The sequence below is a fragment of the Streptomyces sp. NPDC048248 genome, assembly GCF_043201875.1.
In the GTDB taxonomy this organism is placed as follows: domain Bacteria; phylum Actinomycetota; class Actinomycetes; order Streptomycetales; family Streptomycetaceae; genus Streptomyces.
This window is the reverse complement of sequence record NZ_JBICZL010000002.1, coordinates 170,826-227,702: the sequence shown is the minus strand read 5'-3', so window position 1 is coordinate 227,702 and position 56,877 is coordinate 170,826. Positions and strand designations below refer to the sequence as shown.

The 56,877-nt window shown below is 71.4% G+C and carries 49 protein-coding genes (1 of these 49 cut by a window edge); 17 read left to right on the top strand and 32 right to left on the bottom strand.

Features of this window, described 5'->3' with window-relative positions; all coding sequences use genetic code 11:
* Nucleotides 1-250: 250 nt before the first annotated feature.
* The 3 genes from ACGFZW_RS04230 to xylB form a co-directional block, all read right to left on the bottom strand.
* A complete protein-coding gene (locus ACGFZW_RS04230) occupies nt 251-1,660 on the bottom strand; it encodes a family 2B encapsulin nanocompartment shell protein (RefSeq protein ID WP_393891474.1) in 1,410 nt (469 codons plus the stop codon).
* Between the two features lie 159 nt (nt 1,661-1,819).
* The gene (locus tag ACGFZW_RS04225; protein WP_393891473.1) at nt 1,820-3,145 is read right to left on the bottom strand and encodes an ROK family protein; all 1,326 of its coding nucleotides are present in this window, start codon (nt 3,143-3,145) and stop codon (nt 1,820-1,822) included.
* Between the two features lie 99 nt (nt 3,146-3,244).
* Complete coding sequence (gene xylB / locus ACGFZW_RS04220) at nt 3,245-4,675, bottom strand: xylulokinase (RefSeq protein ID WP_393891472.1); 1,431 nt, start codon at nt 4,673-4,675, stop codon at nt 3,245-3,247.
* A 129-nt stretch (nt 4,676-4,804) separates the two neighbouring features.
* On the opposite strand from xylB, the gene xylA reads away from it, so the two are divergent.
* Entirely contained in the window at nt 4,805-5,968 is a 1,164-nt protein-coding gene (gene xylA, locus ACGFZW_RS04215) for a xylose isomerase (RefSeq protein WP_393891471.1), read from the top strand.
* A 14-nt stretch (nt 5,969-5,982) separates the two neighbouring features.
* On the opposite strand, the gene ACGFZW_RS04210 is transcribed toward xylA, so the two are convergent.
* Complete coding sequence (locus ACGFZW_RS04210; protein ID WP_393891470.1) at nt 5,983-6,948, bottom strand: acetylxylan esterase; 966 nt, start codon at nt 6,946-6,948, stop codon at nt 5,983-5,985.
* 135 nt (nt 6,949-7,083) lie between these two features.
* On the opposite strand from ACGFZW_RS04210, the gene ACGFZW_RS04205 reads away from it, so the two are divergent.
* The gene (locus ACGFZW_RS04205; protein ID WP_393891469.1) at nt 7,084-7,923 is read left to right on the top strand and encodes a hypothetical protein; all 840 of its coding nucleotides are present in this window, start codon (nt 7,084-7,086) and stop codon (nt 7,921-7,923) included.
* A gap of 151 nt (nt 7,924-8,074) precedes the next feature.
* On the opposite strand, the gene ACGFZW_RS04200 is transcribed toward ACGFZW_RS04205, so the two are convergent.
* From ACGFZW_RS04200 to ACGFZW_RS04145, 12 genes are all read right to left on the bottom strand, one after another.
* Complete coding sequence (locus ACGFZW_RS04200) at nt 8,075-8,548, bottom strand: hypothetical protein (RefSeq protein WP_393891468.1); 474 nt, start codon at nt 8,546-8,548, stop codon at nt 8,075-8,077.
* Nucleotides 8,549-8,814: 266 nt separating this feature from the next.
* Complete coding sequence (locus tag ACGFZW_RS04195; protein ID WP_393891467.1) at nt 8,815-9,645, bottom strand: amino acid ABC transporter ATP-binding protein; 831 nt, start codon at nt 9,643-9,645, stop codon at nt 8,815-8,817.
* 5 nt (nt 9,646-9,650) lie between these two features.
* The gene (locus tag ACGFZW_RS04190; RefSeq protein WP_393891466.1) at nt 9,651-10,436 is read right to left on the bottom strand and encodes an amino acid ABC transporter permease; all 786 of its coding nucleotides are present in this window, start codon (nt 10,434-10,436) and stop codon (nt 9,651-9,653) included.
* 35 nt (nt 10,437-10,471) lie between these two features.
* Entirely contained in the window at nt 10,472-11,266 is a 795-nt protein-coding gene (locus ACGFZW_RS04185; protein ID WP_393891465.1) for an ABC transporter substrate-binding protein, read from the bottom strand.
* Between the two features lie 160 nt (nt 11,267-11,426).
* A complete protein-coding gene (mmuM, locus tag ACGFZW_RS04180; RefSeq protein ID WP_393891464.1) occupies nt 11,427-12,347 on the bottom strand; it encodes a homocysteine S-methyltransferase in 921 nt (306 codons plus the stop codon).
* Between the two features lie 152 nt (nt 12,348-12,499).
* Complete coding sequence (locus ACGFZW_RS04175; protein ID WP_393891815.1) at nt 12,500-15,496, bottom strand: glycoside hydrolase family 2 TIM barrel-domain containing protein; 2,997 nt, start codon at nt 15,494-15,496, stop codon at nt 12,500-12,502.
* 206 nt (nt 15,497-15,702) lie between these two features.
* A complete protein-coding gene (locus tag ACGFZW_RS04170) occupies nt 15,703-16,860 on the bottom strand; it encodes an LLM class flavin-dependent oxidoreductase (protein ID WP_393891463.1) in 1,158 nt (385 codons plus the stop codon).
* A gap of 69 nt (nt 16,861-16,929) precedes the next feature.
* Nucleotides 16,930-18,135: an SfnB family sulfur acquisition oxidoreductase gene (locus ACGFZW_RS04165; protein ID WP_393891462.1), complete on the bottom strand. Its 1,206-nt coding sequence runs from the start codon at nt 18,133-18,135 to the stop codon at nt 16,930-16,932.
* A gap of 48 nt (nt 18,136-18,183) precedes the next feature.
* Entirely contained in the window at nt 18,184-18,738 is a 555-nt protein-coding gene (gene ssuE / locus ACGFZW_RS04160) for an NADPH-dependent FMN reductase (RefSeq protein WP_393891461.1), read from the bottom strand.
* Between the two features lie 120 nt (nt 18,739-18,858).
* Complete coding sequence (locus tag ACGFZW_RS04155; protein WP_393891460.1) at nt 18,859-20,076, bottom strand: acyl-CoA dehydrogenase family protein; 1,218 nt, start codon at nt 20,074-20,076, stop codon at nt 18,859-18,861.
* Nucleotides 20,077-20,144: 68 nt separating this feature from the next.
* Entirely contained in the window at nt 20,145-21,290 is a 1,146-nt protein-coding gene (sfnG, locus tag ACGFZW_RS04150) for a dimethylsulfone monooxygenase SfnG (RefSeq protein WP_393891459.1), read from the bottom strand.
* Nucleotides 21,291-21,624: 334 nt separating this feature from the next.
* On the bottom strand, nt 21,625-21,708 hold the full coding sequence (locus ACGFZW_RS04145) for a putative leader peptide (RefSeq protein ID WP_393891814.1): 84 nt from the start codon (nt 21,706-21,708) through the stop codon (nt 21,625-21,627).
* Between the two features lie 227 nt (nt 21,709-21,935).
* Between ACGFZW_RS04145 and ACGFZW_RS04140 the strand changes: the two genes are divergently transcribed.
* Nucleotides 21,936-22,859, top strand: coding sequence for a LysR family transcriptional regulator (locus ACGFZW_RS04140; RefSeq protein ID WP_393891813.1), 924 nt, complete (start codon nt 21,936-21,938; stop codon nt 22,857-22,859).
* A gap of 54 nt (nt 22,860-22,913) precedes the next feature.
* Here ACGFZW_RS04140 and ACGFZW_RS04135 read toward each other — a convergent pair whose 3' ends face one another.
* Both ACGFZW_RS04135 and ACGFZW_RS04130 read right to left on the bottom strand, forming a co-directional pair.
* A complete protein-coding gene (locus ACGFZW_RS04135; RefSeq protein WP_393891458.1) occupies nt 22,914-24,257 on the bottom strand; it encodes an SWF or SNF family helicase in 1,344 nt (447 codons plus the stop codon).
* Nucleotides 24,254-27,301: a DEAD/DEAH box helicase gene (locus ACGFZW_RS04130; RefSeq protein ID WP_393891457.1), complete on the bottom strand. Its 3,048-nt coding sequence runs from the start codon at nt 27,299-27,301 to the stop codon at nt 24,254-24,256. The genes ACGFZW_RS04135 and ACGFZW_RS04130 overlap by 4 nt, the downstream gene beginning before the upstream one ends.
* Nucleotides 27,302-27,448: 147 nt before the next feature.
* Here ACGFZW_RS04130 and ACGFZW_RS04125 point away from each other — a divergent pair, with 147 nt between their 5' ends.
* The gene (locus ACGFZW_RS04125) at nt 27,449-27,631 is read left to right on the top strand and encodes a hypothetical protein (protein ID WP_363154676.1); all 183 of its coding nucleotides are present in this window, start codon (nt 27,449-27,451) and stop codon (nt 27,629-27,631) included.
* A 127-nt stretch (nt 27,632-27,758) separates the two neighbouring features.
* Here the strand turns inward: ACGFZW_RS04125 and ACGFZW_RS04120 are convergent, their stop codons facing one another.
* Together ACGFZW_RS04120 and ACGFZW_RS04115 are read right to left on the bottom strand one after the other, a co-directional pair.
* Nucleotides 27,759-29,165 carry a tannase/feruloyl esterase family alpha/beta hydrolase gene (locus ACGFZW_RS04120; RefSeq protein WP_393891456.1) on the bottom strand — a complete coding sequence of 469 codons (1,407 nt, stop codon included), beginning with the start codon at nt 29,163-29,165 and terminating at the stop codon, nt 27,759-27,761.
* A 142-nt stretch (nt 29,166-29,307) separates the two neighbouring features.
* Nucleotides 29,308-30,090, bottom strand: coding sequence for a hypothetical protein (locus ACGFZW_RS04115; protein WP_393891455.1), 783 nt, complete (start codon nt 30,088-30,090; stop codon nt 29,308-29,310).
* 87 nt (nt 30,091-30,177) lie between these two features.
* Between ACGFZW_RS04115 and ACGFZW_RS04110 the strand changes: the two genes are divergently transcribed.
* Nucleotides 30,178-30,594 carry a hypothetical protein gene (locus tag ACGFZW_RS04110; RefSeq protein WP_393891454.1) on the top strand — a complete coding sequence of 139 codons (417 nt, stop codon included), beginning with the start codon at nt 30,178-30,180 and terminating at the stop codon, nt 30,592-30,594.
* Between the two features lie 28 nt (nt 30,595-30,622).
* Here the strand turns inward: ACGFZW_RS04110 and ACGFZW_RS04105 are convergent, their stop codons facing one another.
* A complete protein-coding gene (locus tag ACGFZW_RS04105) occupies nt 30,623-30,955 on the bottom strand; it encodes a hypothetical protein (protein ID WP_393891453.1) in 333 nt (110 codons plus the stop codon).
* Nucleotides 30,956-31,045: 90 nt separating this feature from the next.
* Between ACGFZW_RS04105 and ACGFZW_RS04100 the strand changes: the two genes are divergently transcribed.
* On the top strand, nt 31,046-31,942 hold the full coding sequence (locus tag ACGFZW_RS04100; protein ID WP_393891452.1) for an oxygenase MpaB family protein: 897 nt from the start codon (nt 31,046-31,048) through the stop codon (nt 31,940-31,942).
* 85 nt (nt 31,943-32,027) lie between these two features.
* On the opposite strand, the gene ACGFZW_RS04095 is transcribed toward ACGFZW_RS04100, so the two are convergent.
* Nucleotides 32,028-32,633 carry a class I SAM-dependent methyltransferase gene (locus ACGFZW_RS04095; protein WP_393891451.1) on the bottom strand — a complete coding sequence of 202 codons (606 nt, stop codon included), beginning with the start codon at nt 32,631-32,633 and terminating at the stop codon, nt 32,028-32,030.
* Between the two features lie 344 nt (nt 32,634-32,977).
* On the opposite strand from ACGFZW_RS04095, the gene ACGFZW_RS04090 reads away from it, so the two are divergent.
* The 3 genes from ACGFZW_RS04090 (at nt 32,978) to ACGFZW_RS04080 (ending at nt 34,554) form a co-directional block, all read left to right on the top strand.
* Complete coding sequence (locus tag ACGFZW_RS04090; protein WP_393891450.1) at nt 32,978-33,367, top strand: DUF742 domain-containing protein; 390 nt, start codon at nt 32,978-32,980, stop codon at nt 33,365-33,367.
* 235 nt (nt 33,368-33,602) lie between these two features.
* Nucleotides 33,603-34,217 carry an ATP/GTP-binding protein gene (locus ACGFZW_RS04085; RefSeq protein ID WP_393891449.1) on the top strand — a complete coding sequence of 205 codons (615 nt, stop codon included), beginning with the start codon at nt 33,603-33,605 and terminating at the stop codon, nt 34,215-34,217.
* A 178-nt stretch (nt 34,218-34,395) separates the two neighbouring features.
* A complete protein-coding gene (locus tag ACGFZW_RS04080; protein WP_393891448.1) occupies nt 34,396-34,554 on the top strand; it encodes a hypothetical protein in 159 nt (52 codons plus the stop codon).
* 472 nt (nt 34,555-35,026) lie between these two features.
* Here the strand turns inward: ACGFZW_RS04080 and ACGFZW_RS04075 are convergent, their stop codons facing one another.
* Together ACGFZW_RS04075 and ACGFZW_RS04070 are read right to left on the bottom strand one after the other, a co-directional pair.
* Complete coding sequence (locus ACGFZW_RS04075; protein WP_393891447.1) at nt 35,027-35,500, bottom strand: carboxymuconolactone decarboxylase family protein; 474 nt, start codon at nt 35,498-35,500, stop codon at nt 35,027-35,029.
* Nucleotides 35,501-35,737: 237 nt separating this feature from the next.
* Nucleotides 35,738-36,166 (bottom strand): PPOX class F420-dependent oxidoreductase, encoded by a 429-nt coding sequence (locus ACGFZW_RS04070; protein ID WP_393891446.1) that lies wholly within the window; start codon nt 36,164-36,166, stop codon nt 35,738-35,740.
* A 165-nt stretch (nt 36,167-36,331) separates the two neighbouring features.
* Here ACGFZW_RS04070 and ACGFZW_RS04065 point away from each other — a divergent pair, with 165 nt between their 5' ends.
* Both ACGFZW_RS04065 and ACGFZW_RS04060 read left to right on the top strand, forming a co-directional pair.
* A complete protein-coding gene (locus ACGFZW_RS04065; protein WP_393891445.1) occupies nt 36,332-36,739 on the top strand; it encodes a roadblock/LC7 domain-containing protein in 408 nt (135 codons plus the stop codon).
* A 79-nt stretch (nt 36,740-36,818) separates the two neighbouring features.
* Nucleotides 36,819-37,715, top strand: coding sequence for a DUF6397 family protein (locus ACGFZW_RS04060; RefSeq protein ID WP_393891444.1), 897 nt, complete (start codon nt 36,819-36,821; stop codon nt 37,713-37,715).
* Here the strand turns inward: ACGFZW_RS04060 and ACGFZW_RS04055 are convergent.
* The 7 genes from ACGFZW_RS04055 to ACGFZW_RS04025 form a co-directional block, all read right to left on the bottom strand.
* The gene (locus ACGFZW_RS04055; RefSeq protein ID WP_393891443.1) at nt 37,646-38,515 is read right to left on the bottom strand and encodes an acyl-CoA thioesterase; all 870 of its coding nucleotides are present in this window, start codon (nt 38,513-38,515) and stop codon (nt 37,646-37,648) included. The two genes, ACGFZW_RS04060 and ACGFZW_RS04055, sit on opposite strands and share 70 nt — an antisense overlap.
* A gap of 52 nt (nt 38,516-38,567) precedes the next feature.
* Entirely contained in the window at nt 38,568-41,081 is a 2,514-nt protein-coding gene (locus ACGFZW_RS04050) for a DEAD/DEAH box helicase (RefSeq protein WP_393891442.1), read from the bottom strand.
* 1,681 nt (nt 41,082-42,762) lie between these two features.
* Entirely contained in the window at nt 42,763-43,764 is a 1,002-nt protein-coding gene (locus tag ACGFZW_RS04045) for a carbohydrate ABC transporter permease (protein ID WP_393891441.1), read from the bottom strand.
* Entirely contained in the window at nt 43,761-45,179 is a 1,419-nt protein-coding gene (locus ACGFZW_RS04040; RefSeq protein WP_393891440.1) for an ABC transporter permease subunit, read from the bottom strand. The genes ACGFZW_RS04045 and ACGFZW_RS04040 overlap by 4 nt, the downstream gene beginning before the upstream one ends.
* Nucleotides 45,180-45,199: 20 nt before the next feature.
* Complete coding sequence (locus ACGFZW_RS04035) at nt 45,200-46,537, bottom strand: ABC transporter substrate-binding protein (RefSeq protein WP_393891439.1); 1,338 nt, start codon at nt 46,535-46,537, stop codon at nt 45,200-45,202.
* Nucleotides 46,538-46,559: 22 nt separating this feature from the next.
* Nucleotides 46,560-48,353: a glycoside hydrolase family 13 protein gene (locus ACGFZW_RS04030; protein WP_393891438.1), complete on the bottom strand. Its 1,794-nt coding sequence runs from the start codon at nt 48,351-48,353 to the stop codon at nt 46,560-46,562.
* A 272-nt stretch (nt 48,354-48,625) separates the two neighbouring features.
* Nucleotides 48,626-49,897 carry an ABC transporter substrate-binding protein gene (locus ACGFZW_RS04025; RefSeq protein ID WP_393891437.1) on the bottom strand — a complete coding sequence of 424 codons (1,272 nt, stop codon included), beginning with the start codon at nt 49,895-49,897 and terminating at the stop codon, nt 48,626-48,628.
* A gap of 170 nt (nt 49,898-50,067) precedes the next feature.
* Here ACGFZW_RS04025 and ACGFZW_RS04020 point away from each other — a divergent pair, with 170 nt between their 5' ends.
* Genes ACGFZW_RS04020 through ACGFZW_RS04010 form a run of 3 tightly spaced genes read left to right on the top strand, consistent with a single transcriptional unit; the run spans nt 50,068 to nt 53,650 of the window.
* Nucleotides 50,068-50,574 (top strand): PadR family transcriptional regulator, encoded by a 507-nt coding sequence (locus tag ACGFZW_RS04020; RefSeq protein WP_393891436.1) that lies wholly within the window; start codon nt 50,068-50,070, stop codon nt 50,572-50,574.
* Nucleotides 50,571-51,332: an ABC transporter ATP-binding protein gene (locus tag ACGFZW_RS04015; protein ID WP_393891435.1), complete on the top strand. Its 762-nt coding sequence runs from the start codon at nt 50,571-50,573 to the stop codon at nt 51,330-51,332. Before ACGFZW_RS04020 ends, ACGFZW_RS04015 begins: the two co-directional genes overlap by 4 nt.
* A gap of 5 nt (nt 51,333-51,337) precedes the next feature.
* Nucleotides 51,338-53,650: an ABC transporter permease gene (locus ACGFZW_RS04010; RefSeq protein WP_393891434.1), complete on the top strand. Its 2,313-nt coding sequence runs from the start codon at nt 51,338-51,340 to the stop codon at nt 53,648-53,650.
* A gap of 43 nt (nt 53,651-53,693) precedes the next feature.
* Here the strand turns inward: ACGFZW_RS04010 and ACGFZW_RS04005 are convergent, their stop codons facing one another.
* Entirely contained in the window at nt 53,694-54,491 is a 798-nt protein-coding gene (locus ACGFZW_RS04005; RefSeq protein WP_393891433.1) for a class I SAM-dependent methyltransferase, read from the bottom strand.
* Between the two features lie 554 nt (nt 54,492-55,045).
* Between ACGFZW_RS04005 and ACGFZW_RS04000 the strand changes: the two genes are divergently transcribed.
* The 3 genes from ACGFZW_RS04000 to ACGFZW_RS03990 all read left to right on the top strand — a co-directional run.
* The gene (locus ACGFZW_RS04000) at nt 55,046-55,837 is read left to right on the top strand and encodes a metal-dependent hydrolase (protein ID WP_393891432.1); all 792 of its coding nucleotides are present in this window, start codon (nt 55,046-55,048) and stop codon (nt 55,835-55,837) included.
* Nucleotides 55,838-56,067: 230 nt separating this feature from the next.
* Entirely contained in the window at nt 56,068-56,829 is a 762-nt protein-coding gene (locus ACGFZW_RS03995; protein WP_393891431.1) for an ABC transporter ATP-binding protein, read from the top strand.
* On the top strand, nt 56,826-56,877 hold the 5' end (the start) of the coding sequence (locus ACGFZW_RS03990; RefSeq protein ID WP_393891430.1) for an FtsX-like permease family protein. Its footprint extends 1,328 nt past the window's final position; only the first 52 of its 1,380 coding nucleotides appear in the window; its start codon is at nt 56,826-56,828; the stop codon falls past the right edge of the window. The genes ACGFZW_RS03995 and ACGFZW_RS03990 overlap by 4 nt, the downstream gene beginning before the upstream one ends.

The following is a 56,877-nucleotide window of genomic DNA, read 5'->3' as shown; positions in this document are numbered from 1 at the left end:
TGCGCGCCACGGGCGTTGCGGAGCCGGCCGGGGCATGCCGGAGTCCGCCGACGCTCTGATTGCCGGTGCTGCTGTGGTCGGATGGGGCCAGGGGCCCGCAGTCAGGAGGGGCGGAACCCGGTCATGGTGGGGCTGATGCCCTCCCGCCCGGGTTCGGGAGGCGGCGGTGACGGCGGTGCACCGCCGCATCCCGAACCCGGGGTGGTGGACGCACGGGCTGCGGGGCGATGTGCCTTCCCGTGCGTTCGGTTCAGTGGCCGATTTCCACGTCTTCGAGGGCGCCCAGGGCGTCCGGCACCAGAACGGCCGCCGAATAGTAGGCACTGACCAGATATTTGATGACTGCCCGCTCGTCGATTCCCATGTAACGCACCGAAAGGCTCGGCTCGTACTCATCGGGAATTCCCGCTTGGTGCAGCCCGACCACGCCCTGCTTCTCCTCGCCGGTGCGCAGCAGCAGGATGGAACTCGTCTGCTCCTTCGTCACAGGAATCTTGTTGCAGGGGAAGATGGGTACGCCGCGCCACGACGGCAGCGAGTGCCCCATGAAGTCGACCGCCGTCGGATACAGGCCATGGGCGCTGAACTGCCTGCCGATCGCCGCGATCGCCTTGGGGTGGGCGAGCAGGAAGCCCGGGTCCTTCCAGACCGTCGCGAGCAGATCGTCGAGGTCGTCGGGGGTGGGGGGACCGGAGCGGGTGCGGATGCGCTGCTTGAGGTCGACGTTGTGCAGCAGCCCGAACTCGGGGTTGTTGATCATTTCGTGTTCCTGGCGCTCGCGCAGCGCCTGGATGGTCAGCTTGAGCTGTTCCTCGACCTGGTTCATCGGGTCGTTGAAGAGGTCGCCGACCCTGGTGTGGGTGCGCAGCACCGTTTGCGCGACGCTGAGTTCGTACTCGCGCGGCGCCAGGTCGTAGTCGACGAAGGTCCCGGGGAGGGAGGTCTCGCCGTGGTGCCCCGAGGCGACGGAGACGGCCGATTCCCCACTGGCGTTCGTCGGCAGCACGGGCCCCTGGCCGGCCGTGTCGAGATGCTCGCGCAGCTCGGGTGAGCGGTCGACGACCTCTTGCGCTGCTTGCCGGGGCAGCGACATCACGGTCACCCGTGTCACCGCGCGGTAGCTGTACTCCCAGGTGGCGTCCGTGCTGGTGAGCGCCTCGTCACCGAGGTGGTCACCGCCGGCCAGTGGCTCCAGCGCGGTGTTGTCGCCGTACTTGCCGGTGCCGATGCGGTCCACCCTGCCATGAGCGATCAGCACCAGCCGGTCGCCGGGCGCGCCGGCCTCGACGATCAGCTCGCCCGGCGCGTATTCCTGCTGGGTGAAGCGCCCGGCGAGCGCGCCGAGCACCTCGGTGTCGGTGAAGTCCCGCAGCGCGGGCAGCTCACGGAGTTCCTCGGGGATGATCGCGACATCGGTGCCGGAGATATCGAAATCGATCCGCCCGTCGCCGACGGTGTGGGTGAGCCGGCGGTTGACGCGATAGGTGCCGCCGGAGACCTGAACCCAGGGCAGCAGCCGCAGCAGCCAGCGAGAAGAAATGCCCTGCATCTGCGGCGCGGTTTTGGTGGTCGTCGCCAAATTCCGCGCCGCGGTGGTGCTCAGACTCGATTGAGAGGCCTCTTCAGCGCTTCCGGATAACGTCTCTTCGGCAATCGTCACAGTGCTCCGCCTATCTCGTCGAACGGTGCGGGGCGGCCGGCGCGAAGGCCCATTTCAAGGGTGTTCGGCGACAGCCCGCTCAACCGAAGATAGTGGTGTTCTTTTTATCGACACAATCACTCGATGGAGTGGCATGGAAATCGCATTCCATGGAAAGGTTTAGCGGAATCGGACGGGGGGAGAGTGAGGCGGGGCGCACGCATTGATCGGATCGTCCAGAACCGCCCGGAGCGCGGTGTGTGCGGCCCCGAGCAGCGGGCCGTCAGGGCCCAGCCGGGAGACCAAGACCGCGGGGCGGCCCGGCCGGTCCGGAGTCGTCGCGACGGCCGTGCGCATTGTCAACTCCCGCTCCAGCGAAGGCAGTACCCATGGCGCCAGCCGGGCCAGCGCGCCGCCGAGGACCACCGCCCGGGGATCGAGCAAGTTCACCGTGCCGGCGAGCGCGATGCCCAGTGCCGCGCCCGCGTCGGCCAGCGCGCGCACGGTCGCGGAGTCCCCGGCGGCGGCCCGGCGCGCGAGCAGGGCGCTCCGCGCCCCGGGGCCGGGATGCTCCGCCGCCGCTCGTTCCGGGGTGAGCCCTCCGGCCCGCAGCACCGCCTCCTCGCCCGCGTACTGCTCCAGGCAGCCGCGGCCGCCGCAGTCGCACGGCAGACCGTCCGGATAGACCGGCACATGACCCAGTTCGCCCGCGAACCCTCGTGCGCCGCGCAGGAGTCGGCCGTCCACCACGACCGCGGCGCCGATGCCGATCTCCGCCGACACATGGACGAAGTCCGAGGGCGGGGCAAGGCCGTCCGGGCCGCCACCCAGTCGCAGTTCCGCCAGGGCGCCGAGGTTGGCCTCGTTCTCGACACCTAGCGGGATGGACGTGCCGGAGTCGCCAGGAGCGTCAGGGAAGCCGGTTGGTGCCGGAACGGGCGGCGGGGTGAGCGCGGTGGCGAGGGCGGGCGCGAGGTCGACCTCCCGCCAGCCGAGGTTGGGAGCGTGCACGACGGTCGCCGTTCCACGGGCGACCAGGCCGGGTACCGCCACCGTCAGACCGGCCGGATGCAGACCCTCGGCGGCGATCTGCGCCGCAACTCCGGCGAGCAGCGCGGACAGCCGCTGCAGCACGGGGCCGGGCGCGCTGTGCCGGTTGGCGGCCTCGGTGGCCGCTCTGGCCCGTACCCGGCCGCGCAGGTCGACCGCGCACACGGCGAGGTGGTCGACGCCGATCTCGGCCCCGATCCCGGCCGGTCCGCGATCGCTGACCGCGAGTTCGCTGCCCGGCCTGCCCCGTCCGCTCGGAGCCGCCCGCCCGGTCTCCACCAGCAGGCCGGCCCGCAGCAACTCGTCCACGAGCGGCGCGACCCCGGCCCGGGTCACCCCGATCCGCGCCGCGGCGCCCGCGCGGGAGAGCGGCCCCTCGGCTGCCACCGCCTGCAGCACTCTGGCCAGATTGCGCCGGCGTATGCCGTGCTGGGTGTCGCCGCCGGACGCGGTCACGGTGTCTCCTCGGGCGAACGGCGCAGGCGCGGCCTGCAGAGCGGATGTCGGGATGCCTCGGGGCGGGGGAGCGGGGTTCTCGGCGGGGTGGGGTGCGGCTCACCGCCGCAGGAGCGCCTCGCCGTCGGCGAGGGTCGAGGCCAGCCGGTCGCGGGCGGCGTCGTCGCGCTCCCGCGCCTCGTACTCCGCGCCCCGGGCCGTCCCCCAACGGCGCGCCACCGCCGCCGGGTCCTCGCCCAGCAGCAGGCCGGCCGCCTGTGCCGCGGCGCCGAGCGCGACCAACTCCTGCGCGTCGGGCACCAGCACCGGGCGGCCGGACAGCCGCAGTACGGTCTCCCGCCAGGCGCGGCCCTTGGCCCCGCCGCCGATCAGCAGCAGCGGCGTGTCCGCCGCCGCGTCCGCGTCCAGCACCCGGTCAAGAGCCCGCAACAGGGTGAACACCGCGCCGTCGTACGCCGCTTGGAGGAGCTGGCCGGCCGTGGTGTCGTGCCGGAGACCGTGCAGCAGGCCCGACGCGCCGGGCAGGTTCGGCGTGCGCTCGCCGTCGAGGAAGGGCAGCATCACGGCGCCGCCACCGGCCTCGACCGCCTCGCGGTCACGGCCGAGGAGCGCCGCCACCCGGTCCACGGCGAGCGTGCAGTTCAGGGTGCAGGCCAGCGGCAGCCAGTCGCCGCGGGCGTCGGCGAAGCCCGCGACGGTACCGGTCGGGTCGGCGGGCCGGTGTGCGGAGACCGCGTAGACCGTGCCGGAGGTGCCCAGGCTCAGCACCGGCTGTCCGGGGCGGAGCCCAAGTCCCAGGGCGGCCGCCATGTTGTCGCCGGTGCCGGCGGCCACCAGCGCGCCCCGGGGGAGGGGCAGCTCGTCGGTCCGCACGGTGCCGGCGGCCTCCCCTGGGAGCGCGACCCGCGGCAGCGTTCCCGGAGCCAGTCCGACATGCTCCAGGATCTCCGTGTCGTAGGACTCGCTGGACGACGCCCACCAGCCGGTCCCCGACGCGTCTCCGCGGTCGGTGACGCCCTGGCCGGTGAGGAGCTGGGTGAGGTAGTCGTGCGGCAGCCGTACCGCGGCGGTGGCGCCGGCCGCGGCCGGCTCGTTCGCCCGCAGCCATGCCCATTTGGCCACCGTGAAGGCGGGGCCCGGCACGCTCCCGACGCGCTCCGCCCACGCCTTCGCGCCGCCCAGCTCCTCGATCAGCCGCTCGCTCTGCGGGGCGGGCCGCACGTCGTTCCACAGCAGCGCGGGCCGCACCGGTTCGCCGGCCGCGTCCAGCGCGACCAGCCCGTGCTGCTGGCCGCCGACGGACAGGGCGGAGACCTGGCGCGCGGCGTCGCCGCACTGGTCCAGCGCCTCACCCAGCGCCCGCCACCACTGGCGGGGGTCGCTCTCCTTGCCGTCGCCGCCGCTGACGGTGTGCCGCGCCTGGCCCCGGGCGATCACCTCCCCGGTTTCCGCGTCGACGACCAGCGTCTTGGTGGACTGGGTGGAGCTGTCCACGCCGACGACGAGCGGTCCCGCTGACTGTGCGCCCATCGCGCTCTCCCTTGCCGGGTGCTGTTCCACGCTCTTGGCCCCAGGGGGTTCCCCGGTGTGCTGCCGCATATTAGTTTGGCCGCGACAGAATTTGTATAGAGCGTTGACGAAATGACCGAGGGAGCCGCGATGAGTCATCAGCCCACGCCCGAGGACAAGTTCAGCTTCGGTCTGTGGACGGTCGGCTGGCAGGGCCGGGACCCCTTCGGGGACGCCACCCGCCGCGCCCTGGACCCCGTCGAGTCCGTCCAGCGGCTCGCCGAACTGGGCGCCTACGGGGTGACCTTCCACGACGACGACCTGATCCCGTTCGGCTCCGGCGACATCGACCGCGAGGCGGTGGTCAAGCGCTTCCGGCAGGCGCTGGACGCCACCGGCATGGTCGTGCCGATGGCGACGACCAACCTCTTCACCCACCCGGTCTTCAAGGACGGCGCCTTCACCGCCAACGACCGGGACGTCCGCCGCTACGCCCTGCGCAAGACGATCCGCAACATCGACCTCGCCGTCGAGCTGGGCGCCCACACCTACGTCGCCTGGGGCGGACGGGAGGGCTCGGAGTCGGGCGCGGCCAAGGACGTACGGGCCGCGCTGGACCGGATGAAGGAGGCGTTCGACCTCCTCGGCCAGTACGTCGTCGAGCAGGGCTACGACCTGAGATTCGCCATCGAGCCCAAGCCCAACGAGCCGCGCGGCGACATCCTGCTGCCCACGGTCGGCCACACCCTGGCCTTCATCGAGCGGTTGGAGCGCCCCGAGCTCTACGGCGTCAACCCCGAGGTCGGGCACGAGCAGATGGCCGGGCTCAACTTCCCGCACGGCATCGCCCAGGCCCTCTGGTCGGGCAAGCTCTTCCACATCGACCTCAACGGCCAGACGGGGATCAAGTACGACCAGGACCTGCGCTTCGGCGCGGGTGACCTCAGGTCCGCGTTCTGGCTGGTCGATCTGCTGGAGACGGCCGGATACGACGGCCCCCGGCACTTCGACTTCAAGCCACCGCGCACCGAGGACCTGGACGGCGTCTGGGCCTCGGCTGCCGGCTGCATGCGCAACTACCTGATGCTCAAGGAACGCGCGGCGGCCTTCCGGGCCGACCCGGCCGTCCAGGACGCGCTGCGCGCAGCGCGCCTGGACGAGCTGAGCCGTCCCACCGCCGCGGACGGCCTGGCCGGGCTGCTCGCGGACGACGCCGCCTTCGCGTCCTTCGACGTCGAGGCGGCGGCCGCCCGGGGGATGGCCTTCGAGCATCTGGACCAGCTGGCCCTCGACCACCTGCTGGGAGCCGCCTGAGCCCCTGTGTGCGGTCAGGCGAGCAGCTCGCGCAGGAACCGGATCTCGGCCGCCCGCTGCTGCCCGCCACCGCTCTCGTGGGCGTTGAACCGCCAGACCCGCAGGTCCTTCTCGCCCGCGTAGTGGTGGTAGGCGGCGAAGCCGGTGGAGGGCGGCACGATCGGGTCGCGCAGCGCCGTCGCGAACAGCGCGGGAGCGCTCGCGCGGGTCGCGAAGTTCAGTCCGTCGAAGTGGTCCAGGGTGTCCAGTGCGGTGTCGATGTGGGTGCGCTCGCCCGCGAAATAGCGGGTGAGCTCGCCGTAGGGCCCCTCGTCGGTGACGTCGAGCGCGCGCCGGATGTGCGTCAGGAACGGCACATCTATCAGCGCGCCCGCCAGGTCCGGCACGAGGCCCGTCACCGCGAGCGCGGACGCGCCGCCCTGGCTGCCGCCGGCGACCACGATCCGTCGGGGGTCGACCGCGGCGTGCCCGCGGGCCACTTCGACCGCGCGTACCGCGTCGGTGAACAGCCGGCGGTAGTAGTAGTCGTGGGGATCGAGCAGTCCCTGAGTCATTTTGCCGGGAACGCCCGGGTTGGTGGAGCCGACCGGATCGGGGGTGTCACCGGGCCGGTTGGGGCCGCTCTGTCCGCGGGTGTCCATGACCAGCGTCGCGTACCCCGCGGACGGCCACAGCAGCCAGTCGTGCGGCAGCAGTCGGCCGCCGCCGTAGCCGATGTACTGCACGACGCACGGCAGCGGCTCGCTCGCGTCGCGCGGCAGCAGGAACCAGCCCCGGATGCGGTGGCCGCCGAAGCCGGAGAACTCCACGTCGTAACTGCGCAGCAGAGCGAGCCCCGCATCGACCTCGGTGAACCGGGGGGCCAGGTCGTGGCCGCGGGCCTCGGCGAGGGTCCGCTGCCAGAACGCGTCGAATCCGGCCGGTTCGGGAAGTGGTGGTCGGTATCGGCGCAGCTCGTCCAGGGGTAGGTCGGTGAACACGATATTCCTCCGGGCCGTAGTGTTACTTACCGACTGACGCCAACCCCGCCCGTATACCGAATTTTTCGGACGGTGAATGTTCCAGGTTGGTCACCGTGCCTCCCGACTCCCCATGAAGAAGCGACTATTTCTGCCATGAGCTTTCCTCCGCCCCCGCCGCCGAACCAGCCACCTCACGACAATTCGGGTGGCTTCGGCCCGCCTGCCGGAGGCTATGGCCAGAGCGGTCAGGGCCAGGGCGGCTACGGCCCGCCGGCCGGCAATCCGCCCCCCGGGGGCTACGGCCCGCCCGCAGGCGGCGGCTACGGTCCCGGCACGCCGTCGGGTCCCGCCGGCCCCGGTGGCTGGCAGCAGCCGCCCACCCCGCCCGGCGGTGGCGGCAACGGCAAGACCATCGCGGCGATCATCGGCGGCGGTGTCGTTGTCGTGGCCGCCGTCATCGTCGCCGTGGTCGTCGCCAACAGCGGTGACGACGACAGCAAGAACCGCGCGCAGCCCACGGCCAGTACGAGCACCGGTGCCACCCCGTCCGAGAGCGCCACCAGCTCGCCGTCCGGGTACCCGTCCGCGTCCGCCACGCCGACCGGCACGGACATGGAGAGCCTGATGCCGTCGCCGTCCAACGGCAAGATCCCCTTCTTCCAGCTCAAGGTGGGTGACTGCTTCGACCGCCCGGCGGACGGCGGTGGCAACAACGACCGCGCGTCCTGCAACGGCCCGCACGACGCCGAGGTCGTCACCACCCACCGACTCGGCTCCGGCTTCACCACCAGCGCCGCCATCAAGGCGGAGGCATCGTCGCTGTGCAAGCGCGAGCTGGAGAGCAAGGCGGCGCGCCAACCCGCCGGGACCGCGGAGGGGACCTACGTCCAGTTCCCCAACATCAGCGGCTACAAGCTCGGCATCAAGACCGTCAGCTGCAGCCTCGCGGGCAACAGCACCGCCACGAAGAAGCTCACCAAGCCGCTGTCGTGAGCGGGGGGTGGTGAACCCCGCCGGCACCCGTTCTGCCGGTGAGGCGGCCCTGACCGTTCGAAGGTCAGGGCCGCTCCGCACCGACCTGCCCGACGCGACCGCGAGCATCTCGACGCCTCGCCGTACGCGAATGCCGGGCGGGTAATGGTCGTTACCGCTTTACGCTGCGGTAGGGGCGGACCTGCGGATCATGGCCGTACTTGACCAGGTAGCCGCCGTTGGTGACGTAGGCCATGGCGCGGTAGGTGCCCCGGCCGGTGTACGGGACGTAGACGGTCTTGCCGCATGTCGTGTCCAGGCAGATGCCCGTGGTACCGCCGTACCGCTTGCCGTTGGGGCCCTTCGCGGTGACGGACAGGTTTCCGTCGGCGCCGCCGACTGCGACGCCCTTGCTGCAGCCCAGCCAGCCCCCGCGGACCCTGACTTTCCACTTCCCCTTGATCTTGACGAGCTTCGCGGCGACATCAGCCTTCAGCATGCACACCGATCCATCGGCCTTTGCGCTCCACCGCCACTTGAGCGTTCTGCTCGCGGTTCCGGCCTGCGCCGACGTGCTGGTCAGCAGCACCGCAAGCACGGCACCGAAGATCGCTACGGTGGTCAGTCCGTAGGTGTGTTTCGACAAAATTGTTTTCACCCCGCACGAAAGAACGTGAGTACGAACGAGGGGAGTCGATCACGTCGCCGTCCACCGTGCGCAGGCATTCACAACATCGTCAGATGCTCCATCGGCCCCACTCGTCAGCTGGGGTCGACAGCCTCCACCCGGTTGGTGTGCACCGACGGGGTGTGCGGTGGGCCGTCGGGGCGTTACCCGACGTTCTCGCCCGATCGGTACAACTCCCGCCGCACACCCCTGTCGTGTTGGTTCCATTCGGATGCGATTCGGGCTCAGCGGTCGACGCGTTTGCCGGCTGCCCCGGGGTCCGCGACCTCGCCCACCTCGGCTGCCGCCGGGTCGAGGACGCGCGCGAGGAACGTTCTGGTGCGCTCGTGCTGCGGGTCGCCCACCACCTGCTCCGGGGTGCCTTCCTCGACGATCACTCCGCCGTCCATGAAGACCACGCGGTCGGCGACCTCCCGCGCGAAGCTCATCTCGTGCGTGACGACGAGCATGGTCATGCCCTCGTCCGCCAGGGACCGCATCACCGCAAGCACATCGCCGACCAGCTCCGGGTCCAGCGCCGAGGTCGGCTCGTCGAAGAGCATCAGCTGCGGGTCCATGGACAGCGCACGGGCGATGGCCACCCGCTGCTGCTGCCCGCCCGACAGCTGTGCCGGGTAGGACGCCTCCTTCTCGCTCAGGCCCACCCGTTCGAGATTGGCGCGGGCGACGCGCTCGGCCTCCGAGCGGTCCCGCCGCAGCACCCGCCGCTGGGCAATCGTCAGATTCTCCAGCGCGGTCAGGTGCGGGAAGAGGTTGAAGGACTGGAAGACCATGCCGATCCGGCGCCGGACGCGATCGATGTCCACGTCCGGGTCGGTGACGTCGGTGCCGGCCACCGTGACCCGGCCCGCACTCGGCTCCTCCAGCAGATTCACGCACCGCAATAGCGTCGACTTGCCCGAGCCCGAGGGCCCGATGACACACACCACCTCACCCCGCGCCACCGAGAAGTCGATCCCGCGCAGCACCTCCAGCTCGCCGAAGGACTTGTGCAGTCCTTGCACATCGATGGCCTTCGCATCGCCGGACTCCTGCGGAACCTTGTCCTGCTTCATGCCGGTCACCTGGCCTTCGCCGTACGGGCCTCGAGCCGCCGGACCAGCTGGCCGAGCGGGAGGGTGATCACGAGATAGAGCAGTCCGGCGATCAGGATCGGGGTCAGGCTCTTGTACTCGGTGAGCGCGTCCCGGCCGAAGTTGGCCAGCTCGAACTGACCGAGCGAGAGCCCCAGCAGATAGACGAGAGAGGAATCCTTGGTCAACAGGATCAGTTCGTTGGTCAGGGGCGGCAGAACGATGCGGAACGCCTGCGGAATGACGATCGAGATCATTGCCCGGCCGTGCGACATTCCCAGCGAACGTGCCGCCTCCGTCTGTCCCTTGGGAACGGCCTGGATGCCGGCCCGGATGGTCTCCGCCATGTAAGCGGCGCCCACCAGACCGAGGGACAGCATGACCGTGATGTTCATGTCGAGCGCCACTTCGAATGCGAGTGGCACTCCGAAACCGAGCGCGATGAACACCAGCAGACACGGAATTCCGCGGAAGAACTCGATATAGGTGACGGCGATCCAGCGGTACGGCGGTACGGACGACAGCCGCATCAGGGCCAGCACCAGTCCGAGTGCAAGACCGAAGCCGAATCCGAGCAGGGTGTAGATGACGGTGTTGACCAGGGCGACGGTGATGATCTCGGGGAAGAGCGCCTTGACGACTTCTACGTCGAAGAACGCTTCCCGTAGCTGCTGCCAGTCGGCGAGCAGGGCGAAGACCACGACAACGATGGCCAGGACGCCGTACTGCGCGCCGCGGGTTATCCGCGAGCGCTGTCGTTTGGACAGGGGCATGAGAGCCGACCTTCTCCGATTCGTTGTGCGCGGTGTCAGCTCTGCGGGGTGGTACCGAACCACTTCTTGTAGATCCGGTCGTAACTCCCGTCGGACTTGGCCTGCTTGATGACCTCGTTGACCTTCTTGCGCAGCGCGTCGTTGCCGGTGCGCACGCCGATGCCATAGTGCTCACCGGTGTTGAACTCCGCGGTCACCTCGGTGTCCTGGTTCTTCTTCACATAGTCGAAAAGCACGCCGTTGTCATTGACACCGGCATCGATCTGACCGGACTTCACGGCCGTCAGCAGCAATCCCAGATCCTCGAACTCAACCAACTCGGCGCCCTTGCCGTGTTCCTTGGCGTAGATCTCGCCGGTGGTGGCCTTCTGATAGCCGAGCTTCTTGCCCGTGAGATCCTCGGCCTTCTTGAAGGGCTTGCCCTTCTTCGTCAGGAGTGCCTGGGTGGCATTGAAGTAGGGGTCGGAGAAGTCCATGACCTTGTCCCGCGCCGGCGTGATCGTCATGCCCGCGGCGGCCAGGTCGCATTTGCGGATGTTGAAGTCCTGGCCGGTCTCGATGCCCTCGAAAGGCGTGTTGACGATCTCCTGCTCGACCTTGAGCTCCTTGGCCACCAGGTCCACCAGGTCGACATCGAATCCGACGACCTTGCCCTCCTTCTTCACCTGGAACGGCGCGTACGGAAGGTGGGTGCAGGTCTTGAGGGTTCCGGAGGAGACCAGCTCCAGGCCGGAACCCTGCTTCCCGTCGGACTTGGTGCTGGTGCATCCCGCCAGTACGACGACGGCCGCGGCGACGGCTATGACAGGCAACGAGGAGCGAGCGGACACGGGTCCTCCAGGGCAGATTCAAGATCCAAAAGCCGTGCGGTGCTGCGAGTTGCGCTGCATCCTGCCACTGGCCAGGGCCTCTGTCGCCGCTGCGAGGGTTGCGTCTGTGTAACGCCTCCGGCCCGCGTCCCCGGACCGCTCCGCTCCGAATGCCGCGTGCTCAGCGGCCGAGGCCCGCGGCCAGCTCCGCGATGGCGTCCGGTCCGACCCGGCAGCAGCCGCCGATGAGCCGGGCTCCCTCGGCGGCCCACCCGGCGACCCGTTCCGCGCTGAAGGCCGGGCTGCCGCACCAGGCGCGCGCCTGTGCATCCCAGCTCTCCCCGCTGTTCGGATAGACCACCACCGGCTTTCCGGTGACCCGGGCCGCCGTCGCCACCGCCCGGTCCGCGTCCTGCGGGGCGCAGCAGTTCACGCCGACCGCGATCACCTCGTCGGCGTCCGCGGCCAGGGCGAACGCCTCCTCCAGCGGCTGCCCGGCCCGGGTGCGGTCACCCGCGACGCTGTACGACAGATACGCCGGTACGCCGAGGCCGCGCACCGCCCGCAGCAGCGCGCGGGCCTCCTCGGCGTCCGGAACCGTCTCCAGGGCCAGCACATCGGGCCGCGCCTCGGCCAGCACCTCCAGGCGCGGACGGTGGAAGCGTTCCAGCTCGTCCACCGACAGCCCGTAGCGGCCCCGGTACTCGGAGCCGTCCGCCAGCATCGCGCCGTACGGTCCCGCCGACGCGGCGACGTACAGGGGGCCGCTCACGCCGCCTTCCTGGGCCTGCCGTGCCGCCTCCCGCGCGAGTTCCACACTGCGGCCGAGCAGGGCGGTGGCCTCCGGCGCGCCGATGCCGCGCTGCGCGAACCCCTCGTACGTCGCCTGGTAGCTGGAGGTGATCGCGACCTGCGCGCCCGCCTCGTAGTAGGCGCGGTGCGCCGCGACGATGGCTGCCGGCTCCTCGGCGAGCAGCCGGGCCGACCACAGGGTGTCGCTCAGGTCGTGTCCGGCGGACTCCAACTGGTTGGACAGCCCGCCGTCCAGGACGACCGGGCCCGACGCGAGTGCTTCGGTGAGCGGCCGGCGGGTGCTGGGCATGGTGCGGTACCTCTCGTCGCTGCGGGGCGGCCCTGATGACCTGCCCCCTTTGGATCGTATCGCCGACCGCCCCGGGGCCACCGAGGGGGCAGCCGTCCTGACCTGCGGAATCTCAGGTCCGGAGAGCTGCGGTCGCCTCCTTCGGCCGGCGGTCAGCGCAGCGAGGAGAGGACGAAGGCGAAGCGGGCCGGCGCCGCTTCGAGCCGGTGCTGCGGCAGCACACCCGGCCCGCACGACTGGCTGCCGATGCCGTGCTGCGCGTGATCGAGATACAGCCACAGCCGTTCGCCGGCTTTGAGGTCCGTGGTGTGCCGGGCCGCGTCCAACTCCTCGACCGACCAGCGCCGGGCGGTGAAGAAGAAGTCGGGGTCGCCCTCGATCCGCAGGCCCGAACCGTCGGTGCGGGTCAGTTGCGCCCAGCGGACCCCGGGCCGCGCGCCGTTCTCCTGAGGTCGGACGTACGGCGTCTGGAGAGCGTCCACCGGCAGTGTCCAGCGGCCCACCCGCGCCGCGGCCCGGGTGTCGGGGTAGCCCTCGCCCGGTCCGCCACCGAACCACTGCGCCAGCCCGAGGCTGCCGCACACGGCCATCCGCACGCCGAGCCGGGGCAGCGGACCGGGCCAGTCCCCCTCGGGGTCGACGGCGGTCTCCAGCCGCAGCCGTCCCTGGTCCGCCGTCCAGCGGTAGACCGTGCGCAGCGCCAGGTCCGTGCCGGCCGGTGCGATCCGGCATCGCACCTCCAGGGCGTGCGGGCCGAGCTCGACCGCGTCGACGCGGTGGCGCATCCGGTGCAGTCCCATCCGGCGCCACTCGGTGGCGGGCCGCGGTCCCGGCTGCCAGGGGGCGGCCTCGTCGTTGTCGGTGGGCGCCCGCCACACCTCCAGCCGGGGGCCGCCGATCCGCACACCGTCCAGGTAGCAGAGCGCGCCGGTGGCGGCGTCGAAGGTTCCGGGGCCGAGGACGATCACATTGCCCACTCCCCGGCGTGGCACCGCGGTGGCCGCCGGGGCGGGGGCGGCGCGGCGCGCAGCGGCGGGCAGCTGCCCCCACGCGACCTCGTGTCCCGCCCGCGCCCAAGCGGCGTCCTCGGTCAGGACCGCCCGCACCGTCCAATGGGCTTCCGTGCCGTCGTCGTCCGGGCCGCCCGGAGGTGCAGGGAGCTTCACCTCGGCCGACTCGCCGGGCGCCAGTACCGGCACGGCGAGCCTGCCGTCCGCGCGGGCCTCGCCTTCGACCTCGTAGGCCCAGGGGAACGCGAGGTGCCCGAGGTCGGTGAAGTCGTGGAGGTTGGTGATCCGGACGGTGCCCGCGGGGCCGGTCCCTTCGATCCGTACCGGCTCGATGACCTTCTTGAACTCGACCAGACCCGGTGACGGCGTCCGGTCGGGGAAGACCAGACCGTCGCAGACGAAGTTTGCGTCGTGCAGCTCCTCGCCGAAGTCGCCGCCGTAGGCGTGGAACACCTCGCCGTCGGGCGTGGTCTGCCGCAGCCCGTGGTCGATCCACTCCCAGACGAAGCCGCCCTGGCAGCGCTCGTACGTCTCGAAGAGGCGCTGGTACTCGCTCAGCCCGCCCGGACCGTTGCCCATGGCGTGCGCGTACTCGCAGAGGATGAAGGGGAGGCCGCGCCGCCGGGCGTCCGACTCCGGGTCGGCAAGGGGCTCTTCCGTGCGCCGGCCGATGCGTTCGACCTCGGCGTGGTCGGCGTACATCCGGGAGTAGACGTCGGTGTCGGCGCAGCTGGGGTCGCCCTCGTAGTGCAGCGGGCGGGACGGGTCCCGCTCCCGCATCCAGTCGGCCATGGCGGACAGCCCCCGGCCCGTGCCGCACTCGTTGCCCAGGGACCACAGGATGACGGCGGGATGGTTCTTGTCCCGCTCGACCATCCGCCGGGCGCGGTCCAGCAGCGCCGGCTCCCAGCGCGGATCGTCGACCGGGTTGTCCCGCCAGCCCTGTTGCGCGAAGCCGTGTGTCTCCAGATCGCACTCGTCGACGACCCACAGGCCCAGCTCGTCACAGAGGTCGAGGAAGTCGGGGTGCGGCGGGTAGTGGCTGGTGCGTACCGCGTTGATGTTGTGCTGCTTCATCAGCAGCAGATCGCGGCGCATCGCCTCCGGGCCGAGGGCGCGGCCGTAGCGGGGGTGGAACTCATGGCGGTTGACGCCGCGCAGCAGGATGCGGCGGCCGTTGACCTTGAGGAGGCCGCCTTCGACCCGGACCGTGCGGAACCCGATGCGCAGCGGGATCCGCTCGCCCGCGGTGATCAGCTCGCCGTCGTAGAGGTGGGGCCGCTCCGCGCTCCACGGGCGGACCGGGAGCGTGGCGCTGCGGCCGGTCGGCAGATCGAGGCCCAGGGCAGGGACGGTGATCCGGCCCGCAGGATCGCAGTCGACGCGGAGCGTGCCGTGGCCGGTGACGTCGTCGAACCCGGCGTGCACGAAGTGGTCCACGACCGAGCCGGCCGGGCGACGGTGGAGCGAGACGCTGCGGAAGATGCCCGGCAGCCACCACTGGTCCTGGTCCTCCAGATAGCTGCCCGCCGACCACTGGTGGACGCGCACGGCGAGGACGTTGCGCCGCGGCCGCAGCAGGTGTCCCACCGCGAACTCGTGCGGCAGTCTGCTGCCCTGGAAGTTCCCCAGCTCCTGCCCGTTGAGCCAGACCCTCGCGCAGGACTCCACCCCGCCGAAGTGCAGCACCGCGGGCCCTTCGCCCCATCCGTCGGGCAGGTCGAAGACATGGCGGTGATCGCCCGTCGGATTCTCGTCCGGCACCCGCGGCGGATCGACCGGGAAGGGGTAGGCGGTGTTGGTGTACGCGGGCGAGCCGCTGTGTGGCGGTTCGTCCGCGTCCTCGTACGCGCCGTCGGTGGCGAAGCCGCCCTTGAGCACCCAGTGGCCCGGGACCCGCAGGCCCTGCCAGTACGCGTCGTCGAAATCGGGACGGGCGAAGGAATCGTCGTGTGCCGTGGCGGTGGGCGAGAGCCGGAAGCGCCAGGTGCCGTGCAGCGAGACCCGGTCGGCGTCGGACCCGGCGTGCCACGCGCGCGGCGGCAGGCACCCGCTGCCCGGTGAAGGGTCCTCGTAGTACGCCGGGAGGCCCGGCGCGGGCACCCCGGCGGCATCCTGCGGCGACTGTCCGTCCGACATGTGGTGCGGCCTGTTCGGGGACGTGCCGGTCACTGGTCCTCCTCGCTGCGGGGCGACGGCCATGCGGTGGGGGATCAGCTCAGCGAATCACGACCGGACGCGCACCGCAGCCGGATGGGGAGGATTGGTCCGGCGGCACCGCGACGGCCGTGACGGGTTCCGGACGGCGGCCCCGCAATCCGGTCACGGCTGCCGCGCGCGATGCCTCAGCGGGCGAGTTCGGCCGCGAACGGGACCGCGGCGGGCGGCTCGCCGGCGTCCCCGGCCGTCGGATGCCGCCACAGACCCGCCTCCCGCAGGCGCGGCAGGACGCCCTCACCGAACCAGTAGGCCTCCTCGACGTGCGGGTGCCCGGAGAGGATGAACTCGTCGATGCCCAGCCGGTGGTACTCGGCGATCCGCTCCGCCACCTCGGTGTGACTGCCGACCAGCGCGGTGCCCGCGCCGCCCCGCACGAGTCCGATGCCCGCCCACAGGTTGGGCGCGATCTCCAGCCCGTCGGTGCTGCCGCCGTGCAGCGCCAGCATCCGGCGCTGGCCCTCGGACTCGCTGCGGGCCAGCCCCGCCTGCACGGAGCTGATCGCCTCCGGGGTGAAGCCGTCCAGCAGCCGCCGTGCCTCGGCCCAGGCCGTGTCCGCGGTGTCGCGGGTGATGACGTGCAGGCGGATGCCGAACCGCACCGTGCGGCCTGCGCGCTCCGCCGACTCCCGGATCCAGGCGATCTTCCGCTCGACCTGCGCCGGCGGTTCGCCCCAGGTCAGATAGACATCGGCGGACCGCGCCGCGACCTCGCCAGCGGCGGGGGAGGACCCGCCGAAGTACACCTGCGGGATCGGGTCGGGCACCCGCGCGAGCCGGGCGCCTTCCACCCGCAGCTGGTCACCGGCGAAGTCAACCGTCCCGCCCTGCCACAACTCCCGGACGATGCGGAGGAATTCGCCGGTCCGCGCATAGCGGGCGTCCTTGTCCAGGAAGTCCCCGTACGCGCGCTGTTCGTGGCTCTCCCCGCCGGTGACGACGTTCAGCAGCAGCCGCCCGCCGGAGTGCCGCTGGAAGGTGGCCGCCATCTGGGCGGCCAGGGTGGGAGACACGATGCCGGGCCGGAAGGCCACCAGGAATTTCAGCCGCTCGGTCTCCCGGGCCAGCATGGCGGTGGTCAGCCAGGCGTCCTCGCACCAGGCGCCGGTGGGCGTGAGGGCTCCTTCGAACCCGAGGTCCTCGGCGGCGCGGGCGATCTGGGTGAGGTAGCCGAGGGTGGCCGGCCGCTCCCCGCCGGCGGCTCCCGCGGGCAGACCGTGACCGCCGCCGACGACATGACGGCTGTCGCCGTAGGTGGGCAGGAACCAGTGGAACGTGAGGGACATGCGGTACTCCGGGGGTGACAAGGGTGACCAGGGCGGCACAGAGGCCGGCTGAGGAGGAAGCGGTGGGTCTCACAACAGGCCGTGGCGCGGCGGCCGGACGCCGTTGAGGACGTAGCGGCCGATGTGCTGGACCTTCCAGCGGACCGGATCGTGCAGGGTGTGGGTGCGCGCGTCGCGCCAGTGACGGTGCAGGTTGAGGCCGTCCAGCGCGGCCCTGGTGCCGGCCACCTCGAACAGCGCGCTGCCGGTCTCCACCGCCGCCTCCGCGGCCACGACCTTCGCCGCTGCCACCGCGATCGACGCCTCGGCGGCGGAGTCGTCGGTCAGGGCGGCCTCCGCCGTGTCCACTGTCCGCGCCGCCTCGGCCAGCAGCGCCTCCGCGGTCCGCACCCGGATGGTCAGTTCACCGAAGCGCTGGATGAGCAGCGGGTCCTCGGCCGCGGTCTCGAAACCGCTCTCGAACCAGGGCCGGCTCTTGGACCGGACGAACGCCACGGCCTCCGCGAGCGCGCCGGAGGCGATCCCGGTGTCGATCGCGGCATGCAGCAATTGCGCCACCGCACCGTGCAGTTGAGGTCCTTGAAAGGTGAGGTGATGGGGCAGGACGCGATCCGCCGGCACCTCCACATCCGTCAGGCGCACCGTGCCGCTGGCCGTCGTCCGCTGCCCCATGCCGTCCCAGTCGTCGACGACCTGAACGCCCGGAGCGTCCCGCGGCACGTACGCCACATGCAGCGCGTCGTCACCGCCCCGCGCCAGCACCGGAATCCAGTCCGCGAACAGCGCCCCCGTCGCATAGTGCTTGACCCCGCTCAGCAGGTACGAGCCGTCCGCCGTGGGTCGCAGCCGGGTGCGGATGTCCTGGACGTGCCGGGTGCCCGCCTCCGACTGCGCGTTGCCGAAGCGTCGCCCGGCAAGCACCTCACCGAAGAAGAACTTCTGCTGCGCTGTGTCGCCCTGACGGCGCAGCACATTGAGATACACGAAGTGGCTCTGCGGGATCTGCGACAGGCTGGCGTCCGCCGACGCCAGCAGCCGGAAGACCTCGGCCAGCGTCGTCGTCCGCACCTGCGCGCCGCCGTGACCGCGCGGCACGGTGACGCCGAGCAGCCCGCTCGCCGAGAGCCGCTCCAGTTCGGCGTGCGGCAGTTGCCGGCCGGCATCGCGCCCGGCCGCACCGGCGCGGAACTCCTCGGCCAGTTCCGCGGCGACCGCCAGGGCCTCGGCGTCGTCGGTGATGACATGGGCGGGGACGGGCCGCGCGGGAGCGGTCACGGTGCTGCCTCCTGAGGGCTTGTGCGGACGGAACGGCGAACGGGGTGGTCAGCCGGCGACGGACAGCAGCGGACTGCCTCCGAGCGCGCCGGAGAACTGGTGCAGAACCTGGTTCAGTCCCTCCCGCGCGGCGGGGTCGACGGTCAGCGAGCCGTCTTCGCGTACCGCCAGATGACGGTCGAGGACGAACCAGCCCTGCACGATGTGCCCCGCTCCCATCGACGACAGCACCGGCCGCAGCGCGTAGTCGATGGCCAGGACATGCGCGGTGCTGCCGCCGGTCGCCAGCGGCAGGACGGTCTTGTCCCGCAGGGCGTACTGCGGCAGCAGGTCCAGCAGTGACTTGAGCAGCCCGGAGTAGGCGGCCTTGTAGACGGGGGTGCCGACGATGATGCCGTCCGCCTGCGCGAACAGCTCGGTGGCCTCGACGATCGCCGGATGGCCGAAGTCGGCTCCCAGCAGGGCCTCGGGGGGCAGCGTACGGACGTCGAGGGGGACGACGTGGTGCCCCTCGGCGGTGAGCCGGGCGTCCAGATGACGCAGCAGGCGCGCGGTCCGCGACGTCGCGGACGGACTGCCGGAGACGGAAAGGACGGTGGACATGCACGATCACCTCGGAACGGGTGGTGGGAGAAGCCGAAGAAGAAGGCGGAAGAGGGGGAGGAGGGAGGCGGGCCGGGGTGCTCGGCGCGCGGCGGCGCCGGGCACCCCGGCGGCAACCGGTCAGGAATACCAGGTGGGTTCCGGCAGATCACCGGTGAGCACGAACCGTCCGACCTCGCGGCGCTTGTACGCCACCGGGTCGTGCAGGGTGTGCGTGCGGACGTTGCGCCAGAAGCGGTCCAGGCCCTCGGCGCTCGCGGTCGACCGGGCCCCGGTCACCTCGAAGATCCGGTTCGTGACCTCCAACGCCACCTCCGTGGCACGGGCCTTGACCGCCGCCACCCGGATCTCGAACTCACCGCGGTCCTGCTCGGTCACCTCGTCCGGGGCGTCGTGCAGCCGCTGCCCCTCCTCGGCGACCCGGTCGGCCAGTGCCTCGGCCGCCCAGATCTTGCCGGTGAGGTCGCCGTAGGTGTCGATGACGTACGGCTCGTCCACCGCCCGCTCGTGGCCACCGTGCAGCCACGACCGGGCCTTGGTGCGGGTGTAGGTCGCCGCGGTCTCCAGCGCACCCGCGGCGATCCCGAGGTAGAAGTGCGCGAAGACCAGCTGGATCGTGGGCACATTGAGGGTGTTGTAGACGCGCGGCCGGAACTTCTTGTCCACGTACCCGGCGGCCGCCGCCCACGGAACCCGCACCTCGTCCAGGGTGACGCTGCCGCTCTCGGTCAGCCGCTGACCGATGTTGTCCCAGTCGTCGTGGAAGGTCAGGCCCGCACTGTCCGACGGGACGATGGCGAACACATGGTCGTCGGTGCCCTCCAGGACGCCTTCCAGCACGGTGACGTCGGAGACGTTGCTCCCGGTGGAGAACGTCTTGCGGCCGCTGAAGAGGAGGTGCTCGCCCTCGTCCCGCACCACCACGTCGTTGTCCCGCGGGTTGACCGCCCCGCCGAAGAACCACTGGTTGCGGGCGGCCTCCGCCTCCACCTGCTGCCACTGCTCGGGGGTCCCGACGAGCCGGGCCGCCCAGTTCCACAGGTAGTGGTAGCCCAGCAGCTGGCCGATGGACCCGTCGGCCTTGGCGACCTCGCGGATCACCCGGTAGGCGGTCGGCCAGTCCTGGCCCGCGCCCCCGTGCTCGACCGGCCCGAGCAGGGTGACAAGTCCGGAATCCTTCAGCAGTCGGATCTCGGCGTGCGGGGTGGCGCCCGCGTGGTCACGAGCGGCGGCGTCGGTGGCGAGTACGGCGGACACCTCGGCGGCCCGCTCGACCCAGCCCTGCGGGCTGTCGGGCGCGGGCCGGGTCTGCCATGCGGTCGGTGCGATGGTGCTCATGGAAATCTCCCTGGGTGAGGGGACGGACGTGAAGGAAGGACGGCGGGGACGTCCCCGCTCGGGGGCGCTCAGATGCGGGCGGTGGCGGCAACCGGGGCGGCCGAGGACGGGGACACTGCCTCCTGCGCCTCCAACTCGCGCACCAGCGGCAGCACGCGCTTGCCGAAGTACTCGACCTCTTCCAGGTAGTGCAGGAATCCGAGCAGGAAGAGATCCACGCCGAGCCGCTTGTAGGCGACGATGCGTTCGGCGATCTGCTCGGGTGTGCCGATCAGGCCGGTACGGAAGCCGTCGTTGTACTGGACGAGGTCCGCGAACGAGGAGTCCTGCCACATGCCGGTGCCGTCCGCCGTGGACTGCCCGGCCTGCTTCACCGCGGCGCCGAAGCCGTGCACCGCCTCGGTGTCCGCCTTGGCGACGATCTCCCGCAGCACCTCGCGGGCCTCGGCCTCGGTGTCGCGTGCGATGAGGAATCCGTTCAGCCCGAAGCGGGGCGCCGGCCGGCCCGCGGCCGCGGCCGAGGCGTGGACGTCCCTGATCTGCTCGGTGACGCCGTCGAAGTCCTTGCCGTTGCTGAAGTACCAGTCGGAGACCCGGCCGGCCATCGCACGTGCCGCGGTGGAGTTGCCGCCCTGGAAGATCTCCGGATGGGGCCGCTCGGGGGAGTTGAGCGGCTTCGGCTTCAGCGAGAAGTCCCGGATCCGGTAGAAGTCCCCGGCCAGTTCGGCGTGGTCCTCGGTCCACACGGCGCGCAGTGCCCGGATGAACTCCTCGGCGCGGCGGTAGCGCTCGTCGTGCTCCAGCCACGGCTCCCCGAGCGCGGTGAACTCGCCCTTGAACCAACCGCTGACCACGTTCACCGCGAACCGGCCGCCGGAGAGCTGGTCGGCGGTGGCTCCCAGCTTCGCGAGCACACCCGGGTGCCACAGCCCCGGATGCACGGCCGCGATGACCTTCAGCCGCTCGGTGGCGAGCAGCAGGGCGAGGCTGAAGCTCGTGGACTCGTGCTGGTACTCCGCGCCGTAGCTGGCCATGTAACGGACCTGGCTCAGCGCGTACTCGAAGCCGTTGTTCTCGGCGAGCACGGCCAGCTCGCGGTTGTAGTCGTAACCCCAGTCGGTGCGCTGCTCGATGGTGCTGGTCACCAGGCCGCCACTGACGTTGGGCACCCAATACGCGAAACGCGCGGGCCCGTTGGCGGGCAGGTCGGACATCGAAACTCCCGGTGTGCTGAAAGAAGGCATGGCGAATGGCGTTCCGGCGGTCGCCCGAAGGCGCGCAGGCGGAACGAGTGAGGAATTGCTGGTGATCTATCAGGCTCGGAGCGGTAGCGTCGGCGAGCGCCTGCCCAAGGGAATTGCCCGCTTATCTGGACGACCTTGCGACGCGAGTCCGTCCTGCCGTGGCGCGACTTTCGAAAGCCGCTTTCCTCTCGGCGTTTCCGGCACGTCCCGTGATCTGCACGGGCACGCGGGAGGGCGGGTTTCCGCGCGGCGCAAGGGCGTCGGCGGTCCGCACGAACGGGGCGCCCGTCCGCGGTATCGCTCCTCAGCGCACCGGGCGACAGAGCGAGCTGGAAACCCGCACGAGGTCGATGTGACGCCGCTGCGTGAGCTGCTGTTGCTCGTTCATGAACGCGTCACCTCCTCGAAACAATTCGCCGCACCGGCTCATCGGAAGCGGCCTCGCGGCCGCTTTCCGGGCCATTTCCGCATCAAGGCTGCCGCTTCTTCGACGAGTTTAGCGACCGGTCCGCCGGCGGTCGATACGGCATCCGTGAGGTGGTGATAGGGTTTCCCTTGAAGCGGTGATCAAGGAAACGGGATCACGCCACCGCAGGAGCCGGGGATGTGCATTCCGTGCGAATCGAGCAACTCGAATACATCGCGGCCGTCACCCGCCTCGGTTCCCTGCGCAGGGCCGCCGAGGAACTGCATCTCTCGCAGCCCGCACTGAGCGAGACCGTCCGCAATCTGGAACGCGAACTGGGTGTGGACCTCCTCGACCGCAAGCGTTCCGGGGCGAAGATCAGCGAAGACGGCCGGGAGCTGCTGCCGCACATCACGGGCGTGCTCGACGCGGTCGACAAGCTGCGCCGCGCCGCGGACGACCAGCACCACATCAGCCGCATGGTGCGCCTGGGCACCGTCAACGCCGCCACCGTGCCGCTGCTGGTGCCCACCCTCCGGGAATTCCACGCCGATCATCCGCTGACCCAGGCCGAGGTGATCGGCGCCCAGCAGGCCGAGATCCACCGCTCACTGCTGGAGGGCAGCCTCGACCTCGGACTCGTCAACTACCTGCGGGGCGACGACGTCCCACCGGACTTCCACACCACAGAACTCCTGCGGGGCCGGCCGGTGGTGTGCCTTCGGCCGGACAGCCCCCTGGCGGAGCTGAGCGAGGTGCGGGTGACGGATCTGCTGGAGCAGCCGCTGATCGTGATGCGCGCCGGCTACGTCATGCACCGCTTCGTCCACCGGCTCCTCAACGGCCGTGCGCCGACCTTCTCGTACTCCACCGACGGCGCCGAGATGGGCAAGCTGATGGTCGCCGAGGGCCTCGGCGCCACCGTCCTGCCCGACTTCAGCATCGTCGGCGACCCTTTGGAGCGCAGCGGCGCCATCACCTGGCGTCCGCTGGCGGCCGACCGCACCGAGGTCCTCCTGGTGATCCAGCGCCGCCGCTCCGGCTCGGTCCCCCGGGCAGCCCGCGACCTGCACGACATCTTCGTACGGCGAGCGGCAACGCACCGGGCGGCGACGGAGGGCGGGGACGACTGACGAGGCGCCCCGCCCCCGCCCCCGCCCCCGCCCCCGCAGCCCCGCCTGGCTCGTTCAGCCCTCGTCCGACAGTGCCGCGAGCGCGCCCGCCGGGTCCTCGCTGGGCGGCCCTGCCGGGGCCCACTGGCCGGCCTCCTTGCGGAACGGCCACCAGCGTCCGTCCCGCCCGTAGCGCAGCTGCGCATCGCCGCCGACCACGGTCCAGCGGTTGCGGTCGGCCCGCAGCCGCGGCCGCGTGTCGCCCTCCTGCCAGGCCGCCGCGAGGCGGTCGGTCGCACGGGCCAGCGCATCGGGCTCGGGCCACCGGTCGTCCTCCAGGACGGCGAGCCCGGCCGGGCCGCCCACCTCCCAGGCCCGTACCGCGAGTCCGAGAGCCCGCACGTCGCGTCCCGAACCGGCCGCGAGCCGCCGCGATATGGCCCCGTCGGGCCGGGCGACGGCCAGCCGCACCGCGTCCTGGGAGACCGTCAGCTCCTGCGGTAGCGGATTGTCCGGGTGCCAGGTGGAAAGCGCGTCCGTCAGCAGCTGCTGGGCGCGCGCCGCCGCGTCGGCGATCAGGAACTCCAGCGCGGCGACGTCCACTCCGGGTGCGGGTGGGGAGTCGCCGCCCAGCACCGGCGCGGGGCCCGGCGCTTCGACTGGAGGGGGCGGAGCGGGCAGCGGCGGCAGGATGTCCCGGGCCGCGTACGCCTCGGTGGCCGACACCCCCGCACTGTGCGGGTCCGCGGCGTCCGCCGCCTCGGCGGACGGCGCTCGGGCCGCGCTGCGCGCCTGCAACTCATCCAACAGCTCCCGCTCACCGCGCCCGCGCAACAGCAGCAACACGAAAGGATCCTGGTCCAGTAGCCGCGCCAACTGGTAGCAGAGCGCGGCCGAATGAGCGCAGTGGTCCCACGCCTCGCAGCTGCACTCCGGCTCCAGGTCGCCTATCCCCGGCAGCAGATCGATCCCGGCGGCGGCCGCGTCCTCGACGAGCACCGGCGGCATCTCCCGGTGCAGCAGCGCGGCGATGTGCCCGGACCGGTCGGCGACCAGGTCCAGCAACCGGTCCCAGTCCGCCGCGCTCAGCTGCTGCAGCAGGACGTCGGAGCGGTGCCGGCTGCCGTCACGGTCCTGCACGACCGCGGTGATCCGGCCGGGGAGCACCGACACCGCGCCGACCGCGCCCGCCCGCGCGTGCCGGCGGCCCAGCTTGAGCTGCGCCCCGTCCAGCGCGGTGTCCTCCAGCGCCTTGAGCCAGGCCAGCCCCCACCAACTGCGCGCGAAGGCGCGGCCGCGCTCGACCGGCAGGGCCGCGAAGGTGCGCTCGGGGCCGGCACCTTCCCCGGGTGGTGCCGGCGAGCGCTCTGCGGTGTTCCGCGAGGTGGGGTCGGCCGTGTCGTCGTCGGGCGTGTTCATCGCTCGCTCCCTCGCAGTGCGACCAGGTCCGCCAGTTCGGCGTCGGTGAGTTCGGTCAGCGCGGCCTCGCCCGAGCCCAGCACCGCGTCGGCCAACTGCTGCTTCCTGGACAGCATTTCGGCGATCCGGTCCTCGACCGTGCCCTCCGTGATCATGCGGTGCACCTGAACCGGCTGGGTCTGTCCGATGCGGTACGCGCGATCGGTGGCCTGCGCCTCGACCGCCGGATTCCACCAGCGGTCGAAGTGCACGACATGCGCGGCCCGGGTGAGGTTCAGGCCCGTACCCGCCGCCTTCAGCGACAGCAGGAACACCGGCACCGCCCCGCCCTGGAACTGCCGGACCATCTCCTCGCGACGGGCCACCGGTGTGCCGCCGTGGAGGAACGCGGTGGGCACGCCGCGCGCCGCCAGATGCTTCTCCAGCAGCCGTGCCATCTGCACGTACTGCGTGAATACCAGGACGCTCGCGTCCTCGGCGAGAAGCGTGTCCAGCAGCTCGTCGAGCAGCTCCACCTTCCCCGAACGCCCGCCGATCCGCGGGGGGCCGTCCTGTGTGTCGAGCTCCTTGAGGTACTGCGCGGGGTGATTGCAGATCTGCTTCAGGGCGGTGAGCAACTTGACCACCAGCCCGCGGCGGGCGAACCCGTCCGTACCGGCGATGTCGCTGAGCCCCTCGCGCACCACGGCCTCGTACAGGCCGGCCTGCTCCTTGGTCAGCGCCACCGCGCGATCGGTCTCCGTCTTCGGCGGCAGCTCCGGCGCGATCCCCGGATCGGACTTGCGCCGCCGCAGCAGGAACGGCCGCACCAGTCGGGTCAGTTGCCCGGCCGCCGCGCGAGCCTCGGCCGACGCCGCCGCGCCGCCCTCGATGGCCTGTGCGTAGCGCGTACGGAACCGGCCGAGAGACCCCAGCAGCCCCGGCGTCGTCCAGTCCAGAATCGCCCACAGTTCCGACAGGTTGTTCTCCACCGGGGTGCCGGTCAGTGCCACCCGGGCCTTCGCCGGGATCGTGCGCAACGCCTTGGCGGTCGCGGAGAACGGATTCTTGACGTGCTGGGCCTCGTCCGCGACGACCAGCCCCCAGCCGGCGTCCGCCAGCTTGTCGGCGTGCAGCCGCATCGTGCCGTACGTGGTGAGCACGAACTCGCCCCCGGCCAGGTCCGCCAGGCTGCGCCGCCCGGCGTGGAAGCGGCGGACCGGGGTGCCGGGTGCGAACTTCTCGATCTCCCGCTGCCAGTTGCCCATGAGGGAGGTGGGGCAGACGACGAGCGTGGGGCCGGCCGAGTCCCGATCGGTCTGCCGGTGCAGATGCAGTGAGATGAGAGTGATCGTCTTGCCCAGGCCCATGTCGTCGGCGAGACAGCAGCCGAGCCCCAGCGAGGTCATCCGGTGCAGCCAGCCGAGCCCGCGCAGCTGGTAGTCCCGCAACGTCGCGGTCAGGGCGGCGGGTTGGCGCAGCGGCTCGGCATCGGCCCGGTCCGGATCGGCGAGCCGGTCGCGCAGCCGGGCGAGCCAGCCGGAGGCCGTCACCTCCACCGGCCGGCCGTCCTCGCCCTCTGCGGTGCCGGTCAGGGCGGCGCCGAGCGCGTCGAGCGGTGTGATCTTGCGGTCCCGGCGTTCCCGGGCGGCACGCACCGCCTCGGGGTCGATCAGGACCCACTGGTCGTGCAGCCGCACCAGGGGCCGGCCGGCCTCGGCGAGCCGGTCGAGTTCCGCCTTGTCGACCTCCTGGCCGTCCACCGCGAACCGCCAGCTGAAGGAGAGCAGCGCGTCGGCCGACAGGAGGGAAGGCAGCCGGGAGTCCCGCGAATCGAGCGGGTCCGGCGGACCGACGACAGCGCGACCGGTCAGCTTGCGGGCCAGCTCCTTGGGCCAGTGCACCCGCACGCCCGCGGCCGCCAGTGCCCGCGCCGCCGGACCGAGCAGTTCGGCGATCTCCTCGTCGTCGAGCTCCAGCGCATCGGGCACGGCGGCCGAGAGCAACGGGGCAAGCGGCGCCCAGGCGTCGGCGGCCCTGCGCAACGTGCGCAGGGTGTCCATCCGCACCCGCGGACCGAACGCCCTGGCCGCGGGCGAGGTCCCGGCCCAGACCGCGGCGGCATCGGCGACCAGCGCCGGGTCGGTGAGGCTGTGCAACTGGAGGACGGCGGTGAAGGTGACATCGTCGGGATCGGCGACGCCGCATTCCTCGGGGCGTCCACCAGGGTCGCCCGGGTCGCCGGAAGAAGGGGCGATCCCGCGGTCTGCTCCCTCCGCATCCGCCGCATGCTTCGGCCCGCCCGGCACGTCCGCTCCGTGCACCTCCACCCGCAGCGAGATCCGGACGCCCGCGTCGTGGCCCGCGGCGACATCCGCGGCCCAACTGCGCTGCTCGGGGACGCGCTGCGGGGGCTGCGCCGCGAAGGCCGGGGCGCCGGTGGCCAGCGCCGCGGCCGGGGACCGGGGCAGCCCGTCGGCCACGGCATCGAGGAACGCGCGCAGATGACGCTCGGGCTCGGGCAGTGCGACGGGGTCGGTGTCCGGGAGCGGCGTGGCGTGCGCATGCGGCGGCATCGCGGCGGCCAGGTCGCGCAGCCGCTCGATATCGGCGGGATCGAGCGGGCCGAGCCGCCAGGCGTCGTGGTCCGCGGGGCTGACGCCCGGCAGCAGCCGGCCCCGGGCGGCGAGCTGGAGAGCCAGCACGGCCGCGGCACCCCAGAACGCCGCGGCCGGATCGGCGCCGCGCGCGGCCCGGGACCTGGTGAGGACGGGCACCGCGGCGGCGACCGGCAGCACCACGGCGGGGACGCCGAAGACCGCGATCCTGCCGTCCTCGTCCGGGAGGGCGACGGGCAGATCGTCCACACGAGGCAGATCGTGCAGGCCCGGCGGGTCCGTGGCGGCCGTGCCGGGCGCCGACGTGCCGGGGCCGGCGACGGGCTCACCGTCCGGGCGCCAGAACGCCACCCGCCCGGCTCGTGGCGGATCCGACGGAAGGAAGACCGCCGCGCAGCGGGAGAGCTCGGTGACGTGAGCGGGGGTGACCGCGGGGAGTGATGCCACGGGGCCGAGGACTCCTCAAGTTTGACTACTGACTCTGAAGCGCCCGAGGGTACAGCACGCTCGGGCCCCTCAGGGAACCCGCGGCGCGAAAACGGCGTTCAATGGGGTACACAGAGCGCGGCAGGCGCCGCGGAAGGGGCGTGAAGGATGTCCACACAGGCGAAGGTCGCGATCGGGGGCGTCGCGGTGGGAGTGATCCTGCTGTGGCTGCTGCCGTTCTGGGCGGCCGTACTGGTCATGGTCGGAGTCCCGGCCGTCGCGTATCTGACCCTCGACTCCTCGCAGCGGCGGCGGCTGCGCCGCGTCAGCCGCAAACAGATCGGCCGCTGAACGACGGGGCCCCGGCCGAATGCGGGGCCCCGGCCGAATGCGGGGGCCCGGGCCGGCCGCGGTCGCCCGGGGCCGGCGGGCCTCGCGCCCACCGCCCCGGCGGGCGACCGGCTGCGCGGCTCGTGCGTCAGGAATCGACACGGCAGGTATTCACGACGTCCCCCGCGGCGGGGCGGTCGATCGTGTGGTCCGCGGGAGGCCGCACCCCACGCTCCACCCAGGCCGTCAGGGCGTCGAACGCTGCCCGGTAGCAGGGCAGGATCGGCCGTAGCCGGTCGGGATGGCTGTCGTGGAGCCCGTCGACGTGCGTGCCGCCTGCCACGGTGTAGTAGCGGTGCAGGGCCTGCCGCCGCTGCCCCGACACCATCCGGTCATAGACGTCGGAGTCCGTCGCGATCGGCAGCAGGGCGTCCAGGTCGCCGTGCAACGTGATCAACGGCCGCCCGATGCGTCCCGTCAGCGCGATCCGCTCGACCGCGCGGTGCACGGCCGCGGGACGCCCGGCGTAGTCGTACGCCCCGTCCGCCGCGCACGCCGCCAAGATCTCCTCCGGCGTCGAACCGGCCGAAGGGCCGGGGCAGCCCGGGTCGTAGCCGGGGTCCAGTTCGGCGCGGTAGGTCTTCTGCGTCACGCCCCAGTACGCGTGCTGGTGGTACGGCCACAGGAACCGCGACCCGGGCGCGAAGCCCGCCGCGGTCATCTCCCGCACCCCGGCCGCCCCCTGCCCGTAGGACACCGCCGTCGGCAAGGAGGTCAGCAGGCTCGGTCCGTTCGCGGTCCACAGGGCGCCCTCCCAATCGACGCCGCCGTCGTACAGATCGGGATGGTTCTCCAACTGCCAGCGGGTCAGATAGCCGCCGTTGGAGATGCCCGTCATGTACGTCCGGCGCGGGGCGTGGCCGTAGAAGCCCGCGACGGTCCGCTGCGCGGCACGCGTCAGCTGCGTCGTACGGCGGTTCCACTCGGCGATGGCGTCACCGGGGCGCCGCCCGTCGCGGTAGAAGTCCGCGCCGTTGTTGCCCTTGTCGGTCGCGGCGTAGGCGAAGCCTGCGGCCAGCACCCGGTCGGAGATCAGCGCGTCGGTGGCGTACTGCTTGCGCGTACCGGGCGCGCCCGTGACCACGAGCCCGCCGTTCCAGCGCTCCGGCAGACGGATCACGAACTGGGCGTCGTGCCGCCAGCCATGCGTGGCGTTGAAGGTGGAGCTGTCGGGGAAGTAGCCGTCCACCTGAACCCCGGGCACACCACTGGGCAGCCGGGTCCCCCGTGCCGCCAGCCCGGCCTGGTCGGCGGTATCCGTATACGGCGTGCCGGCCAGCGCGGTCGTCGTCAGATCGGGCAGGCAGACCGCCTGCTGCCGCTCGGCGCCCGGGACCGAAAACCCCGGGAGGACCACGCCCACCGCGGGCGTACTCGCTCCGCAGGAGCGATCGGGCGCGGGCACCGGCCGCGCCGCTCCGAGCGAGGTCAACACGAGCAGGGACGCGGCACACACGACAGCGGTGCGTCGCGAACGGGCGTACGCCAGGCGCATTCCGGCCTCCAGAAGCGGGCGGCCCGATTCGGCCGCGGCGCCCCATCGTGTGCCGTTACCGCACCACCCGCCATGGACCCGCCCCACACCCCTCGGCCCGCCGGAATGTGCTCCGGCCGAGCCCCCGCGGCCCCGGAGTGGCTCAGAGGGGGCGTACCGCCAGCTTGTCCAACGAGGACAGCAGACCCGGCAGCTCCGGGCCCCGCCCCACCGGATGCACCTCACCCGGCTCCTCGTCCAGCAGCACGAAGGCGATGTCATCGGTGCGCGCGACCATGCTCCAGCCGGGGCCGTCGACACGCAGCGTACGGGCCTCGCCCGCCGCGAACGACGACCGCACCCGGCCGGGCGGCGGCGGCTCGGTCACATACCGACGCGCCTCCGCCAACACCCGGCGCACCCCCGTGTGCTGCTCCTCGCCCGGCTCCGCGAAGGCGACCTCACCATCCACCTGCTCGCGCCACGCCGCCCACTGCAGGGCGATCTCGTCCGCGCCGAGCCGCCGCTGCGCAGGCCCCCACTCCTCCCCGTCCGGTGGCACCAGGGGCTCCGGATCGCCGTCCTGCGGTTCCGGGTCGTGCGGCTGCGGCACTCCCGGAGCCGACACGGCGAGGGCGACCGGCCAGCCCGGCAGCGCGCCGACGATGCTGTTCTCCCCGGGCGAGAGGTCGTACTCCATACCGCAGTCCCATGCCGCGATCGCACAGGCCACCAGCGGCACGTCCTCGGTGACCACCGTCCAGCGCGCCCCGCTGCCGTCCTGCCCGAGGACCAGCCCGTACCCCTCTTCGTACGGCTCCAGGCCGAGGCCCGCGCACACTTCGGGGTAATCGTCCCCGAGCACGCTCGGGAACTGCGCGGGCGTCAGCAGCACCGCCGTCAGCACGAGCAACTGATCGTTGTCGGCGCTCTCGGTCGCGGGCACGCGGGCCTCCCATCCGATCCATCCGGAGTATGTCGGCGCACCTTAATTGGCTCGGCATGACCTTGTCACCAGCTCTACGCTGCGCTCATGTGTTTCTACAGCCGCCGGATGCACTTCGTCTGCCTCGACTGCCGGACCGCCGTCAAGAGGACCGCGGGCGCCCAGGCACCGGGCGACATCCCCTGTCCGCGCTGCCGCCGCCCCCTGATCGACGCCGGCGCGGACCTCGCCGTGCCCAGGCGCGGTGACGAGGCCGGCTGGCGCGCGCTCGACGCCGTACTGCGCGCCGGGCTGACCTTCCACGGCGGCTGCTGCGGCACGGGGCCGGGCTTTCGTCCCCGTACCCCGCGCGAGGTGAGGGAGCGGCTGGCCCTGGCCGAACGGTCCGGTATGCCCGTCAAGGACGCCCTGGCCGTGGCGGAGCCCTCGGTCACCGACCGCTACGGCGCGAACGCACCGGCCTGCGGACCGCGGGCCCGGAAGACCGGGCAGCGGAACGGCTGACAGCGGCCCCTCGCCCCCTCGCCTCGGGTCAGGAGGCCGGCAGACCGAGCAGCTCATGGGCGACGGTTTCCGGCGACTGCTCCCGCTCCCGCGCGATCACCGCACGGCAGGCGAGCTCGTGCACGCCGAACGCCAGTGCCTCCGGCGACACCCAGGCCGCCGCCTCCGCGCCGCGTTCCTCGTCGCCCTCGGCGTTCGCCGCCACATGGACCGCGGCCGCTTCGAAGAGATTGTGCGCACGCCGCCGCCCGGGCGTGCCCGCGGTGCCCCGGCGCGTCCGGACGGGGCCGTCACCGCCCTTGCCCGAGGACCGTCCGACACCATGGAAGAGCCCGTCGAAACCGCGCAAGAATCCGGCCATGTCGACTCCTGATCGGCGCCCGTCGCCGTCGATGAAGTGTGCCCGTGCCGCCTAGAGTTGGAACTTCGGCGAACGAAGGGACGATGCCCGGTGCGGCGCTACGACTGGCTCAGAGAGATCCGGCGGCTCGACCCCGAGCGCGACTTCCTGCGGATCTATCGCATCACCGCGTCCCACGAATTCCCCTGGGACATGACCAGAGCCCTGGAACTGGCGCTCTACCGCACCTACGCCGTGCCCAGTATCGGGCGACTGCTCGCCCGGACAGCCGAGCTGACGGACCGTACGCAAAAGCGCTACGACGACACCGCGCTCCTCCTGGACGCCGTCGTCGAGCACGGTTTCGACGGCACGGAAGGCCGGACGGCCATCCGCCGCATCAACCAGATGCACCGTGGTTACGACATCAGCAACGACGACATGCGCTACGTCCTGTGCACTTTCGTGGTGGTGCCCACCCGCTGGATCGACCAGTACGGCTGGCGCCCGCTGAGCGAGCACGAGAAGCGCGCCATCGCCGCCTACTACCGCACCCTCGGCCGCCACATGGGCATCACCGAAATCCCCGAGACCCACCAGGACTTCGCGCGTTGCCTGGACGACTACGAAGAGGCCCACTTCGGCTGGGACGAGGGCGCCCGGCGCGTCTCGGACGCCACCTTGGACCTCATGGCGGGCTGGTACGGCCCTCTCGCCCCCGTGGTGAAGAAGGGCAGCATGGCCCTCCTGGACGACAGCCTCCTGGACGTCTTCCGCTACGAACACCCCAAACCCGCGGTCCGGGCCGCCGTACGCGGCGCCCTGAAACTGCGGGCCAGGGCAGTGCGCCTGCTCCCACCCCGGCGCACCCCCCACTACGCCCGCCAGAACCCCGAGATCAAGGGCTACCCGAACGGCTTCCGCCTCGCCGACCTGGGGACGTTCCCCCCACCGCACCGCGCGGGCAGCTGCCCCGTCCCGCATGTGGGGGACACGCCGGAGCCCTGACCGGGCTCTGCTCCGGGCGAGTTGACGGATGCGGCTCGGGGGAGGGCGGCGCCTGCCGCCGCGCTCCTCCGCCGGGCAGCGACTCTCACCCTCTGCGGACCGCCAGCGCCAGATAACGGGAGTCCTCGTCCACGTACCGCACGAGATCCCATCCGCTGCCGCCGAGCAGCGGCCGCAGATTCGGCTCCGCACGGAGGTCGTCAGGAGTCAGGGCGCGGCCCTTGCGAGCGGCGAGGGCCGCGCGTCCCACGGGGTGGAAGAGGGCCAGCCGGCCACCGGGGCGTACGGTCCTGGCCAGTTCCGCGAGACCGCCGGCGGGGTCCGGCAGGTGGGAGATCAGCCCTGCGCCGAATACGGCGTCCAGACACGCGTCGCGCAGCGGCAGCCGGGTCACGTCCGCGAGCATCAGCCCCGCGCTGCCGTCGCGGCCCGCCCCGACCGCTGCCCGCAGCATCTCGGGTGTGAGGTCCGCGCCCAGTACCGTCCCGTGCGAGCCCACCGCCTCCCGCAGGGCGGGCAGTGCGCGCCCCGTGCCGCACCCGGCATCCAGCACCCGGTCGCCGCGGTGCAGGTCCATCTCTGCGATGGCGGCGGCGTAGGCGGGCGCGTCGTCGGGAAACCGGTCGTCCCAGTCCGCGGCCCGGGCGGCGAAGAACGCGCGGACGTCGTGCGGGTCGGCGTGGTCGGTCATCGGGCTCCTTCAGGGCGGGGTGCATACAGGGCCGTCCGCCCATGATCTCCCACGGGCCCCTGGGCGAGGTACTGGTGGGACCGGGAGCTGAGGGGCGATGGGGGGCGCTCAGCGGGCGGGGGGACGGGGGCGCGAGGACGCGGGGGCGTGGAGCGCCCGCGTGGCGAACATGTTCGGTCACGGCGCGATCGTTCGGAAGCGTGGCCACGCCAAATACCCGCGTCTTCCGGTCTGTCTCCGGAAACCAGGGCCCACTGTCACTAGCGTCCGCGATCACGAGGACCTCGCCGGCCGGCATGGGAGGGCGAGGGCGCACAGGTGGTGGGGGACGGGGGCGGGCCGGCATGGCTCAGGACAGACGGTGGTACGACGCCGAGGCCGGACCGGTCGTCCGCCCCTACGCGGCGGTCGGCACACACTCCGCCCCGGACCCGGCGGCCCGGCTGGACGTCATCGCGCTGGTCTCGGCGGGACCCCGGGCGCCGAAGGACGCGGCGGCCGACGAGTCCGAACTCGGCCCGGAGCACCGCACCTTGCTCACCCTGTGCCGAGCCGGGGCCCGGTCGGTCGCCGAACTCGCAGCGGCCGCCGAACTGCCGATCACGGTGGTGAGGGTGCTGCTCGGAGATCTGCTGTGCAGCGGCCAGGTCCGGGTGAGGCCTCCCGAACCGCCGGCCAAGCTCTCCGGTGAAAGGTTTCTGCGCGAGGTGATCCATGGCCTCCGCTCACTGTGACCACCGCGCCGGGAATCATGTCCCGCAGCCCCAACTACCGTGACTGCAGGGCCCCGTGGGGACCTTTGATCCAAGCCTCGTGGCTTTCCCGAATTCAAGGACATCGCGATCAGCGGGGGGTACGGTCCTCGCCATGGATTCCGGACGGCGCTCTGCCGCTGGGGCTCCTCTCGCCGAGCCATGGATCCGACCGCACCCGTGACGTACGGGATCTGCATCCTGGAGGAGACGGCTGATGAATGCCGCACAAGGGGCCCCGGAGGGCACGACCCTGGACCCTGATCCCGATCTGGCCCTGAAAATCTTGGTCGCGGGCGGCTTCGGGGTGGGCAAGACGACCCTGGTGGGCTCGGTCAGCGAGATCCGCCCCCTGCGCACCGAGGAACAGCTCACCGAGGCGGGCGAGACGGTGGACGACACCGGGGCCGTGCACCGCAAGACCAGCACCACGGTGGCGATGGACTTCGGGCGCATCACCATCAGGCAGGGGCTCTCCCTCTACCTGTTCGGCACCCCCGGGCAGGATCGTTTCTGGTTCCTGTGGGACGACCTATCGGAGGGTGCGCTCGGTGCCGTGGTGCTGGCCGACACCCGGCGGCTGGAGGACTGCTTCCCGGCCGTGGACTATTTCGAGCGGCGCGCGATCCCGTTCCTGGTGGCCGTCAACTGCTTCGCGGAATCGCGGTCCTACGGTGCCGACGAGGTGGCCCGCGCCCTGGACCTGGACCGCGGCACCCCGGTGGTGCTCTGCGACGCGCGGGACCGCGACTCGGGCAAGGAAGTGCTGATACGACTGGTCGAGCATGCCGGACGGCTGCACACCGCCCGCCTGTTGGACTCCGTCGGCTAGCGCGCTTCTTGTGGTGATGTGCTGATAGGCGTGGACGCCGGGCGGCGGGCTGAGCCAGGAGGGCGCGTCAAGTCCATCGATCGAGTGGCACTCTCCCGATGTGGAATAACGCAATGCGCCCCTGCGCATGCCTTCTGCTGATCACGGGCCTGAATATCCCCGAATACAGGAGCACAGCATGCGTATCCGAACCCTCGTCGCCGCCGTCGCACTTGCCGCCACCGCCGTACTCGGCAGCGCGAGCTTGGCCACGGCGGACGACATCGACCAGTTCAGCAGCGGCAGAATTGAACAGACCATCACCCACAACGGTTTCACCACCAGCAAGGTCTGGTAACACTCACCGCTCATCGGCTCTGCCGTACACCGCGGGGAATGGTGGGGGGCTCCGCCCCTCCCGACCGGCTACGGCCCTCGTTCGGGGGCGTAGCCGATCGGGAGGGGCGGCCAGGGCGTAGCCGGACGGTCGAGGAGCTGTAGCGGTGGGCGCTGGGGCGGTTGTCCCAGCGGTGGGCGTACCGCTGGACAGCCTGCCTGGCGCAGCCCCTCGCGTGTGGTCAATCAGCGGCGACGACACTCGGCTTGCAGTGACCGGGTTGGATGCGGGGCGCGAACTGCGGGGACGCCCCCCTTCGTTTGACGAAGGGGGCGGGGCGTGACTCGCCCTCCCCGGCGGTTCGGGCGGTGAAGTGGACGGCTGGAGCTCCCGTCCCGCACTCCTGCTGCGTTGCACAGCTGACCCGGGGGGCTGCCGGTACCGCGAAGCGTCCGACCCCCGGGCCGGCTTCTCCTCGTTCAAACGAACCGGGTTACGCGAACTGGCCGGGCCGGTAGCCCCCCGCGGGCTGCTGGATGATGACGTTCCCGCGGTTGAAGGCGTTGATAAGGGCAATCTGCGAGACCAGCGCGGTGAGTTGCTCCTCGTCGTAGTACTTGGCGGCGTTCGCCCATGCCTCGTCCGTGACGCCACCGGCGGCGTCGGCGATGCGGGTGCCCTGCTCCGCCAGCTCCAGGGCGGCGCGCTCGGCCTCGGTGAAGACCGTGGCCTCCCGCCAGGCCGCGACCAGATTGAGGCGCGTCGAGGTCTCCCCGGCGGCAGCGGCGTCCTTGGTGTGCATGTCCAGGCAGCCACCGCACCCGTTGATCTGACTGGCCCGGATCTTCACCAGTTCCTGCGTCGCGGCGGGCAGCGATGAATCGGCGAGCGCCTTGTTCGCGGCGATGATGTGCTTCCAGGTCTTGCCGGCGATCGGGCTGCCGAACATGTTCACACGCGCACCCATGGTGAGCTCCTCCGTCGTCGTCGATGCCTACACCGATATGACGGGGCGGCCCGATGCGATGTGACACGGGCGGAGGTGACGTGCGTCTCGCCTGAGTGGGAGGGGATGCCAACACCGAGGATCGGGACCGCTGTCGAGCCGCCCGGCGCGAGGGAGGCGGGGTGTCGGCGGGACGCGGGCGGAGCGGCGGCGCACGGTGTGGCACGGGGGCCGGGCGTCCTGCGCCGCCTGTATCCGTCAGCTCGTGAGATCCGCCATGGCCACGGCCTTGTCGATGCGGACCCGCACCACCAGTTCTCCGGGGACGCCGTTGCGGGCCCCGAACTCCTCCGCCTGCTCCTCGCCCATATAGCGGGCCGCGATCCGGGTCGCCCAGTGGCGCAGTGCTGCAGGGTCCTCGCTGATCTCCGCCCTTCCGTGCAGCACCACGAAGGAGAACGGCGGCCGCTCGTCGTCGACGCAGACGGCGACTCTGTGGTCACGCGCGAGGTTGCGGCCCTTGACGGTCTCCTTCCCGGTGTTGAACACCAGCTCGTCGCCGTCCATCACGAACCACACAGGTGCGATGTGCGGGCTGCCGTCGGCCTGGACGGTCGACAACTTGCCGGTGCGGGTGCCTTCCGAGACGAACGTGTGCCACTCGTCCTTGGTCATCTTTCGTGCCATGCCGCCATCCTCTCCGTCCGGCGCGATCGAGCGGCCGTGGCACGCCGGGCTGTGGGGCCGCTTGCCGATGCGGCGGAGGTGGGACAGGCTGGCACGGCAGCCGCGGACGGACTGCGGGCTGCCGACCGGCCAAGTGCGCGGACGGGGATACGGGGAGGATGCGGCATGGCATTGAGCAGCGGACTCGACTGGCTGCTGGACGATCTGACCAAACGGGTGGAGAAGGTACGGCACGCGCTGGTGCTCTCCAACGACGGGCTGGTCACCGGCGTCAGCGAGGGACTGGAGCGGGCGGACGCGGAACATCTCGCGGCGGTCGCCTCGGGTCTGCACAGCCTCGCGAAGGGGTCAGGGCTCCACTTCCAGGTCGGACGGGTGCGCCAGACCATGATCGAGTTCGACGACGGCATGCTGTTCGTGACGGCGGCGGGGGACGGCAGTTGCCTGTGCGTGCTGGCCGGCGCGGACGGTGATGTCGGGCAGATCGCCTACGAGATGACACTGCTCGTCAATCGCGTCGGTGAGCATCTGGGGGTCGCGGTCCGGCAGCCGGAGAGTTATCCACAGGTCTGACGCGTCGGTTGACGCGCTGTCACCACCCCCACGTATTGTCGTCACTGTCAGTGATCGACCGATGTCGTGGGGGAAAAACATGACAGTGATGTGCGACGGGCAGCAGGCGCTCGCGATGGGGCGCGCCGCTCGTGAACTGGAACTGAGGACGGGCGAGTTCGAACTGGCCGCCCAGCTCGGCGAAGTGCGGACGGTCCCGGCCGGCCAGGACGGCCGGCCGGGGCGCCCCGGCCCACTCGCCAGGCGCCGGGTACCGGCGGAGGAGATCGCCCGGCTGCAGGCCGAGCCGGGCTTTCCCGACGCGCTCCGCGAACGCATCCGCACGGTCGGCACGACCGAGGCCGCCGAGCTGATGGGCATCGGCCCGAGCCGGTTCCTGCGCCTTACCCGAGCCGGCTGCTTCGGCCCCGTCCGGTTCTACGTCAACCGCTTCGGCGCGGTGGTCTGGCTCTACCTCGCCGCCGAGGTCGCGGCTTTCGCCGACCGTGAACCCGAGCTGATGCGCGGCAACACCCCAGCCGCGATGCGGGTGATGCTCGACGGAGGACAGGACTGGCGGGCGCGGCAGTGGCGCAGCCGCAGGGTCGCCCAGCTCATGGGGGAGACCGACGATCCCTGGGAGTCCGCCGCGGTCATCGCCGCCGTGCTGCCTCCGGAAGAGCTGGCCTCCGTCGCCGAGGACCCCCTGGAGCGCTCCCTGTTGCGCAGCCTCCGGCCCGCCTTCGCCTCGGTCATCACCGCGACGGCCGCCGCCCGGGAGGCGTACGCACGGGTGCTGACGGCCGAGGAGTTCGACGAAGTGATGTGGTACCGCGTCAACCTCTCCCGGGCCCTGGAAGCGGCCCGCCGCGACGAACCGGGCCGCGTCCGGACTCCGGCCGCGGTGACGGCCGGAGCCCGCAGGGGTCAGTCGCCGAGCTTCCTGAACAGCCCTTCCTGGACGACCGAGACCAGCAGCCTGCCGGCGCGGTCGTAGATCCGGCCGCGGGCCAGCCCCCGACCGCCGGTGGCGATCGGCGACTCCTGGTCGTAGAGGAACCACTCGTCCGCGCGGAACGGCCGGTGGAACCACATCGCATGGTCCAGCGAGGCCATGTCGAAGCCGCGCGGACCCCAGAGCGGCTCGATGGGGATGCGGACCGCGTCCAGCAGCGTCATATCGCTGGCGTAGGTGAGCGCGCAGGTGTGGACGAGCGGATCGTCACCCAGCGGTCCGACCGCGCGCATCCACACCGCGCTGCGCGGCTCCGCGGCCTCGATCTCGTCCGGCGTCCAGCGCAGCCGGTCGACGTAGCGGATGTCGAAGGGCTGCCGCCGCGCCATCCGCTCCAACGCCTCGGGCAGACCGCCCAGGTGGGCGCTGACCTCGTCCACGACCGTCGGCAGATCCTCCGGGTCGGGCACCGCCCGACGCATCGGCAACTGATGATCGAAGCCGGGCTCCGGCTGGTGAAAGGAAGCGGTCAGATTGAAGATTGTCCGACCCTGCTGGACCGCGACGACGCGGCGTGTGGTGAACGACCGCCCGTCACGCACCCGCTCCACCTGGTACACAATCGGCACCCCGGGCCGCCCCGGCCGCAGAAAGTACGCGTGCAGCGAGTGGACCGGGCGGTCACCCTCCGTCGTCCGCCCGGCCGCCACCAACGCCTGGCCCGCGACCTGGCCGCCGAAGACCCGCTGCAGGGACTCCTGCGGGCTGCGGCCCCGGAAAATGTTCACCTCGATCTGCTCCAGGTCCAGCAGATCGACCAACTTCTCGGCCGGATTGGTCATGACCGGTGGCCCTCCGTCACATCCGTCGGCGGCCTCGGGTGAAGCCGTCCGCTCACAGCTGACCCACGTCGGTGACGCGCACCACCGCACGCCCCTCCTCGTCGGAGGCGGCCAGGTCCACCTCGGCAGAGATGCCCCAGTCGTGATCACCGTTCGGGTCGGCGAAAGTCTGCCGCACCTTCCACAGCCCGTGCTCGGCATCCTCCTCGATCTGCAGAAGCTTCGGGCCGCGCGCGTCAGGACCGGTGCCCAGCTCGTCGTACTCGTCCCAGTAGGCATCCATCGCGTCGCCCCAGGCGTCCACGTCCCAGCCGGACTCGGCATCCAGCTCGCCGAGCTCCTCGACCTTGTCCAGCGCCGCCAGCTCCACCCGCCGGAACATCGCATTGCGCACCAGCACCCGGAACGCCCGCGCGTTCGAGGTGACCGGCCGCACCTGGTCTGCCCGCTCCGCGGCCTGTTCCGCCGTCTCCACCTCCGGATTGGCGAGCTGTTCCCACTCGTCCAGCAGGCTGGAGTCCACCTGCCGCACCATCTCCCCGAGCCAGGCGATGATGTCCTGGAAGTCCTCGGACTTCAGATCGTCCGGCACGGTGTGGTCGAGCGCCTTGAAGGCGCTCGCCAGGTAGCGCAGCACAATGCCCTCGGTGCGGGCCAGCTCGTAGAAGGAGGTGAACTCCGTGAAGGTCATGGCGCGTTCGTACATATCGCGGATGACCGACTTCGGCGACAGCGGATGGTCGCCGACCCACGGGTGACTCTTGCGGTACAGGTTGTAGGCGTGGGAGAGCAGTTCGTCCAGCGGCTTGGGGTACTCGACGTCCATGAGCCGCTCCATGCGGTCCTCATACTCCACGCCGTCGGCCTTCATCTGGGCGACCGCTTCGCCCCGGGCCTTGTTCTGCTGGGCGGCCAGGATCTGCCGCGGATCGTCCAGCGTCGACTCCACCACCGACACCATGTCCAGCGCGTAGGACGGCGACTCAGGGTCCAGCAGGTCGAACGCGGCCAGTGCGAAGGTCGACAGCGGCTGGTTCAGCGCGAAGTCCTGTTGAAGGTCGACGGTCAGCCGGACGATCCGGCCCTCCGCGTCGGGCTCCTCCAGCCGCTCCACGATCCCGCCGTCCAGCAGCGACCGGTAGATCGCGATGGCGCGACGGATGTGCCGCAGCTGATTCCTGCGCGGCTCGTGGTTGTCCTCCAGCAGGTGGCGCATCGCCGCGAAGGCGTTGCCCGGCCGCGCGATCACGGACAGCAGCATGGCGTGAGTGACCCGGAAACGGGAGGTCAGCGGCTCAGGATCGGAGGCGATGAGCTTTTCGAAGGTGTTCTCGCCCCAGTTGACGAAGCCCTCCGGCGCCTTCTTGCGAACGACCTTCCGCCGCTTCTTCGGGTCGTCGCCGGCCTTCGCCAGGGCCTTCTCGTTCTCCACGACGTGTTCGGGCGCCTGCGCGACGACAAAGCCCGCGGTGTCGAAGCCGGCCCGCCCGGCCCGGCCCGCGATCTGGTGAAACTCCCGCGCCCGAAGCGTCCGCACCCGGGTGCCGTCGTACTTCGTCAGCGCGGTGAACAGCACCGTGCGGATGGGGACGTTGACGCCGACGCCGAGCGTGTCCGTACCGCAGATGACCTTCAGCAGGCCCGCTTGCGCCAGCTTCTCCACCAGTCGGCGGTACTTCGGCAGCATGCCGGCGTGGTGCACGCCGATGCCGTGGCGGACGTAACGCGACAGGTTCTTACCGAACTTGGTGGTGAACCGGAAGTTCCCGATGAGCTCGGCGATCTGGTCCTTCTCGGCGCGCGTACACATGTTGATGCTCATCAGAGCCTGCGCCCGTTCCACGGCCGCGGCCTGCGTGAAGTGCACGATGTACACCGGGGACTGGTGGGTCTCCAGCAGCTCGGTGAGCGTCTCCGTCATCGGCGTCGTGCGGTACTCGTACGACAGCGGCACGGGCCGCGTCGCGGAGCGCACCACCGACGTCGGCTTGCCGGTGCGGCGGGTCAGATCCTCTTCGAACCGCGACATGTCGCCGAGCGTCGCCGACATCAGGATGAATTGTGCCTGCGGCAGTTCCAGCAGCGGAATCTGCCAGGCCCAGCCACGGTCCGGCTCGGCATAGAAGTGGAACTCGTCCATCACGACCTGGCCGATGTCGGCGTGCTTGCCGTCGCGCAGCGCAATGGAGGCGAGCACCTCGGCCGTACAGCAGATGACGGGCGCGTCGGAGTTGACGGAGGCGTCACCGGTGAGCATGCCGACGTTCTCGGTGCCGAACAGCTTGCACAGGTCGAAGAACTTCTCCGACACCAGGGCCTTGATGGGAGCGGTGTAGAAGGTCACCTGGTCGCGGGCCAGGGCGGTGAAGTGCGCGCCGGCGGCGACAAGGCTCTTCCCCGAGCCGGTGGGGGTCGACAGGATGACGTTCGCCCCCGAGACCACCTCGATCAGCGCCTCCTCCTGGGCAGGGTAGAGCGCGATGCCCTGCTGCTCGGCCCAACTCGAAAAGGCTTCGAAGAGGGCATCGGGGTCGGCGTCTTTCGGCAAATGATCGATGAGGGTCACACCCCCCATACTGCCTGCCTTCGGCCCGTATCAGGGAACCGGCGGTGCATTGCCCGGGGCCGGGACCCCACGCCCCGCCACTACGGGGCGATCACTGTGCATGACCTCTGAGCTGCGGAGATGACGATTTGCGTCAATTCGTGACAGTAGCGGTCAGGGCTTTGTGTGCAGCGGTCCCATGGCGACTGCGGGGCAGTCCGTAGGCGATGCAGCGAGTCGTGGGGAGGGAGGAACTCGGGGATCTGGTGAGGTCGACGGGTGCCGTTGCCAGGAGAGGTGGTGGTCTGACCTGCGAAGACGTGCTCGGGGCGCGATCGGCGGGCCGATGGCCACTCGGGCGGCGGGCGCCGGCTGGGGCTGCCGTGGGCTGACGCGCGGGCTCATCCCGGGCAATGCCGAGGTTCCGTTGATCTTCCCCGCGCATGAGCCTTGACGATCACCGAGGGAGGGGCGGGGAGGGAGCGGCGCGCACCACGGGCGGGCGCGGAGCCCGGCCGGCCATGCCCTTCATAGGGAGACGTGGCGGAGATCACCGGCGCCAGCGAAGGGAGATCGCCCCCGATAGCGAAGGGAGATCTCTTGGCCAGAGCGAGGTCGGCCGCGGGGGATGGGGAGGGGAGGTGGGGGAGGGGGGAGGGGGAGGGCCCCCACCCGGGGCGGACGGTCCAGGCTCCCGAGTCGATACGGGTGGACCGTTCGCCTCGGCAACCCCCCCTGTCCCGGGTCCATGCTGCGCATCACCGCATGGACCCGCTCGTCACCTCACATCGCGCCGAGACCGACTGCCTCGCGGGCCCCGGTCCGACATGAGTGCGGGCCGGTACGAAAACGTACCGGCCCGCTCGGGGAGGGGTGCCCCGATGCCGCCGCGTGGGGTACGGGGCCCTTCAGGTCGTGTTCGGCGGCGTACGGAGAGGTCTCAGCGCCTACCGATCGCACTGCACTCAGCTGTCACTGACCGCACTGGGTCGTTGCCGCTGGGCCGCAACCAGATTCCGAATTCACGTGGTTGCGCCGAACCGACCACGATGCCTCGCGCGTCGTTCCCGCCGGCAGTGGCTGATCCAGGCGGCACTGTTCGTGTCCGCGGAGACCGGACGCTCCTTTCAGGATCGTCTGTGCCCGCCGACAGCAGATGCGCCGGTCGCTACTCTGGCGGCCAACTCCAGCGGCACTCCGGCGGGCGGCTGCCGCCCGCCCGGCACCGGACGTGTGGGCCGAGACCAGACGCGCCGGTCGCTACCAGTCGCTACCGGTCTTCCCGCCAACAGTGGCCACTCCGGCCGACACCGGCCGCTCCTGCCGCGACCGATTGCTTCCGCCGACATCGGCCCGCTCACCCGGCCCCGCGTTACCCGTACCGGCCCCGTCCTGCCTGGATCGGCCCCTGCCTACCGGCGCCGGCCTCGTCCTGCCTGGACCGGCCCCGTTCTGTCGGTACCGGCACCGGAGCCGTCCCGCCGGCATCGGCCACTCCCGCCGGCACCCGGAGACGCTGCCTCCCCTTCGCCCGCTGCCTGGCCGCCCGCCTCGCCCCCCGTGCGAGGCGCACGAGCCGTGCTCGCGCCCAACCAAGCCGCGCCGTTACCCGAGTCGGCCCGTCCTCCTTCCTCCCGTCCTCCCGTCCTCCGTCCTTCCGTTCCACCGTTTCCTCATCCGCCTCCCCGGAGTCTCCGTCCCGTCATTTCACCGAACCTGCCATGACGCCCTGGACGAAGTGGCGTTGGAAGGCGAAGAAGACGATGACGGGAACGATGAGGGACAGGAAGGCGCCGGGGGCCAGGACTCCGATGTTGCTGCCGAACTGGCGCATCTGGGACTGCAGGGCCACGGTCAGTGGCTGCGACTCGTTGTCGGCGAAGAGCAGCGCGACGAGCATGTCGTTCCAGACCCAGAGGAACTGGAAGATGGCCAGGCTGGCGATTGCCGGGCGCCCCAGCGGCAGGATGAGCTGGGAGAAGATCCGCCACTCCCCGCCGCCGTCCATGCGGGCCGCTTCCAGCATCTCCTTGGGGATCTCCGCGAAGTAGTTGCGGAGCAGGAAGATGGCGAAGGGGAGGCCGTAGGCGGTGTGGAAGAGGATCACGCCCGGGATGGAGCCGAACAGTCCGAGTGCGCCGAACATCTTGGCCACCGGCAGCAGTCCGATCTGGACCGGCACCACCAGCATGGCGACGACCAGCAGGAAGATCCAGTCCCGGCCGGGGAACTCCAGCCAGGCGAAGGCGTATCCGGCCAGCGCTGCGATCACCACGACGGCGATGGTGGTGGGCACCGAGATCAGCACGGTGTTCCAGAACGCCTGGGTGATGCCCGAGTCCTGCAGCAGCGCCGTGTAGTTGTCGAGCGACAGTTGGCCGGGGGCGGCGAGCGCCTGCCACCAGCCGCTGCCGGCGTTGTCCTCCTCGGAACGCAGCGAGGAGACGAAGAGGCCGGCGGCGGGGGCGAGCCAGATGAGGCCGATGATCAGCAGCCCCACCTGGATCACGCTGCGGCTGAGCCGCTTCCCCGGTCCCGTCTTCCCGGGCCGGTTCTTCCCGGGCCTGGTGCGCGTCGGCAGGTTTTTCCCCGACCCCGTCTTCCCCGGCAGTGTCGTGCCCGCCTGTGCAGTTCCCGGCTGTGCTGTTCCCTGCGGGGTGTTGGCCTTTCCGCCGGGCGCCGAGGCAGCGTGGGTGGTGGTCATGACTGGCTCCTGCGGAAGCGTCGGATGTTGAGGATCATGGCCGGGACCACCAGGAGCAGCAGCAGGACACCGAGGGCACTGCCGAGCCCCTGGTTGTTGCCGCCTCCGAAGGAGACCAGCCACATCTGCAGCGCCAGCACATTGGCGTCCTGCTGTACGGGGCCGGGCGCGATGATGTAGACGAGGTCGAAGACCTTCATCACGTTGATCACCATCGTCACGAACACGACGCCCAGGACGGGGCCGAGCAGCGGCACGGTGATCCTCCGGAACACCTGCCATTCGTTCGCGCCGTCCATCCGGGCGGCCTCCAGGACCTCGCGTGGCATCGCGGAGAGTCCCGCGCCGATGAGTACGAGCGCGAAGCCGGTCCAGATCCACAGGTAGGCGCCGATGATGGCGGGGGTGATGAGGGCCGGGCCGAGCCAGGAGACGCCCTCGTACGGTGGGGCGAAGTCCTTCGCGGGGAGCTGGACGGTGTAGGAGCCCGCCTTCAGGCCGGTCAGGCGGTACGCGCCGTCCGGCCCGGTGGTGGCATCGGCGACGACCTTGCCGTGCGAGTCGACGGCCTCGACGGCCAGTTGCGGCAGCCCGCGTTCGCCCGGGTCCACGCTGCCGGGCTTGCCGTGTCCGCCGGGGGTGAAGTCGAGGTAGACCACGCCCCGGAGTTCGCCGGCGCCGGCCGGTGTCCTGGAGGCCGGCGCGGCGGGCTTCGCCTCGGCCGGCATCTCCTTGGGCGGGACGCCGACCAGGCCGAGATTGACGGTCTTTCCGGGTTCGGCGGTCCGTGCGGTGCGGTAGGAGCCGTCGTCGCCGTGGACGAGCTGCTTGTCGCCGAGGCGCGCCTTGGCGGTGGGGAAGGAGGGGGCGTCGTGGAAGTTGTCGTGGACGCCGACGACGACCGCGTTGAGCACACCGCGTTCGGGGTCCTGCTCGTAGGCGAGGCGGAAGATGATGCCCGCGGCGAGGAAGGAGATCGCCATGGGCATGAACATCAGCAGCTTGAACGCCGTCTTCCAGCGGATCTTCTCGGTCAGTACGGCGAGGATCAGGCCCAGCCCGGTCAGCAGGGCGGGCGCGAAGACGACCCAGATCGCGCTGTTGCGGATGGCCCGCACGGTCGCCGGGTCCTGGAACATCTCGGTGTAGTTGTCGGCGCCGACGAAGGTGTCGCCCGAGGCGTCGTACATGCTGCGGATGACCGAGAACACGATGGGGTACGCGACGAGCGCGCCGAGCAGCAACAAGGCCGGGAGCAGGAACAGCGCGGCGGTGCGCCGGCGCCGCCGGACGGCGCGCCGCCCGGGGGTGCCGGCCCTGCCGTGCTTGCCGTTCTTGCCGTGTGCGCCGGGCGGCGGGGGTGCCGGGGTGCCGCGCGTCGCTGCGGGCGGCACCTCGGAGGTGGTGACTGGCATGGATCGGGGCCCCTTGGTCCTTAGTTCCGGTAGGCCTTGGCCGCGGCGGCTTCGAGCTTGCTGGCCGTGTCCTCGGGGGCGGAGGGGTCGCGCAGGAAGTCCTGGAGGAGCTTCCATTCGCCGGCTCCCTGGGTGCCGCCGAACGCGGCGGGGGCCTGGTCGGACATGTCGAACCGGACGGAGTTGCCGGCATCGGTCAGGGACTTGGCGGCCTTGCGGGACACCTCGTCGTGGTAATCGCCCGCGGGCACCTTCTTGTTGGGCGAGATGAAGCCGCCGGCCTGGGCCCATATGCCGGCCGCCTCGGGAGTGGCGAGGTACTTCACCAGCTCCATCGCGGCCTTCTTGTTCTTGCCGGCCTTGAGCACCACGGCGGCGTCACCGCCGCTGACCGTCGGCGGCTTGCCGTCGTCGACCGAGGGGAAGGGGAAGAACTTGGCGTCCTTGCCGACTTCCTTGTGGAGTTCGTCGGTGACCAGCGCGCTGACGAAGTCGCCTTCGTAGACCATCGCCGCCTCGGGCTCCGGGCCGAAGACCTGCTGGACGGACTCGGGGAAGTCGGTGCGCAGCGCGCCCGCCCCGCCGCCGGCGACGAGGTTCTTGTCCTTGAAGAGCTGTCCGAGGGTGCTCAGGGCCTTGACGACGGTGGGGTGCGTCCAGGGGATCTTGTGGTCGGCGAGCTTGTCGTAGTTCTCGGGCCCGGCCTGGGAGAGGTAGACGTTCTCGAACCAGTCGGTGAGCGGCCAGCCGGCCTCGCCCGCGACGGAGAACGCCGGTACGCCCGAGTCGGACAGCGTCCGGCCGGAGGACAGCAACTCCTTGTACGTCTTCGCGGGGCCGACCCCGGCCTGCTCGAACGCTTCGGGGCTGTACCAGACCGTCGACTTGTGGGACGCCTTGAAGTACAGGCCGTAGTAGGTGTTGTCGACGGTGCCGTAGTCCTTCCAGACCTGGGCGTAGTTCTTGCCTGCGGTGGTGCCGATCTCCTTGGACAGCGGGGCGAGCCAGCCCTTCTTCGCGAACTGCCGGAGCACGCCGACCTGCGGAACCATCACGACGTCGGGGGCGTTGCCGCCTTCGATCTGGCTGCCGACGACGGTGGAGACGTTGTCGCCGGTGGAGGAGAAGGTGATCTTCGCGCCGGTCTTCTCGGAGAAGCCGTCCAGGACCTTCTTGAAGCTCTGCTGTTCCACGCCGGTCCAGACGCCGGCGACGGTCAGCGTCTGGCCGCTGAGCTTCTGTTCGCCTCCTCCGGGGGTGACCGCGCCGCCGCCACAGGCGGTGGCGGTGAGCGCCAGGCCGAGGACGGTGGCGCAGGAGGCGGCGGTGCGGGTGTGGCGTGCTGCGGGGTGTCTCATCGTGACGATTCCTTCGGTCGGGCTAGTGGGCGTCGGGGCTGTGCATCCACCAGGCGGCGGTCGATCCGGGGAGGGTCCCGGCGGGGCAGTCGCCGCTGGCCAGGAGGGGGGCACCGGAGACGGGGGCGGGCGCGGGGTCGCTGCCGAAGTTGATGGCGCAGACCAGTCCGTCGCCGCGGACGAAGGCCAGCACCTGAGGTGGCGACTCCAGCCAGCGCAGGGAGCCCTCGCCGAGTTGGGGCAGGCTGCGGCGCAGGTGCAGCCCCTCGCGGTAGAGGTGCCAGAACGACCGGGTGTCGGCCAGGGCCCGGTCCGTGGCGTGTTCGGCGAACCAGGTGGGCTGGGGCAGCCAGGGCTGGGCCGTCTCGGCGCCCGCGGTGAAGCCGAACGGTGAGGCGTGCCCGGACCACGGCAGCGGCACCCGGCAGCCGTCGCGGATGTGCTGACGGCTGCCCGTGCGGTGGAAGATCGGGTCGGTGAGGACCTCGTCGGGCAGGTCGACGACCTCGGGCAGGCCCAGTTCCTCGCCCTGGTAGACGTAGGCGGCGCCGGGGAGTGCCAGCATCAGCAGGGCGGCGGCACGGGCGCGGGCCGGGCCGTGTTCGCCGGCGTGGCCTCCTGGCTCGGTCGCGTACCGGGTCACGGTCCTGACCTGGTCGTGGTTGTTGAGCACCCAGGTGACGGTGGAGCCGGTGCCCGCGATGTCGGTCAGGGCCTCGGATATCACCTTGCGGAAGGTGTCGATGTCCCAGCGTGCGGTCAGCAGGTGGAAGAAGAATGCCTGATGCAGCTCGTCGGGCCGGACGTAGGCGGCCTGTTCGCTCGGCGTGCGCACCGAGACCTCGCCGACGAGGAGCCGGTCGTGGCCGTCCTGGGCGGTGTACTCCTCGCACAGTGCACGCCAGTCGCGCCACACCTGGTGCACCTCGGGCTGGTTCCAGGCCAGCGGGTTGACCGAGTCGCGGGTGCGCTCGTCGGCCTCGGGGTCGGGGGAGTCGGGCAGCTCGGGGTGCTTGAAGAGCCCGGCGGCGACGTCGATGCGGAATCCGTCGACGCCGCGGTCCAGCCAGAAGCGCAGCACCTGCTCGAAGTCGGCGGCCACGGCGGGGTTGCGCCAGTTCAGGTCGGGTTGTTCGGGCGTGAACATGTGGAGGTACCACTGCCCGGGGGTGCCGCTGCGCTTCGCTTCGGCTCCGCTCCTTTCCGGGCCCTCGGAGGCGGAGTCCGCTTCCGCGACTTCCTCGACGCGGGACCAGGCGGGGCCACCGAACATGGCACGCCAGTTGTTGGGCGGCAGTTCGCCGTGCTCACCGCGCCCGTCGGCGAAGTGGAAGAGGGCCCGCGCCGCGCTGCCCGGCCCTTCCGCCAGAGCTGCGCGGAACCAGGGGTGATCGCTGGAGCAGTGGTTGGGCACGATGTCGAGGAGGACCTTCAGGCCCAGCCGGTGTGCGTCGGCCACCAGGCGGTCGAATTCCGCGAGGTCGCCGTAGACCGGGTCGACGTCGCGGTAGTCGGCGACGTCGTAGCCGTGGTCGTGCTGGGGCGAGGGGTAGAAGGGGCTGAGCCAGATGCCGTCCACGCCCAGCTTCCTGAGGTAGGGCAGTCCGGCGCGGACGCCCGCCAGGTCACCGATGCCGTCGCCGGTGCTGTCCAGGAAGCTGCGGACGTACACCTGGTAGATGACCGCATCACGCCACCAGCGCTGCGCCGCGGAATGTGCCGCGGTCTCGGTGGCCTGCGCGGTCACGGCGGAGGCCGGGGAGGGGGAGGGCGCGGGGAGGGCCGAGTAGCCGTTCCCTGCCGTGGCTGTGAGCATCTGCCGAGATCCCGTTCTTACCTGAGCATGCCGGTGCGGCCTGCGGATCGCTGTTATGCATGCATGTTAAGTAGGCGTGACTTTTGGGTGTCAACGAATCTGTCAAAAGTGGCCCGGTATTGCCCGTATTTGTGGGGAGATGGGCAGAGCTCGTTTACCTAACGAGTAACTAGAATTCCGACTCCGCGCAGATGGCCGTGAGCTCCGACGCCGAGGGTCGGCCGTGCACCGCGATCGGTGCGTGGCGGCGGACGGTCCGTCGCCGTGTGCGGTCAGCCGCGGCCGGCGATGGCCCGGAGTTCGCGCGTCAGGCGCGCGACGGTCGCGTCCGTGCTCCGGCCATGGGTGAGGGCGTCATGCATCACGGCCTGCACCGCGAGGCTCACCTGGTCATACCGCGGACTCTTCAGGCGCGGCCTGGCCGTCAGCACGCTCCGTTGCAGGGTCGGGAGGTAGGGGAACCGCCGTACCAGTGCCGGATCCTCGTACAGCGAGGCCCACACCGGCGGCAGGGACCCCTCGGAGAGCACCCTGCGCTGCACCGGCTCGCTCGTCAGATACGAAATCAGGTCGGCGGCCGTCCTGCGGTGCCGCGAATGGGCGTTGATCGCCAGGTTGGAGCCGCCCAGCACACTGGAGCCCTGGCCGTCGGGACCGGGCAGCGGCACCGCGCCGAATTTGCCCGCCACGCGCGACGACTTCCCGTCGGCCAGCGCGTACGCGTACGGCCAGTTGCGGAGGAACAGCAGCCGGCCGTCCTGGAAGGCACGGCGGGACTCCTCCTCCTTGAACGTCAGCGCACGCCGCGGGATCCATCCCTCGCGCACCCCGTCGAGAAGGAACGACAGTCCACGGCGTGCCGCGGGGGAGTCCACCGTGACCCGCGCACCTTCGTCCGCGAGCACCGTGCCGCCCGCGGACTGCACGGCCTCGACGACGTTGGCGGTCAGTCCCTCGTACGGCAGGAGCTGGCCGGCGTATCCGTCGAGACCGTGCCGGGGCGCGACGGTCTTGGCCAAACGCCTCAACTCGGCCCACGTACGGGGCGGTTGCTTCCCTTCCCGGTCCAGTACGTCCTTGCGGTAGTAGAGCAGGCCCGCGTTGGTCACGTAGGGGACGGCATACAGACTCCCCCGGAAGGTGGCGGTGTCCACCACGGGAGGAAGGAAGCGGTCCAACGGGAGCCGCCCGGCGTCGACGGGAGTGATCCAGCCGTGCGCCGCGAACTCCGATGTCCACGCCACGTCGATGTTCAGGACGTCGAAGCGGTCACTGCCGGAGCGCAGCTCGGAGATCATCTGGGCCCGGACCTCGTCGGCGGCGTCCGGCAGCTCGACCAGGGTCACCTTCTCCCCGGGGTGCCGGCCGTTCCAGCCGTCGAGGATGCCCCGGAGGTAGCCCGTGAGGTCCCCGCCCGTCACCAGCGTGATCGGACCGCGGCCGTCCGCGCCGCCGGCCGGCTCTCCCGCCTGCGCGCCGGCATGCCCCGCGAACAACAGGGAGCAGACCAGGAGAGCCCTCCCCGCGGCACGCTTCCACCGCATGGGATCCTCCTCGCACCAGGCGTCGCCGGACACGTACTCGACAGCCGGCCCTCTGTATACCTGTTGGACATGCGGGATACTAGACCCGCAGGAAGATACGACGGCGATCCGGATCACAGCCGGAAGAGCGCAGTTAACCGGCAACTACGGCGGTGAGGGAGAGGGAGAGCGTGCGGCTGCCACTCCTGGCGCTGTTGGTCAGCGGACCCGCACACGGCTACGAACTCAAGCAGGCTCTTGAGAACCTCCTGGGCGCGGCATACCCTCAGCCGAACGTCGGCCAGATCTACGTCACCCTCGGTAGGCTGGAGAAGGCGGGCCTGATCGAGGGAGAGGACGTCGAGCAGTCGGACCGCCCCAACAAGCGCACCTACCGAATCACCGAGGCGGGCCGCGAGACGGTCGACGCGTGGTTCGAGGAATCCACCGCGGAACCACGGGTGCGGGACGAGTTCTTCATGAAGCTCGCCCTCGCCCCCCGCACCGGGGCCGCACATCAGATCGCCCTGATCAACAAACAGCGCCGCCACTACCTCAACACCATGCGGGATCTGTCGAAGCTCTCCGCGGGCGAGGACCCCGACAACCGGGTGGCGCACCTGCTGATCGAGGGCGCGATGCTGCATCTTCAAGCGGATCTCGACTGGTTGGAGCGCTGTCAGGAGGAGCTGGAATGAACCGGGACGAGCCGTCCGGCCCGATACTTCGGGCAGCCGGCCTGGTCAAGACCCACCGGCCGGAAGGGGCCGCCCCGGTCCACGCCGTGCGCGGTGTCGACCTGACCATCGAGCGGGGCGAATTCGTCGCCGTCACCGGGCCCTCGGGCGCCGGTAAATCCACCCTGCTGCATCTGCTCGGCGGCCTCGACCGCCCCGACAGCGGCTCCCTCTGGCTCGACGGCCGCCAGGTCGACTCCTGCAGCGAGGCCCGCTGGGCGGTACTGCGCCGCAAGCACATCGGCATCGTCTTCCAGTTCTTCAACCTGGTCTCCAACCTCAGCGTCGCCGACAACGTCGAGCTGCCCGCCCTGCTGGCCGGAAGTTCCCCGCGGCGGGCTCGCGCCGACCGCGCGGAACTGCTGGCGGAGCTGGGTCTGAAGGGCATGGAGAACCGCACGCCGGGCGAGCTGTCCGGCGGTGAGCAGCAGCGCGTCGCACTGGCCCGCGCGCTGATCAACGCCCCAGGTCTGCTGCTCGCCGATGAGCCGGCCGGCAGCCTCGACAGCAAGGGCACCCGGGAGGTGCTGCGGCTGCTCGCCCGCTTCCACCAGCGCGGCCAGACGATTCTGCTGGTCACCCACGACGCCAGGATGGCGAGCGCCGCGGATCGGGTGATCAGCTTCTTCGACGGCCAGGTCGTCGACGACGCCCACCTCGGCGGGAGCGGTGACCGCACGCCGGCCGGCGTGGCCGACGTACTCAAGCTCAAGGGCTGACCGGCATGCGCGCAGCGGCACGCTGGAGTCATGCCCACCTCAGGGCCCACCGCGGCGCGGCGGTGCTCATCGTGCTGGCGACAGCCGGGATCACCGTCTCGCTGCTGCTCGCCACCGCTCTGTTCGGCTACGCGGCAGACCCCTGGCAGCGGGTCTTCACCCAGACCTCCGGCGCCCACGTCTGGATCCACACCCAAGCCGGCGCGCCCGCGGCGTCACTTACCGCGCTGGATGAGGTGCGGGCCGCCTCCGGGCCCTTCCGTACGGTCCGCACCACAGCGAGCCTGCAGCCCGGTGGCGCCAAAGCGGCTCTGGAACTGCGCGGTGCCCCCGACCGTCCCCGGACCGCCGGCCCGCGCCTCACCGCTGGCCGCTGGTTGGACGCAGGCACCGCCGGGGGGCGAGGGGCGGGCATCGTCCTGGAAAGCTCGGTGGCCCGTGCCATGTGGGCGAAGCCGGGGGACGACCTCTCCCTCAGCGGCTTCGCCCGGCCGTTGCGCGTGGTGGGCATCGCGGAGACCGCCGAGGTCGGGTTCCGCGCGGGGGAGACGCCAGGGACGGCCTGGGTGCTGCCGGGGACCCTGGCCGCGTCGGACGCGGGCCGGGAGCAACGCGGCAGGACCGTCGGACTCCAGCTCACCGACCCCGAGGACACCGACTACGTCGTCCAGCGCGCCGTCACCCGGCTCGGCTCCGACCAGATCACCGGCGTCTCGACCTGGCGGCAGGCCAAGGCCGAAGCCGCGAGCGACAACCAGCTCCTCGGGCGGCTGCTGGGCCTCTTCGGGCTCGGTGCGCTGCTCGCGGCGGCCCTCGCGGTGGGCGGCGCCATCAGCACCCGGATCCGCGGGCACCTCAGGGACATCGCCATCCTCAAGGCCATCGGGTTCACCCCGGGCCAGGTGGTGCGGATGTTCCTCGCCCTCCATCTCGGCTTCGCGCTGCTGGGCGTCGCGTCCGGGGCCGTCCTGACCGAGGTGCTCGGCAGCCTCGTCCCGGGCCGGATCGGGGAGGCGATGGCCCTGTGGCAGGAACTCCCCGAGCACGCCTGGGCGCCGTTCGCCATCTCCGGCGGCGTGGTCGTCTTCATCGGCTCGGCCACCTGCCTGGCCGCCTGGCGGGCCGGACGCGTCCCGCCGGTGCCCGTCGCCCGTGCCGCCGTGCCCCCCGGACGCCGGATGTCCGGCACCGTGCGCCGGGCTCTCGGCCTCCGGGTGCCACCGGCCCTGGTCCTCGGCTGGCGCGGTGCCTTCCACCGCCCGCTCCGCTCCGTGGCGGCAGTCGGACGGCTGACGGTGCCCCTGTTGATCATCACCATCGCGCTCGGCGCCTGGGCCACCCTCGACCGTTTCGTCTCCCACCCGGAGAAGGTGGGTCTGCCGGCCGCGCTCACCGTGCGTTCCGACAGCCTCGGCGACCGGGAGCTGCGTCAACTGCTCGCCGACCGGCCGGACGTCACCGCCCACCCGGGTGCCGAGGTCCAGGCCCTGGTCCCGGGGCAGACCGGCACGATCACCTTGCGCGGACTGGGCACCGACCGCCGGCCCTACCCCTACGCCCTCGCGGAGGGACGCGCCGCCCGCGGCCCGGACGAGGCCATCGCCGGGCAGGGACTGCTCGACCTGCTGGACGCCCACGTCGGCGACTGGGTACGGATGACGGTCGCCGGGCAGCCGCATGTCCTCCATATCGTCGGCCGCGGCATCGAACCCGCCGACGGCGGGCGGGTGATCTCCACCGGGCTCGACACCCTGCGCGAGGGTGACACCGCGCTGCGTCCGGACTTCTACCATCTGGTCCTCAAGCAGGGGGCCGACCCGGACGCGGTGCGGGACTCCCTCGTCCAGGCGTCGGCCGGTCGGCTCGAAGTGCGGGAGATCCCCAATCCGGTGAGCGGTTTCGCCGCGGTCCGTGCGGTCATCGCCGGCCTGATCGCCGTGCTCGTCCTGATCGGCCTCGCGGAGCTGTCGACGACGGTCGGCGCCGCGGTGCGCGACCGCGGACGCGATCTGCTCGCGCTCAAGGCCGTGGGGCTGACGCCTCGTCAGATCATCGCGGTGATCGTGTCCGCCACCGTGTTCGTGGTGCTGGCCGCCGCGTCCGTCGGCTCGCTCCTGGGAGTCTTCGCCTCGCAGTGGCTCATCGACCTCCAGGGGCGCAGCAGCGGCTGGGGATCGGGCATCGCCCAGCGGCCACCGCTGAGCGTCCTGCTGCTGGTCGGCGGCGTCTCGGTCGTGGTCGCTGCGGCCGCTTCCGTGCTGCCCGCGGCCCGGGCCGCCCGCGGCAAACTCGCCGACGCGCCCGTGGACGTGCGGTAGCGGCTTCCGATGCCGAGGCGGGGGAGCCGGTGCCGGTTCGCTGTTACTGGATCGGGCGCCGGCCGCGTACCGCCCAGGCCCGGGCGGTGAGCGGGACGGTGCCGTCGGCGGCGTGCGGGAGCCCGGCGCGGAGGTGGTCGCGCAGCTCGGCGCGCGGTTCGTCCTCCAGGGACTTCACATACGCGGGCGCCGGACCCTGTCCACCGAGGAACGGTGCCCAGAAGTCGCCGAAGTCCCGGAACGGCGTCGGCACATCGACCGCTTCGACCCGTACGTCCCGCAGGCCGGCGTCGCCGAACAGCGCGCGTAGCGGCTCGGGCCGGCACATCGGGAACCGTGTCCCTTCGTCCAGCTCGCGGGCGCGGCGGTCGAGTGCGCCGGCGGCGTCCCAGAAGTGGCGGATGAGCTGCATACCCTCGGCGTAGTCCCAGACGTAGGCGCCGACCGTGCCGCCGGGACGGGTGGTGCGTGCCATCTCCGTCACCGCGCGCGCCGGATCGGGCAGGAAGTTCAGGAGCAGACCGCTGACAACCACGTCGGCCCCGGCGTCCGGGAACGGCAGCCGTGCGGCATCCGCTGCCGCGAAGTGCGCGCGAGGGGTGGTGATGGTGTGGCGGGCGTAGCGGACATAGCCCTCCGAGGTGTCGACGCCGGCCACGTCCTCCGGGAACGCCAGGTCCAGTACCGCCTGCGTCAACGCGCCCGTGCCACACCCGATGTCGGACCAGCGCTCACCGGGGGGAAGGTTCAGCCAGCGCACGAAGGAGGGCGCCACCACCCGGCTCCACCGCCCTGCGTACGGCTCGTAGGCCGCGCCGTCGGCCCACACCTCGTCATCCACGCCCAGCCACCCACGCCTCGTCTTCCACGGTCGGCCGCCATTCCGCCCGGCGCCCTGATTGTCTGATGTGCGTAGATTATCCCATGGGTGGAAGCGTGCGACGGTTCCCCTCCGCGGGCGCGCGGACGGGCGGCACCGAGGGCGTGGGATGACCGCAGGTGTGTGGACCAGGTGTGTGGACCTGCGATGGCGGTGCAGGGGTCTGGGGCGGTTGTGACGTCGGGGCGATGCACCCAGGGCCTTCGAGGTCGACCACCCGGCGCCTGGTCGGCGAACTGCCGGTGTCGGCAGGGTCTTTGGCGCGCCGCGGCCAACTGCCCAGGACCGTTTCGGTAGATGCCCGGGCGGGCGACGTTCGCCGAACGGCAACTGTCCACCGTGGCATTCGCCTTGAGGCGTCCGGACCGGTCGTCCCGCCCAGCCGCACGGACACCGGGAGCCCCCCGCATCGAACGGAGATCATCTGACGCTACGCTGTGTCGCCGACCGGGCGTCAGCCGCGCGCTATCGAGGAACCCCGGCGGACCGACGCACACAAGGGGTGGGGAACGACAATGATGGGACCGGCGCACTCGCTGTCCGGGGCTGCGGCCTGGCTGGGGGTGGGCGCGGCGACCGCTGCGGCCGGGCACCCGATGCCCTGGCCCGTACTCGTCTGCGGAGCTCTGATCTGCGCCGGAGCTGCGCTCGCCCCCGACCTCGACCACAAGTCCGCGACCATCTCGCGCGCCTTCGGGCCGCTGTCGAAGGGGCTCTGCGAGGTCGTCGACACCCTCTCGCACGCCGTCTACAAGGCCACCAAGATGCGCGGCGACGTCAACCGCTCCGGGGGCCACCGCACGCTCACCCACACCTGGGTGTGGGCCGTACTGGTCGGCGGCGGCATGTCGCTGCTGGCGACCCAGGGCGGCCGGTGGGCGGTGCTCGCCATTCTCTTCGTCCACATGGTGCTCGCCATCGAGGGGCTGCTCTGGCGGGCCGCGAGGGTCTCCAGCGACGTTCTGGTGTGGCTGCTCGGCGCGGCCACGGCCTGGATCCTGGCCGGCGTCCTCGACCAGCCGGGCAACGGAGCGAGCTGGCTGTTCGAGGCACCGGGGCAGCAGTACCTCTGGCTGGGACTGCCCGTCGTGCTCGGTGCGCTGGTCCACGACATCGGCGACGCCCTGACCGTCTCAGGCTGCCCGGTCCTTTGGCCCATCCCGATAGGCCGCAAGCGCTGGTACCCGCTGGGGCCGCCCAAGGGCATGCGGTTCAAGGCAGGCAGCTGGGTGGAGCTGAAAGTGCTGATGCCGGTCTTCATGCTGCTCGGCGGCGTCGGCGGGCTGAGCGCCCTCGGCTACCTCTGACAACCACCTCCGACAGAAGCGTCGCAGAGGTCTCCTGACGGTTTTTCGACGGCCACCTCTGAGCGAAGGCGCCGCGGTCCCATGGCCGCGGCGCCTTCGTGCGTCTCACGAGGTGCTCTTCCGGGCCCCGGCGGAAGCCGTCGGCGGGCGGGCGTGGTGCGGGTTTCCGTACCGAGCATTCGGGGGTGAGCACGGTCGTTTCCCTCGTCTCGCCCGCCGAGGATGAAGCCATGGCTGACAGCACGGAAATCATGGAAGCGGTGGGCTCAGAAGCCGCCGCGCGGGCAGTGGATCTGCATCGGGAGTACGGCCGAGGGGCCGGCACCGTACGTGCCCTGCGGGGGGTGACGCTGGAGCTGCGCCCGGGCACCTTCACCGCGGTGATGGGGCCTTCCGGCTCGGGCAAGACCACGCTGCTGCACTGCCTCGCCGGGATGGACCGGCCCACCCGCGGATCGGTGTGGTGGGGCGGTGTGCAGGTTTCCCGGCTGCCGGAGCGGCGGCTGGCCGAGCTGCGGCGCAGCCGGATCGGCTTCGTCTTCCAGGCGTTCAACCTGATGCCGGCCATGACGGTGGCTCAGAACGTCGAACTGCCCGGCCGGCTGGCGGGCGAGCGGGTCGACACGGCGGCCGTGCGGGCGGCGCTGGCGCAGGTGGGCCTGGCCGGGCGTGAGCGCAACAGACCAGGACAGCTGTCCGGCGGCCAGCAGCAGCGGGTCGCCATCGCCAGGGCCCTGGTCTCGCGGCCGGCGGTGTTGTTCGCGGACGAGCCCACGGGCGCGCTGGATCGCAGCACCGGGCAGGAGATCCTCGGCTTGCTGCGCGAGGGCGTGGACCGGCTGGGCCGGACCTGCGTCATGGTGACCCACGACCCGGTGGCGGCGAGCTACGCGGACCGGGTGGTGGTGCTTGTGGACGGCCGGGTCGTCGACGACCTGGACCAGCCGTCCGCGCAGGTCATCACCGACCGGCTGAGCCGGATGGCGGCGTGACCGTGCTGACCTTGGCCTTCGGGCAGATACGGCTGCGGCCCGCGGCGT

Bases quoted from the DNA above. Each gene is read 5' to 3' on its own strand.
- ACGFZW_RS04030 (WP_393891438.1), bottom strand. From the start codon at position 48,353: ATGCTCACAGCCACGGCAGGGAACGGCTACTCGGCCCTCCCCGCGCCC.
- ACGFZW_RS04035 (WP_393891439.1), bottom strand. From the start codon at position 46,537: ATGAGACACCCCGCAGCACGCCACACCCGCACCGCCGCCTCCTGCGCC.
- ACGFZW_RS04010 (WP_393891434.1), top strand. From the start codon at position 51,338: ATGCGCGCAGCGGCACGCTGGAGTCATGCCCACCTCAGGGCCCACCGC.
- ACGFZW_RS04045 (WP_393891441.1), bottom strand. From the start codon at position 43,764: ATGACCACCACCCACGCTGCCTCGGCGCCCGGCGGAAAGGCCAACACC.
- ACGFZW_RS04205 (WP_393891469.1), top strand. From the start codon at position 7,084: ATGAGCTTTCCTCCGCCCCCGCCGCCGAACCAGCCACCTCACGACAAT.
- ssuE (WP_393891461.1), bottom strand. From the start codon at position 18,738: ATGTCCACCGTCCTTTCCGTCTCCGGCAGTCCGTCCGCGACGTCGCGG.
- ACGFZW_RS04085 (WP_393891449.1), top strand. From the start codon at position 33,603: ATGAATGCCGCACAAGGGGCCCCGGAGGGCACGACCCTGGACCCTGAT.
- xylB (WP_393891472.1), bottom strand. From the start codon at position 4,675: ATGGGCGCACAGTCAGCGGGACCGCTCGTCGTCGGCGTGGACAGCTCC.
- ACGFZW_RS04070 (WP_393891446.1), bottom strand. From the start codon at position 36,166: ATGGCACGAAAGATGACCAAGGACGAGTGGCACACGTTCGTCTCGGAA.
- ACGFZW_RS04170 (WP_393891463.1), bottom strand. From the start codon at position 16,860: ATGTCCCTCACGTTCCACTGGTTCCTGCCCACCTACGGCGACAGCCGT.
- ACGFZW_RS04080 (WP_393891448.1), top strand. From the start codon at position 34,396: ATGCGTATCCGAACCCTCGTCGCCGCCGTCGCACTTGCCGCCACCGCC.
- mmuM (WP_393891464.1), bottom strand. From the start codon at position 12,347: ATGCCCAGCACCCGCCGGCCGCTCACCGAAGCACTCGCGTCGGGCCCG.
- ACGFZW_RS04015 (WP_393891435.1), top strand. From the start codon at position 50,571: ATGAACCGGGACGAGCCGTCCGGCCCGATACTTCGGGCAGCCGGCCTG.
- ACGFZW_RS04120 (WP_393891456.1), bottom strand. From the start codon at position 29,165: ATGCGCCTGGCGTACGCCCGTTCGCGACGCACCGCTGTCGTGTGTGCC.
- ACGFZW_RS04155 (WP_393891460.1), bottom strand. From the start codon at position 20,076: ATGAGCACCATCGCACCGACCGCATGGCAGACCCGGCCCGCGCCCGAC.
- ACGFZW_RS04060 (WP_393891444.1), top strand. From the start codon at position 36,819: ATGACAGTGATGTGCGACGGGCAGCAGGCGCTCGCGATGGGGCGCGCC.
- ACGFZW_RS04040 (WP_393891440.1), bottom strand. From the start codon at position 45,179: ATGCCAGTCACCACCTCCGAGGTGCCGCCCGCAGCGACGCGCGGCACC.
- ACGFZW_RS04025 (WP_393891437.1), bottom strand. From the start codon at position 49,897: ATGCGGTGGAAGCGTGCCGCGGGGAGGGCTCTCCTGGTCTGCTCCCTG.
- ACGFZW_RS04105 (WP_393891453.1), bottom strand. From the start codon at position 30,955: ATGGCCGGATTCTTGCGCGGTTTCGACGGGCTCTTCCATGGTGTCGGA.
- ACGFZW_RS04135 (WP_393891458.1), bottom strand. From the start codon at position 24,257: ATGAACACGCCCGACGACGACACGGCCGACCCCACCTCGCGGAACACC.
- ACGFZW_RS03995 (WP_393891431.1), top strand. From the start codon at position 56,068: ATGGCTGACAGCACGGAAATCATGGAAGCGGTGGGCTCAGAAGCCGCC.
- ACGFZW_RS04190 (WP_393891466.1), bottom strand. From the start codon at position 10,436: ATGCCCCTGTCCAAACGACAGCGCTCGCGGATAACCCGCGGCGCGCAG.
- ACGFZW_RS04095 (WP_393891451.1), bottom strand. From the start codon at position 32,633: ATGACCGACCACGCCGACCCGCACGACGTCCGCGCGTTCTTCGCCGCC.
- ACGFZW_RS04175 (WP_393891815.1), bottom strand. From the start codon at position 15,496: ATGTCGGACGGACAGTCGCCGCAGGATGCCGCCGGGGTGCCCGCGCCG.
- ACGFZW_RS04145 (WP_393891814.1), bottom strand. From the start codon at position 21,708: ATGAACGAGCAACAGCAGCTCACGCAGCGGCGTCACATCGACCTCGTG.
- xylA (WP_393891471.1), top strand. From the start codon at position 4,805: ATGAGTCATCAGCCCACGCCCGAGGACAAGTTCAGCTTCGGTCTGTGG.
- ACGFZW_RS04195 (WP_393891467.1), bottom strand. From the start codon at position 9,645: ATGAAGCAGGACAAGGTTCCGCAGGAGTCCGGCGATGCGAAGGCCATC.
- ACGFZW_RS04110 (WP_393891454.1), top strand. From the start codon at position 30,178: ATGTGTTTCTACAGCCGCCGGATGCACTTCGTCTGCCTCGACTGCCGG.
- ACGFZW_RS04055 (WP_393891443.1), bottom strand. From the start codon at position 38,515: ATGACCAATCCGGCCGAGAAGTTGGTCGATCTGCTGGACCTGGAGCAG.
- ACGFZW_RS04000 (WP_393891432.1), top strand. From the start codon at position 55,046: ATGATGGGACCGGCGCACTCGCTGTCCGGGGCTGCGGCCTGGCTGGGG.
- ACGFZW_RS04075 (WP_393891447.1), bottom strand. From the start codon at position 35,500: ATGGGTGCGCGTGTGAACATGTTCGGCAGCCCGATCGCCGGCAAGACC.
- ACGFZW_RS04090 (WP_393891450.1), top strand. From the start codon at position 32,978: ATGGCTCAGGACAGACGGTGGTACGACGCCGAGGCCGGACCGGTCGTC.
- sfnG (WP_393891459.1), bottom strand. From the start codon at position 21,290: ATGTCCGACCTGCCCGCCAACGGGCCCGCGCGTTTCGCGTATTGGGTG.
- ACGFZW_RS04125 (WP_363154676.1), top strand. From the start codon at position 27,449: ATGTCCACACAGGCGAAGGTCGCGATCGGGGGCGTCGCGGTGGGAGTG.
- ACGFZW_RS04065 (WP_393891445.1), top strand. From the start codon at position 36,332: ATGGCATTGAGCAGCGGACTCGACTGGCTGCTGGACGATCTGACCAAA.